Here is a 57,377-nt window from a genome sequence, read left to right on the forward strand (position 1 = left end):
CTCGATCTCGTCGCGCTGACGGCCCAGCTCGGATGTGATCGAGCCGAAAAGCTCAGGATCACGGTCCGACAAAGACTGGGTGAAAAAACCGTCGATACGATTGGGGGCGTTCATGACGCAGTCCTCCTAGGCGGTCCGAAGCTCGGCCCTACAGAGGGGCCAGAGCAGGAAATTGATATACGCGAGTGTCAGATCACGCGATCTCGCGGTTCGCGGCCTTCGAAAAAGTCGCTGAGGTTGTCCAGCACACGGAACCCCATCGCCTCGCGCGCCTCACGGGTGGCACTACCAAGATGAGGCAGCATCACAAGGTTGTCGCATTGCAAAAGGTCGGGGTTGATCCGAGGCTCTCCGTCGAACACGTCCAACGCTGCGCCTCCGATCATGTCGAAGGTCAGGGATTGGATCAGGGCGCGTTCGTCAATCACCTCGCCACGAGCCGTGTTGATCAGGAATGCGTCCGGTTTCATCAGATCCAGACGTTGCGCGTTGATCAGGTGCTTGTTTGCAGCGCCGCCGGGACAATGGAGCGAGACGAAATCGCATTGCGGCAGCAGATCATCCACGGTTTCGACCTGAGTGGCATTGCATTGGGCCAGAATCTCGGTCGCGATTTTGCTGCGGTTGTAGACAACGATCTGCATGCCAAAACCGTGATGAGCACGCCGGGCCATTTCCCGCCCGATGCGGCCATATCCGATGATGCCCAGCACCTTGCCACTTACCTTGGTGCCGATCAGATGCGTGGGGCGCCAGCCGGTCCAATTGCCGGCCCGCAGCTCGCGTTCCCCTTCGCCAGCGCGGCGCGCCACCATCAGCAGCAAGGTCATTGCGATATCGGCGGTGCATTCGGACAGCACGTCCGGCGTGTTGGTGACGGTCATGCCCAGCCCACGCACTGAGGGCTCGCAGATGTGACTGTAGCCAACGCCGTAGTTTGCCAGGATTTTCGTCTGCGCACCGGGAACGTCCAAAGCCTCGGAGCTAAGGGTATCTGTGACGGTCGGCAGGACCGCATCATAGGATTTCAGCGCGTGCCGGATTTCAGCCGGGGACATGGGTTTGTCCCCGGTATTCAGCACGGTGTTGTAGGTCTCGGCCAGCTGCGCCTCGACGGCGGCAGGCCAGCGACGGGTAACAAGGACCGAGGGTTTGACCATCACGCGGCCTCCATCACACGGGCGATGGTTTCGCCGATCACGGCAGGGTTTTCGGCCACGGTCACACCGGCGGCGGACAGGATTTCAACCTTCTCGCTGGCACTTTCGCCGAAGGCCGAGATGATCGCACCGGCATGACCCATGGTCCGGCCTTTCGGAGCGGTCAGACCCGCGACGTAGGCCACCACAGGCTTGGTGATGTGATCGCGGATGAACTCGGCGGCTTCGGCCTCCTGAGGGCCTCCGATCTCACCGATCATGGCGATGATGTGGGTGTCTTCATCCTCTTCGAAACGCTGGAGAATATCCTTGAAGGACGAGCCGTTGATCGGGTCGCCGCCGATGCCAACGCTGGTCGAAACACCGATCCCGCGCTCTTTCAACTGCGCGGCAGCCTCATAGCCCAGCGTCCCCGAGCGACCGATGATGCCCACGTTGCCCGGCAGATAGATATGCCCCGGCATGATCCCCAGCAGCGCTTTGCCAGGCGAGATGGTGCCCGCGCAGTTCGGCCCGGTCAGAACCATGCGCTTTTCCTTGGGGTAGCGGTACATGTAGCGCTTCACGCGGATCATGTCCTGCGCGGGAATACCGTCGGTGATGCAGACACAATAGCGAATACCGGCATCTGCGGCCTCCATGATCGAGTCCGCCGCAAAGGGCGGTGGAACGAACACTAGGCTGGCATCCGCGCCAGTGGCTTCAACCGCCTGTTTGACGGTGTCGAAGACCGGAACGCCTTCGACGGTTTCACCGCCTTTACCTGGAACCACGCCGCCCACGACATTGGTGCCGTAGTTCAGCATGTCCTTCGTGTGGAACCGCGCCATACGGCCGGTGATACCCTGCACGATCACGCGCGAGTTACGATCGAGAAGAATGCTCATTACACAGCCCTCATCTTGGTGCCTTGGGTAAGGTCGTTGCGCCATGCGCCCACGGCGCGTTCGGCCGCCTCCATCAAAGTGGTGGCGCGGATGATCGGAAGACCGGACTTGGCGAGGATCTTCTGACCCTCTTCCACATTGGTACCGGCCAGGCGCACGACGACAGGGATGTCGATATCCAGCTCTTTCAAAGCCTGTACGACGCCCTCGGCCACCCAGTCGCAACGGTTGATACCCGCGAAGATGTTCACCAGAATGGCCTGCACATTGTCGTCCGAAAGAACCAGACGGAAGGCTTTAGCCACACGCTCGGGCGAGGCGCCACCACCGATATCGAGGAAGTTCGCAGGCTCTCCGCCAGCCAGTTTGATCGTGTCCATGGTCGCCATCGCAAGACCGGCGCCGTTCACGATGCAGCCGATATTGCCGTCGAGACCAACATAGGACAGGCCCCGGTCACCGGCACGGCTTTCGCGCGGGTCTTCCTGGCTTTTGTCGCGCAGTTCGGCGATCTGCGGGTGACGGAACAAGGCGTTGTCGTCGAAGCTCATCTTCGCGTCCAGCGCCAGAACGCGGTCGTCTCCGGTGATTACCAGTGGGTTGATCTCGACCATAGTGGCATCCAGATCGCTGAAGGCGGCGTAGCAGCCCTGCAGCGTGCGGACCATGTGCTGGATCAGCTTCGGCTCCAGCCCCAGTTGGAACGCGATTTCACGGGCCTGGAATTCTTGCAGACCCACTGCGGGTTCAACGATCGAACGCACGATGCTGTCTGGGCGCTCGGCCGAGATATCTTCGATCTCCATCCCGCCTTCCGAGGACGCAACGATCATCACACGCTGGCTCGAGCGGTCCAGCACAAAACCCAGATAGATTTCGCGATCAATCGGTACCGCAGCTTCCACGTAAACGCGGTAGATCCCTTTGCCTTCAGGACCAGTCTGATGCGTGACCAACTTGCGGCCGAACATGTCATCACAGGCTGTGTAGATCTCATTTTCGGTGTTGCACAGCTTGACCCCACCGGCCTTGCCGCGCCCGCCTGCATGGACCTGCGCTTTGACGATCCACTTGTCGCCCCCCAGTTCACGCGCCCGATAGGCCGCCTGTTCCGGGCTATAGGCCAAAGCACCGGGCGGCACTTCGACACCGAAATTCGAAAGTAGTTCTTTCGCCTGATATTCGTGAATATCCATCTGCAATCCTCCCGTTCTTGCAGTGAAATTAAGCAGCCATCGAAGTGCCGTAGCGGCTTTCCAGCAGGGCTTCGATTGCGTCCCGATCAATCTGCCCACCCAACTCGCGCATCGCCTCGGCAAACAGGCGCACGATCCGGCTGACGGATTTCCGGTTCAACTGGTTGAGGATACCGATCCGCACCTGCACGGGCGCGCTGAGCGTGGGCCAGATGCCAAAACCGCGCGCACGGCAGTTCTGCACCAATTCCATCTCGCGACCGGCAAGCTCCGGTGGCAGGTTCAGAACGATCAGGCTCGGCATGTCCGAGGTAACCTCGCACCCCAGTTCGACCACGGCATCACGCAGGACGCGTTCGTGAATGCGGTAAGACGCTGCGCGCTTGGCAAGCCCTTCCTGCAATGTCAGACGCAGCGCCTCGTGGAAGGCGGCCACGGCATAGCCCGAATGCGTCCGGTGATAGGTGCCTTTCTCGACGTCCTTGCCATCGACGATACCCCAATGGCGCGCCTCGAAAATCGGGTTGTGCACATAGGTGTAGGCACCGCTGGTCTTGAGGCTGTCGATGAAGGCATCTGTGAAGCTAACCGGAGCGTAGGTCAGCGGCAGGCAGCACAGACCTTTCTGCGGGCAAGAGGCCCAGCCTGCGATACCGGGGTAGTCGTCGATCGAAAAGTCATCCACGCCCAGCGACGACACCGCGTCGATCAGACCCATCGCGCCGTGACGCTCACACGCGTCCGAAAAACCGCGAATGTCGTTGATCCGGCCGGACCCGGTTTCCCAGTGGGCCATGAACGCCCATTTGGGCTTGTGCTCGGCCAGGACTGCTTCGACGATTTCTCCTGTGACAGACTGGCCATGCGGAACCTCGATCACGGTGACGCTGGCAGCTTGTGGGTCAAGCGGATTGGCTGCGTGTTCGGCGGGCGTCGCCGCCTTGATCCGCAGGGTCAGCGCATCAATGCCCGAGAATGTGCCGTTGGCAAAAGCCACAACCTTGTCGCCCGGCATGACGGCCGAGAACATAGTGTCCAGCGCGCTCCAACCCGTGCCGGCGACGGCAAAGGTATAGGCATTCTGCGTACCCCAGATTTCGCGCAGCATGTGCTTACACTCGATCATTCCGCGCAGAACGTCGCCCTGCATGTGATCGGCGACCCCTGCCCCCGCAAAGGCTTGCAGCACGCGGGCATCCGTGTTGCCGGGTCCGGGACCCGCTGCAAGGGTCTCGGGGATTTCGAGCGGAGGGAAAATCTGGAAAGTCATTGTGCGGCTTCCTCGGCTGTTTCTCAGGCTCAGCGGCCCGTTTGGTTGAGTTGCCGTGTAGAAAACGTGGTCTTGCCAGATCACGCAACGTAACTTACTACTGATTTAGCATGCCTAATAGGATGGGGTATTACCTACCCAAAGGTGTAAAAATACGATAGTATACTAAAAACATACCCACCCATTTGGGTAGTTTTTTAGCTTTAAGGGCAAATTCATATGGCTGAAGCTCCATCAAAGCCCATCGACGTCATGCTGGCGGACGGCAACCCTCTGGTCCTGTCGGCGATGTCAGAGATCTTTGAACGCGACCCGCGATTCTCATTGGTCGCGACTTCGGCCACGGCCGAAGGATTCCTTGGCACGGTCATGCGGGTGCCTGTTCAGGTCGGCGTAGTGGACTGGACATTGCCCGCCCTTGGCGCCGCAAAACTGATCGAGGTGCTGCGCGACCAAGCCAGCGCGCCGCGCTTCGTGGTCTATGGCGATGCCAATGCCGACGTTCCGCGACTTGCGATGCAGGCCGGGGCTGCCGGGTTTGCCGCACGCTCGGGCGAGGTTGAAGGGCTTCTGGACACCTGCGAGAAAGTGGCCGCGGGCAAGATGGTGTTTCCGTTCATAGACGTCCGGAAAATGCAGCAGGACCCGATCGAAAGCCTGTCGCGCAAGGAACGCACCATCCTCGAGGCGCTGGCGCAGGGCATGTCCAATCGCGAACTTTCAAAAGAGCTCGAGATTTCGACAAACACCGTGAAGTTCCACCTGTCGAACATCTACGACAAGCTGGGCGTCAAAAACCGGACCCAAGCCATTGCGCAATATTATGCAGCGCGGATGCAAAGGGACTGATACGGACCGTAATCTGGTAAACTCGGGATTTTCCGGGCATGCTTTGGGTTCACACCCGCAGCCGGAGGACCTCCAATGCCGCAATATAATGACATGTTCGAACTCTCCATCGAGGACATGGAACTGATCGAACAGGCCCTGCGACAGGCGATGGCCTCTTATTCTAATGAGGCGAATGATACCAACGAAGACACCATCCGCCGGATGCATGATCTTCTGGGCAAGCTGCATGATCAGAAGATTTTCTATCGCCCAAAGACCGGCAGCTATGTCGGGGGCTGATCCGCGCTTTGCAGACTCCTCAAAAACAGAATAAACCGTTTGCAAATATGTGAATTCAGAGGCGACGCAGTATGAGCTACCTTGGCATTGATCTGGGAACGTCCGGGCTGCGCGCCCTGCTCTTGGCAGAGGACGGCAGTGTGCTCGGCTCGGCAGAGCATTCCTGCTCGTCGGAACATAAGCATCCCGGTTGGAGCGAACAGGACCCCGCCGAATGGATCGCGGCCCTAGAGGGGGCGGTTGCCGCGTTGCGGGACGCCCATCCTGAATTTTCAGATCTGCGAGCCGTTGGCGTGGCGGGACACATGCATGGCGCAACGCTGCTGGATTCCAAAGGTGATGTGATCCGGCCCTGTATTCTGTGGAATGACACGCGCGCGGATGCCGAGGCCCGGCATCTGGACGCCCTGCCCGGTATTCGCGAGATTTCGGGCAATATCGTTTTCCCCGGCTTCACGGCCCCCAAGCTACTCTGGGTCAAGGAACATGAGCCGGACAATTTCGCCCGTATCGCGAAGGTTCTGCTGCCTGCGGCCTATATGAACTATTATCTGACAGGCGACTACGTCGCTGACATGTCGGACAGCGCTGGCACATCTTGGCTGGACGTCTCGCGCCGCGCGTGGTCCGAGGAGTTGTTGATCGCCGGACAAATGTCGGACTCTCAGATGCCTCGCCTGGTCGAAGGATGTCAGCCCGCAGGTACTCTTCGCGCCGATCTTGCCAGCCGTTGGGGTCTACGCAATAGCGTCACCGTCGCAGGCGGCGCGGGAGACAACGCCGCAGCTGCCTGTGGCTTGGGTGCTCTGAATGAGGGGGACGGGTTCATTTCTCTTGGCACCTCCGGGGTGCTGCTGGCTGCGCGCGATGGCTATCACCCCGATCCGGCCTCGGCTTTGCACACGTTTTGCCATGCCGTGCCCGATCGCTGGTATCAGATGGGCGTTATGCTGTCTGCAACCGACAGCCTGAACTGGCTGGGCCAAATCACTGGCCAAAAACCCGCCGACCTAACGCGTGGATTGGGCGAGGAGCTGCGAGCGCCGGGGCGCGTACAGTTCTACCCTTACCTCTCAGGTGAGCGCACCCCGCACAACGACGCCAACATTCGCGGCGGCTTTACCGGGCTGGGAAAAGACACCGACAAGTGGGATCTGACCTGCGCCGTACTTGAGGGGGTCGCCTATGGCCTTAGCGACTCGTATGACGCGCTGGTGCAGACTGGCGCGCGGATTGATCGGCTGATCGGCATCGGCGGCGGTACAAAATCGAACTATTGGGTCAAGCTGATCGCAACCGTTCTGAACGTCCCAATCGAGTTGCCCAAAGATGGAGAGTTCGGCGCAGCACTGGGGGCCGCACGTCTTGCCCAGATCGCAGAAACCGGCGCGTCCCCGGAAGACATCCTAAAGCCCCCTAGCATCGGTGAATGCGTTCTGCCCGACAGCAGCAAAACCGCAGATTACGAGGCAGCCAAGGCGCAGTTCAAAGCCGCCTACGGACCTCTGCGGCAAATCTCCTCGCGGGGTTGATATTCGGGCCGTGGCTCAGTGACAGTCAGGACAGCACACCCGCTGGTAACATCTGAGCTTTGCCAGCCCGGCGCACAATATGCTAACATAAAGGCTGCGTGGCCCTCATCCGGCAAGCCTGTTGCATGCTTTCTTTCGGCATATTGAACCCTCATTTCCCGAGGGCCGCCGCGCCACAAAGATCAATCAATTTGACCCGTCTGGGCAGAGCTGATCACGGATCGGACGCAGACCTGCCCCCAGAAAGGACCATCGATATGTATAGCATAATCGCGACCTGGTATTTGAAACCCAAACAGGAGGCCGAAGGGATTGCAGCCCTGAAGCAACTGGCCCAAGACGTGAAGCAGGAAGAGGACACCTGGGGCTACCTCATCCACACGGGCGGCGAAAATTCGGCGCCGCCGTCCAGTGAGGGCACCGTCGTATTCATCGAAATCTACAAGGACTTCAAAGCTTTTCTAGCCCATGTGAACGGCCCGATCTTTACCGCATTCAAAAAAGACCACGGGCAGCTTTTTCAGCCCATACCGGGCTCTGACAGCCCGTTCTTTCTGGTCGAAAACATCGACAGAATTGGAGGATTTCTGCGCCCGCAGGCGGGGTCTTAACCACCGTGCGAACCGGCTCCGGTGAGTAACCCTTTGCGGGCGTGCAAAACCCGCGCACAATTCATGGGCGACGAATTGTAGATTTTGTGATACTAAAGAACGCGAAATTGTTTCTTTGTTTCATATTCGGCGCAATTTCAGCGCTCAGGGGCAGCCATTTTGGGACGTCCGAATGTCAATTGCAGCGAATGCGGCGCGGCCAATCCTGCCGGGTCCAACTTTTGCCACGGCTGCGGCAATGCACTGACCCTAGCCTGTGGGTCCTGCGGCGCGTCAGCGATGGCGCACGCAAAGTTCTGCACCGCTTGCGGGGCTGCTCTGCTGAGTCAGGACAGTCCCCCACCGGCTGCCCCTTTGCCCTCTCCCAAGGACGCACCAGAAGACGTGGCCGAACGTCGCCAACTGACCGTCATGTTCTGCGATCTGGTGGGTTCAACGGCCCTGTCCGAAAGACTCGACCCCGAGGATTACCGCGAACTGATCACGCAATACCGCGAGCTGGTTGGCCGGACCGTCACCAAATTCGGCGGCGAGATTGCCAATTATGCCGGAGACGGTGTGGTCGCCATCTTCGGCTATCCCACCGCGCAGGAACTCAGCCACTATTCCGCCGCTCTTTGCGCGCTTGAGATTGCGGGCGCGACGCGTGACGGGAATGCGGGGCTAACGGACAAGTCGGTTTCGACAAATGTGCGGATCGGGATCCATACCGGACCTGTGGTGGTGGGCACGGCGGCCGGCACATCAAGTTCTGAAAAGGTCTGGCTGTTTGGCGATACACCGAACGTTGCGGCGCGTATTCAGGCTGCTGCGGATGTGGGTCAGGTTGTGGTCTCGGAAGTGACACGCAGGTTGATCGGAGAGCGTCTGGATTTCACCTCGATCGGCAGCCCGCCCTTGGCAGGTGTCAGCACACCGTTGCTGCTCTATGTGGTCGGGCCGAAGATTTCCGGTTTTGAAACTGGGCGCAAAGACTTCGCGCACGACAAGACACCGACCATCGGGCGCACAGCTGAAATCGCTCTGGTCCAGTCCAGATGGGACGGCGCGCTGGACGGAGAGGGGCAGGTTCTGCTGCTGACTGGTGACGCGGGTGTCGGCAAATCCAAGATCGCTTTTGGCTTGAAAGACAAGCTAACCAGCGAGAACTCCACCCAGTTTACCCTATTCGGATCGCCGTTGCATCAAAGCAGCGCGTTTTTCCCGATCAAGAATGCGCTGACGACGCTGACGGGCATGCTGCCCAACGCGCGCCCTGAGGAAAGCCGGGATAAAGTCACCCGGTTTCTGACCGATCTGAACCTTGATGCCGAAACCTGCGCCGCGCCTATCCTGCGCCTGATGGGGCTGGAAGACAGCACCTCTCTGGTCGCGCCGATGGGCCCCGAGCGGGAGAAGGGTGCGTTGATCGAGGCGCTTTTGCAATTGTGCGCGGGGCTGGAACAGCACCAGCCGCTATTGCTGCTGCTCGATGATGTGCATTGGTTCGACGCCTCGACGCTGGAATTTGTCAACGGCTGGATCGAACAGGTGTCGAACCGCCGCTGCCTGATCCTGATGACCGCTCGGACCGAGTTCCAATCGCCATGGCGCAACCAATCCCATGTCACCAGTCTGGAGCTCAATCGGCTTGTGCGCCGTGACATCTATAAACTGGTTGAAAGCATCTCGGGCGTGCGGCCGTCGCCGGAAGTTCTCAGTCAATTGGCCGACCGCACCGACGGCGTACCGCTATTCGTCGAAGAGTTGACCAAGATGGCGATGGAATCCGGCCTTTTGGTCAACCGCGGCCAGAGTCAGGCTGAGTTGTCCATGGCGATCCCGGAATCGCTGCAGGATTCGCTGATGGCCAGATTAGACCGTTTGTCGGCCAGCCGCGAGATCGTTCAGGTCGCCGCAGCAATCGGTCGAAACTTTGAGCGCAAGCTGCTTTCCGAGGTTTTGGACTGGACCGAAAACGACATCACCGAAGCGCTGAACCAGCTGCTTGAAACCGAACTGATCGTGCCCGCAGGCCAGCCGGGTACGGCAGATGCCTACCGGTTCCGCCATGCGCTGGTGCAGGATGCGGCCTATCAATCCATGCTGCGCTCAACAGCCTCACGATGGCACGGCCAAATCGCTGCGGTTCTTGAGGAGAAATACGCCGAAACCGTCGCGCGCGAGCCTGAAATTCTGGGGCATCACTATTGGCGCGCCGGCAATTATCCCGCCGCCGAGGGCAAACTGATGACCGCTGCCCGGCAGGCATTGGACCACTCGGCGAACGTCGAGGCGATCACTCATTTGCAACATGCATTGGAATGCTTGCAGGAAATGCCGCAATCGCAGGAACGCGACCGGCGTGAGATCGACATGCAGATCATGATCGCCGTGCCTCTGGCCTTCGTCCGGGGCTATGCGCATAAATCGGTTTTGTCGGCCTATGCGCGGGCGCAGTCCCTGTGCCGCGAATATGGCGAAACAGAGCGGTTGTTCAAAGTGGTCTACGGACAGTTCCGCTCGACCATGCTGGGCGGGGAATATGAGATCTCGAAACAGAATGCAGACCGACTGGTCTCGCTCTGTCAGGATTTATCGAGCCCGCTGACCATTGTCTCAGCCGAACGCTCAATGGGATCGCTTCAGACCTATCTGGGCCACCCCAAGGACGCGTTGAAACATCTTGAGGCCGGCCTTGAGGTTAATCTGTCCATCGAACATCGCTTCATGGGCCTCGATTTCGATGTGGTTGACCTTGCTGTGGCTCTGCAGGGTTATCGCGCGCTTTCCTACTGGTTGTCTGGCGACGAAGCCAGCGCCCTGACAGCGATCAAGGCAGCGCTGGTCCATGCCGAAGAAACCGCGCACCCGTTCAGCCAATCTTTCGCCAATGCTTTCCTGGGATGGATTTCCCATTTCCGGGGCGATGAGGCGACGGTGCAGGACAGTTCGGCCATTTTGATCGCCCTGTCCGAGGAATATTCGTTCCAGTTCTGGCGCGGTTGGGCGCGGGTCATGAATGGCTGGGTGCGCCGAAGCACGGATGGTGAAAAGGCCTTGGAAGAGATCGCCCTGGGCCTGCGCGAATGGCGTGATACCGGCTGCCGCCTTGGTCTGAGCTTCTTCCTGTGCCTCTACGCGGATGCGGCTATTCTGCACGGCAAACTGGAACTGGCCGAGGAGCTGTTGGACGAAGCCGAAGCCTTCGCCAACGACAGCGGTGAGAAATTCTGGGGCGTCGGGCTGACCTGCCTGCGCGGTCGGTTGGCCATGGCCCACGGGGACGACAGCGCCGGGATCGACCACCTTAAAGACGCTGCCATGGTGGCGTTGCAGCTTGGCCATTACGGCCCGCTTTTGCATGTCATTCGGGAATTGGCCGAGCTTGAGACCTCGCCAAACTGCCTTGGTGAGATCTCGAAAGCCGTGACCGCTGACAAGACCAAAGCACCCGCGCTGGTCGAGGTAAAAGCCATTTTGAAAACCCTAAAAACAAAACAGCCGGAGGCATGATCGGGCGGAATTTGAGCAAGTAGAATTGTCACAGCCAGTGGGGGAGATCACAGCCAAATGACAAAGAAAAAAGCCAAAAGCGACCCGTGCCATCAGACGGATGTCACCGGCGTCATGCCGAAACTGCCAAAACAGTTTGACACGTTCCCCTTCTATTATGCCTCGCTGCAATGCCAATGGATGTATTGGTACACCTCGGTCGAAGTTGCCCGCCAGTTTGTGAAAGGCACCGGCCTTTGCGTCGCCGAATTTCCTGATGAAGACGGCGAGAACAAGGCAGTCATCCTGCTGAACTTCCAACGCTATACCGCGCACTATGACAACTCGCTGGGCTTCGTGAACGAGGTCGAGTTCAACCTACTTGCCTATCCCAAGAACCGGGTGCCGGGCGTGCCGAAGATGTCCCTGACCGAGTATCTTCACGGCCGCGATCAGACGAAAACCATTGGCCATCTACGGGTTCATGTGGCCGCCGACAACGCCATGGCCGTCAAGGCCGGACGCCAAGCGTTCGGAGAACCCAAGTTTCTGGGCCAGTTCAACTACAAGGTTCCTTCGCTGAATGCCAAGATGAAGGGGCACCCACCGATTTCGCCTAAGAAATGGTGGATCCAACTGGTCAATCCCGACGATCCGCAAACCATCGTCTATGATCTGACGGCCGATCTGGGCAAACTCAAGGGCGATCACTGGACTCTGACCAACTGCACTCCGATCCCTGAGTTCGCTACCGGGCTTGGACGCACTGTTTGGACTCGCTGGACCATCTCGGGCCTGTTTGAAACCGCGATGCTGACCACGAAAGAGGGCAAACGCATCGCAAAAAGCTTCAAGCTGAAACTGGGCAACAACGATTTCCCGATGACCCGCGACATGCGCACGCTGTTCACCGATTTGACGCCAGTGGCCGTGCAGGTCTTTGAAAGCCCGCCCGCCTGCTTTGAGCCTCGTGGCTTCTATGTGGACGCAATTGATGGGGATCGCCATGAAGACGCATGATGACACCCCCGAGTTTCAAGCCTTTCTGACCGTCAGCGCCGCCCTGACCGGATATAGCAGCGCCGAGCTGCAAGGCACCGGATGCGCAGGCGAATACTGGCATCAGTTCCGGCAAGTGTTGCCCGCCGAAATCCTCAAGGAGTTCCTGTCCCATTCCGACAAGCTGGGCAAGCAGGACGACGACCGGATCATGCGTCAGACTTATCTGTCGGACAAATGCCTCGGCCCACTGTCGCGCACGCTGATTCAGCTTTGGTACACCGGCCAATGGGTGCCGCTTTCACAGGAATGGCGCGAAAGCTACGGCGCGTCGCGGTTTGATGTGGTCAAGATCATCTCGACCAGGTCCTACAAGGAAGGGCTGGTCTGGGACGCCATCGGAGCTCATCCCCAAGGGGCCAAGCAACAGGGCTTTGGCGCATGGGGCCTTGAACCTCCAAAACAGCGGGGGGCAGGCAAATGAGCGCAATTGCAGATGACGATCGGACCTATGATGTGGTCATCGTGGGGGCCGGGTTTGCCGGGGGCATTCTGGCAAAGGAGCTGGTCTCGGCCGGTCATTCGGTTCTAATCCTCGAAGCCGGAGAAGACCATGGCAAGACGTGGGAGACGTATCGCTCCTACCTTGATCAGTACTATCTGTCGCTGGCCAAGACGCCGAACTCTCCCTATCCGAACCTACCAACCCTGCCCTCACCTTCGGTGCTGGACATCACCGCAGTACGAGGCACCGAACCGGACACCAACGGGTACTTCGTGCAACGCGGCCCCTTGCCCTTTGGCAGCAACTACCTGATGGCCTTTGGCGGAACCTCGTTACATTGGCTGGGCACAAGCCTGCGTATGATGCCTGCGGATTTCGAGATGCAAAGCCGCTTTGGCAAAGGCGTTGACTGGCCCTTTGGCTATCAGGACCTGCGCGCAGACTATGAGCGCGCCGAGTGGGAGATCGGTGTCTCGGCCGACGCCGACGAACAGACGCCCAAGGCACTGGGTATTCGCACGTCAGGACGGCACGACAATATCGGGTATTTCGACAAGGAATACGACTACCCGATGCATTCGATCCCGTCGTCCTATGTGGATGGCTTCTTTGCCAAGGCAGACGGGATGCCTATCGAAATCGGTGAGGATGCGACCAGCACGGTTCAACTGAAAGTCTCGCGCACGCCGCAGGGCCGGAACTCGACCCCGCGCAAGCCAAGGACTGCCAAAGGCATTCAGGTTGGCGACAAGCGCAGGCAGCAATTCCGCCCGCGCGGCGCGACCGGACCATTCGCCTATATGGGTCAGCGATGCGAGGGAAACTCAAGCTGCATTCCGATCTGCCCGATCCAGGCCAAATACAACGCGATGAAAACGCTCGAGGATGCCAAGCACGAAGCCAAGCATCAGATGGAGACGATCACGCAGGCCATCGCCTCAAAGGTGGAACTGGCTGAGAGCGGGCGTGTATCTGGTATCGTTTACAAGAAATACCCGTTCCCCGGTGTGCCTCAGTACGAACTGCGCCGGGCCAGAGGTAAGCAATATGTGCTGGCTGGCGGTGCGGTGGAAAACGTCACTCTGGCGCTGGCCTCGGGGATTTGCACCAGCAGTGACGAGCTGGGCCGCAACCTGATGGACCACCCCTACATGATGACATGGGGTGCCGCGCCAGAGCCGGTTGGCCCGTTTCGCGGGCCCGGATCGACCTCGAGCTACGCCAATTTCCGGGACGGAAACTTTAGGAACAAGAACGCGGCCTTTCGGTTGGAGATCGGTAATTGGGGCTGGAACTTTGCCGCTGGCTCTCCGAACTCTGACGTGGCGCGGCTGGTCGAGCAGGACAACCTCTATGGCACCGCCCTGCGCGACAAGCTCTATCACGATGTCCAGCGGCAGGTCCGAATTGGCACGATGGTCGAGCAACTGCCCAGAGCTACTAACCGCGTGACCATCGACCCAGCCTACCGCACGCCCATGGGCGAATACCGCCCGGTGATCAGCTATGATCTGGACGACTATTCCCGCGCCGGGCTGGCCGCAGCCAATGACACCTGCGCGCAGATTTTCCAGCGGCTGGGTATCAAGAACCATACCTCCTACAGCCCATCGGACGCGGGGTATTTGACCTATGATGGAAAGGGTTACACCTTCTTCGGTGCAGGCCATCTGGTCGGTACGCACAGGATTGGAACAGACAGGCACAACTCGGTCACCAATGACGAGATGCGCGCATGGGACCACGACAATCTGTGGCTGGTGGGCGCAGGCTCGATGCCGACGATTGCCACGTCCAACCCAACGCTGACGATGTCTGCCATGGCCTTCAGGGCCGCCAGAGCCATCCAGAAGGCCGTTCGGAAAGGGGGTGCGAAATGAGTTCGAAAAAGAAACTGGACGCCGCGCGCAAAAATCTCTGCAAACATCTGCAAGACGCTTTGATGCTAGAGCTTTCGACAATCCCGCCTTACGCGACGGCCTGCTATTCGATCCTGGAGCAGGGGCAATACGACCGGTCCGAGCCGACTATCGTCAACGCCGAGCCGATCGAGGTGATCCGTCAGGTCATGGTCGAAGAGATGCTGCATATGGTTCTTGCGGCGAATGTGATGAACGCGATCGGGGGTACGCCTCAGCTGAACAATCCCAACTTGCTGCCGAAATACCCGACAGAGCTTTTGAACGGGGCCGGGCCAGAGGTGCGTCTGCGTAAATTCTCGCCCAAACAGGTCAAAAGCTTCCGCAAGATCGAAACCGCGCCGAAAGACCTCCGCAAGGCATTGAGGGGGCACTATTCCACCATCGGCGGATTCTACGCCTATGTCAGGAAGCTGCTGGAAGAAGCGTGTAAGGAGTTCGGGGACAAAGAGATCTTCATCGGCGACCCCGCGCGTCAGATCTCCAATGACGACTATTTCGGCGCGGGCGGTGAAGTTGTCGAAATCACCGGCTCCCCCGCGCAACGTCGCAAAGCGGCTTTTGATGCCATCCAAAAGATCATGGAAGAAGGTGAAGGCGCAGATCTGGGTGGCAAAGCTGGTGACGGAGACACCATTCCGGGGCCAGCCGGTCATGAGGACGTTGCGCATTTCTTCAAGTTCAACGAAATCCTGCACAGCCGCTATTATCACCCGGACGATCTGGCCGGTGATCCGCCCACCGGGGGTGACCTGATCGTTGACTGGAGCGCGGTCTCGCCCATGAAAGACGACCCCAGCGAGGAGAACTACAAGTCCGCCCCCGAAATCGCCGCGATTTCGGCCGAGTTCAACGCCGCGTGGTCCGGTTTGCTGGACGGTCTGCACATCGCCTTCAACGAGGATAAATCCGCTTTGCGCGACCTTGTTCCAACGATGTATTCGATCAAGTCGCTGGCGCAAAAACTGATGCGCATCCCATTGCCGGACGGATCGGACGAGACAGCCGGGCCGACATGGACCTACCTTGCGCCGAAAAAGCGGGGCTGACCTGTAGCCTAAAAACCGGTGAGACCCGTTTATGCACCTCAGTCGAAATAGGTGTCTTCCGCTAAGTCCAACAAAGATTGTGCGGAGAATTTCAGTTTGCTAACGTCATGGTCGCGCTGGGGAGGGCGCGGCATCTCAATGTTGGACTATTCGCACAATGCGTGGCTCGTGGCGGCCTCGTTGGCCGTGGCGCTGATGGCCGGCTTTACTGGTCTTTACCTGACGCATGGCGCGTCGAAACTGGACAATCAACGGCGTAAATTCATCGTCGCCCTCGCAGCCGTGATACTGGGTGGTGGTATCTGGTCCATGCATTTCGTTGCCATGCTGGGCCTGCAACTGCCGATCCTGTTTTATTACGACGCGCTGGTGACGCTGATCTCGGCGCTGGTTGCCATCCTTATGGTGGGACTGGCGCTGCTGCTTTTGCATTTCCGTCCCAGAACCCCGCCGACCATCATTGGCGCGGGCGTGATCGTGGGGCTTGGCATCGTTGTCATGCACTATGTCGGCATGGCCGGGATGCAGCTGTGCCGGCCCGTCTACAGCTTGTTCGACATCGTCTTGTCGACCGCGGCCTCGGTTGTTCTGTCGGTTCTGGCGATCTGGGTGGCTTACGACAGCCGAACCCATCGGAACATCCTGCTGGGCACGGCCTGTTTCGGCATTGCCGTGTTTTCCATGCATTTCATCGCAACCGGTCTTACGGATTTCGTGGCCACCGAAACCGCTGGCGCTGCCGGGCCTGCGCTGGACAACCAGATTCTGGCGATGGGCGTCACGGTTGCAGTCTTCCTGATCTGTGGGGCCTTCCTGCTGACCGGGATCACCTTCATCGAACCCAAGCCTGAATCCGCAGCGGCCCCCACACCCGCGCCTCAACCAGAACCGACCCCGACCCTACGCGCCGGGGTGCCGTTTGAACGCGAAGGCCAGACCTTCTTTGCCGAACCCGCCCAAATTGCCGCCATCCGGGCCGAGGGGCACTACACCATCCTCTATATCGATTCTGAGAAGCTGTTCTGCCCCTGGTCCATCACCGAGGCCGAGACGCGCCTACAGCCCGATGGCTTCCTGCGCGCCCATCGAAGTTATCTGGTGAACCCCAAACATGTTTCAAGCTTCGAGAGGCATAAGGACAACGGGACATGTTATTTCGACTCTGTCGAGGCTCTCAGTAAAGTACCCGTCAGCCGATCTCGCCTGTCAGATATCCGCGACGCTTTGGGCCTTTGATCGCAACTCGTGCAGCTCATTCGCATTTCGTGAAACAAGCTGCGCGCCCCGTTCCATACGGCTGGAACCGCTGAGCGCACCCCTCTTTCCTGATTGAAGGTACCCCAAGGTATACCGCTTGGACCCAGGGAGGAAAAACATGATACCAGCCGGTTTTGAGTATCACCGGCCAGGCGACATCGCCTCGGCCATCGGCATTTTACAAGAACACGGAGACGAAGCGCGCGTGATCGCGGGCGGGCACAGCCTGATCCCGATGATGAAGCTGCGCATGGCCGAGATGGGCCATCTTGTCGATCTTCAGGCCATCGACGAACTCAAGGGCATTGAGGTCGGGTCCGATACCGTGACCCTAGGCGCCATGGTGACGCAGCATGAGTTGATCACCCATGACGGTCTCGCCACTGCCATTCCGCTGATCCGCGAGGCGGCGTTGCAGATCGCCGACCCTCAGGTCCGTTATATGGGCACCGTCGGTGGCAATGTCGCCAATGGCGACCCAGGGAACGACATGCCGGGTTTGATGCAGTGCCTGAACGCGACGTTTGAACTGTCCGGTCCCGATGGGTCGCGCAGTGTCGCCGCGCGTGGGTTTTACGAGGCCGCCTATTTCACCGCGCGCGAGGATGAGGAAATCCTGACCCGGATTTCGATCCCTGTGCCGGGGGCTGGTGTTGGTCAGGCGTATGAGAAGCAAAAGCGCAAGATCGGGGATTATGCGACGGCCGCCGCCGCTGTTATGTTCGGAAACGGCACGGCCTCGGTTGCAATGACCAACCTTGCGGACACCCCAATCTGGTCCGAAAGCGCCAGCGCTGCGTTGGCCAATGGCGATGTGAACGGCTGTGTTGCTGCCATGCTGGATGCCATTGAGCCTGTGGCCGACAATCGCGGACCCGTCGAATTCAAGAAACATGTGGCGGGCGTGATGCTGCGCCGCGCCATCGACCGCGCGCAAAGCCGCGCGGGTTGAGGGGAGGATAAAATGTCGAAAATGCACGTCAAACTCACCGTGAACGGCAAAGAGGTCGAAGGTCTGGCCGAGCCGCGCACGCTGCTGATCCACTTCCTGCGGGAAGATCTGAAAATCACCGGTCCTCATATTGGTTGCGAGACCAGCCATTGCGGGGCCTGCACCGTGGATATCGATGGCAAATCCGTCAAATCCTGCACGACTTTTGTGGCGCAGGTGAATGGCGCCGATATCACCACCGTCGAAGGCCTCACCAATGACGATGGCAGCCTTGGCGTTTTGCAGCAAATGTTCCGCGAACATCACGGGTTGCAATGCGGCTTCTGCACGCCGGGGATGATCACCCGCGCGCATCGCTTGCTGCAGGAAAATCCAAACCCCTCTGAGGAGGATATCCGTTTCGGCATGGCTGGGAACCTCTGCCGCTGCACCGGCTACCAGAACATCGTCAAGGCGATCTCGGCCTCGGCTGACATGCTGAACGCTCAGAAGGAGGCTGCGGAATGAACGACCAAACTCTGACCCCCGAAGAACGCGCCGCCAATCTCAAAGGGATGGGCAGCTCGCGCAAACGCGTCGAGGACGTGCGCTTTACCCAAGGCAAGGGCAACTATGTCGATGACATCAAGCTGGACGGCATGCTGTTCGGCGACTTCGTGCGCTCTCCCTACGCGCATGCCCGCGTTGTCAGCGTCAACAAAGAGGCCGCCTTGGCGATGCCCGGCGTGATCGCTGTTCTGACCGCCGAGGATCTGGCTCCGCTGGGCCTGCATTGGATGCCGACGCTTGCCGGTGACAAGCAGATGGTTCTGGCCGACGGCAAGGTGCTGTTCCAAGGCCAGGAAGTCGCCTTTGTGGTCGCCGAAGACCGCTATATCGCCGCTGATGCCGTCGAACTGATCGATGTCGAATACGAAGAACTACCTGTTCTGACCGATCCGTTTGAGGCGCTGAAATCCGATGTGGTCCTGCGCGAAGACCTTGAAGGTCAGACCGAAGGTGCGCACGGACCACGCAAACATCACAACCACATTTTCACTTGGGAACAGGGCGACAAGGACGCGACCGAAGCCATTCTGGCCGAAGCCGACGTGGTGGCGGAAGAGATGGTCTACTACCACCGCACCCATCCTTGCCCGCTGGAGACCTGCGGGTCTGTGGCCAGCATGGACAAGGTGACCGGAAAATTAACGCTGTATGGTACGTTTCAGGCTCCTCACGCGATCCGGACGGTTGTCTCACTGATCTCCGGTATTGCCGAGCACAATATCCGAGTGATCAGCCCTGATATCGGTGGCGGGTTCGGCAACAAGGTTGGGGCTTATGCAGGTTATGTCTGCTCGGTCGTTGCCTCGATTGTCACCGGCAAGCCGGTGAAATGGGTCGAGGACCGGATGGAGAACCTGATGTCCACCGCCTTTGCCCGTGACTACTGGATGCAGGGCAAAATTGCCGCCACAAAGGATGGCAAGATCACTGGTCTCTGGTGCCACACCACGGCGGATCACGGTGGCTTTGACGCTTGTGCCGACCCGACCAAGTTCCCTGCCGGGTTCATGAACATTTGCACCGGGTCCTATGACATCCCCACCGCCTATCTGGCCGTGGATGGTGTCTATACCAACAAGGCTCCGGGCGGAGTGGCCTATCGCTGCTCCTTCCGCGTGACCGAGGCGGCCTATTTCATCGAACGGATGATCGAGGTTCTGGCCATCAAGCTGAACATGGACGCCGCCGAGCTGCGCCGGATAAACTTCATCAAGGCCGATCAGTTCCCGTACCAGTCGGCTCTGGGCTGGGAGTATGACTCGGGCGATTACCATACCGCTTGGGACAAGGCATTGAAGGCTGTCGATTACGAAGGTCTGCGGGCAGAACAGGCGCAGCGGGTTGAGGATTTCAAGGCTGGCAAGACCCGCAAACTGCTGGGCATTGGTCTGACGCATTTCACCGAGATCGTAGGCGCGGGGCCAGTAAAGAACTGCGATATCCTTGGGCTTGGTATGTTCGACAGTTGCGAGATCCGCATCCACCCGACTGGTTCTGCCATCGCGCGGTTAGGGACGATCTCACAGGGTCAGGGCCACGCCACGACTTTTGCACAGATCATCGCCAGTGAGATCGGCCTGCCCGCTGATGATATCACTCTGGAGGAAGGAGACACCGACACGGCACCGTACGGTCTAGGGACTTATGGGTCTCGGTCCACGCCTGTCGCGGGGGCTGCAACGGCAATGGCCGCGCGCAAAATCCGTGCCAAGGCGCAGATGATCGCGGCTTATCTGCTTGAGGTCCACGACGACGATGTCGAATGGGACGTTGATCGGTTCTCGGTCAAAGGCGCGCCCGAGCGGTTCAAGACCATGAAGGAAATCGCCTTTGCCGCCTACAATCAGGCGATTCCGGGACTGGAACCCGGTCTGGAGGCGGTCAGCTACTACGACCCTCCGAACATGACCTACCCGTTCGGGGCCTATATCTGCGTCATGGAGATCGACGTGGATACCGGTGAGTGGGACGTGCGAAAGTTCTATGCGCTGGATGATTGTGGCACCCGGATCAACCCGATGATCATTGACGGGCAGGTCCATGGTGGTGTGACCGAGGCCTTGGCCATCGCAATGGGGCAGGAGATTGCCTATGATGAGATGGGCAATGTGAAAACCGGCACGCTAATGGACTTCTTCCTGCCAACCTCGTGGGAGACACCGAACTATATCACCGACTACACGGTGACCCCCTCCCCGCACCATCCGATTGGCGCGAAGGGGGTTGGGGAAAGCCCGAATGTGGGAGGCGTGCCCTGTTTCTCGAATGCGGTGCATGATGCGTTCCGTCCCTTTGGGTTGTTGCAAAGCCATATGCCGCATGACCACTGGCGGATCTGGAAGATCGCCAATGGGTTGGGGATGCATGGGTGATTGGGTTCGGATCGGCTTGACCGATCCGACCGAACGGAGGGGGCCAGCCCCCTCCGAACCTCCCCCGGGATATTTTTAGCCAGATGAAGAATGGATCCTGGTTTTGACTTTGAGTGACGTGCAGAACGGATTGGCCGCGCAGGGTTATGTTGCTGATGATCGGTTGGCGATGGCGCTGCATCTGGCGCAGGCTTTGGGGCGGCCCCTGCTTCTGGAAGGTCCGGCAGGCGTTGGCAAGACCGAAGTCGCTAAGGCTCTGGCTGCCCAACACGACGCGCGGTTGATCCGCTTACAGTGTTATGAGGGCCTGGATGCCAGCCACGCCATTTATGAGTGGAACTACCAACGACAATTGCTGGCCATCCGCGCGAGTGAAGCCCAAGGTGGCACAAGCGAAGCGCAGTTATTCTCGGATGACTATCTTCTGAAACGGCCCCTTTTGGAGGCGATCAGTGAAGACAACCCTCCGGTTCTCTTGATAGATGAGATTGACCGCGCAGATGAGGAGTTTGAGGCCTATCTGCTTGAGATATTGTCTGATTTTCAAATCACGATTCCGGAGCTTGGGACGATCAAGGCACGCTCCCGCCCGATTGTGATCCTGACGGCCAATGGCACGCGGGACCTTTCAGACGCATTGCGGCGGCGGTGTTTGTATAGCTATCTCGGCTATCCTTCGCGCGAGACAGAGATGGCTATCTTGAGGGCGCGCATGCCCTCTGTTGAAGGGTTGTTGGCACGTCAGATCGTCGGGGTTGTTCAGGCCCTGCGCAAAGAAGACCTTGAGAAAACGCCGGGCATTGCCGAGATGCTGGACTGGGCCGCCGCCCTGTCGGGGCTGGGTGTGAACGACATGGCCCAGTCTCGGGGCGAGGTGCAGGCGACGCTGGTGTGCCTGCTGAAAACCGCCGCCGACTATGACGCCGCCCCGCCTGAGGTTCTGGATCGCTTGATCGGGAAGGTTGCGTGATGCAGGTCACCCGGTTCCCTTCCCGCGCGGCAGGCTTGGCGGACCGCATGAGCGGCTTCATGGCCCATCTGCGGATGAACGGATTGCGCGTGGGTCCCGCCGAAACCGGTGACGCGCTGGCCGCCTTGGCGGCGGTCGAGGCAACCGACGCGGCACAGGCCAGACAGGCTTTGTGCGTGTTGCTGACGGGCAGCGCCGAGGATTGGCGACGCTTTGATGAGCTGTTCGACGCCTACTGGTTCAATGTCGGCAAGCAGCGCAGTGGGACAGCGCAGACCGCACATGTACGGGTGCAGTCGGCGAAACCGAAGATCTGGCAGCAGCAAACACAAGACGAACAGGATCCGCAAACGGATACAGATCAGGCAGCCGCCACTCCTGATCCGGGCGACGGGGAGGCCGAAGGGATGGAGGGGAAGTTGATTGCGACCCGAACGGCCAACCTGTCGCGCCGGGATCTGCGCGAGTTGATGGATGACGAGTCGCTGAGACAGGCCGAACGCGCCGCGACCCAGCTGGCTCGGGCAATCCGCGACCGCCGATCTCGCCGACATAAACAGGCGCAGCGTGGTCGGACGTTGGACATGCGACGGATACAACGGGCCAGTCTGGCACGGGGTGGAGAGCCGATGGACCTCTATCGCCGTGCGCGACCGCCGCGACCGATGCGGATCGTTGCGCTATGCGATGTCAGTGGGTCCATGACCGTCTATTCCCGCGTTTTCCTGGCGTTTCTCAAGGGCCTGATCGGCAGCGGCACCGAAGCCGACGCCTATCTGTTCCATACCCGTCTAATGCGCGTGACAGACGCACTGCGCGATCACGACTCAATCCGCGCTGCGGGGCGGCTTTCACTGATGGCCGAAGGGTTTGGCGGCGGGACCGATATCTCTGGCAGTCTCGATAGCTTTCTGGATGGTTACGGCGCGCGGGCGCTGAACGGACGGACGATCGTGCTGATCTTGTCGGATGGCTATTGCAGCACAGCTCCGCAGGCCTTGGGGCAGGTTCTGGAACGGATTCAACGCAAAGCGCGCCGGGTCGTCTGGCTGAACCCGCTGAAAGGTTGGCAAAATTACCAACCCGTTGCCGCTGCCATGCAGGCCGCAGAACCCTATCTGGACGCCCATCTGCCCGCCAATACACTTGAGGCGCTGGCAGCGCTGGAACCTGAATTCAGAAAACTGTGAAAGGATATACCGATGGCAGGTTTCGACATTTTCGACACGATTGAAGAGCTGCGCCGCACCGGCGATGCCTTTTGCGTGGCGACAGTCCTGCGCACCGCCGATGCGACCTCGGCCAAGGCCGGAGGCAAGGCGGCCATCACCCGCGACGGTACGGTTCTGGGCCATCTGGGGGGTGCCTGCGTACAACGGGCCGTACGCGCCGCAGCGCAAGAGGCGCTGGTGTCGGGTGAGCCGAAAATGATCCGCGTCAAACCCTCGGACAAGGTTGTGTCTATGGCCGACCCGGACGGTGTTCAGACCTACAAAAGCGGGTGCCCATCCGGAGGGACAGTGGACATGCTGATCGAACCCTATCAACACGCCCCGCGCTTGATCATATTCGGAGACTCTCCGATCGCGCAGGCGTTGGCGTCCCATGCGGCACTGGCTGGGTTGCGCGTGTGTTTGCCTGAGGGTGCTGAAAACACGGTGAAATTCACCCCCTTTGATCCCAACGACCTGAACGCATTGGGCGTTGAAGCGCGTGATTTTGTAGTGGTGGCGTCACAAGGCAAAGGCGACGGAGCGGCATTGAAAGCTGCGCTGCAATCACCCGCGCGCCGCGTGTCCATGGTCGCAAGCCGCCGCAAGGCCGAAGTGCTGTGTGCCAAACTGGAAACACAAGGGCTGAGCACTGAACAGGCCAAGCGCCTGAAATCGCCCGCCGGGTTGGATATCCACGCCATCGACCCGCATGAAATCGCGCTTTCGATTTTGGCTGAAATCATCATGTGGCGTAACTCTGATAAATCCCAGGAGACATCCCATGATGAGAAAATGGCTTAACTGGCTGCACGCTTTCAAGGCGGCGCAGCCCGAGTTGACCGCGGAAGAGGCGACCGAAAAAGCCCTCCGTGTCTTTCCGAAATGTTGTTAAAAAAGGACCCCCCAGATGGAACTCACTGACGAAATCCGCATCGCTGCCCCTAAGGATGCTGTTTACCGCGCGCTCAACGATCCCGATGTGCTACGTGAATGCATTCCGGGCTGCGAAGAGTTAATCCAGCATTCGCCCGAACATCTCGAGGCCAAAGTCGTCCTGAAAATCGGCCCGGTCAAGGCCCGCTTCAACGGCGAAGTGACGCTGGACAACTCCCAGGCGCCAGATGCGTTTTCGCTGTCCGGCGAAGGCAAAGGCGGCGCGGCTGGTTTTGCCAAAGGCGGCGCAGATGTAACCCTGACCGCCGACGGAGACGAGACGGTTCTGTCTTACACCGCCAAGGTTACGATCGGCGGCAAGATCGCACAATTGGGCAGCCGCCTGATTGCAGGGACGGCCAAAAAGCTATCCGGCAAGTTCTTCGACAAGTTCGGAGAAGTCGTTGCAGAACAATTCGTTCAATAGGCGTTGCGTTTAACGTATATAAACGGGTGTGGCAGGGCCTGCCACACTCCCTCTGATTTCCCTTAGCCCTGTGCCTCATCCTGCATGTAGGCGACGACATTGGCGATGTCAGCCTCTTTCTTCAGGCCGGGGAACTGCATTTTGTTGCCAGGCAGAAACCCTTTGGGGTCAGTCAGAAAAGCCGCCAGATTCTCGGGCGTCCAGACAAGATCGGCAGTGGCAAGCGGGTCGGAATATTTGAATCCGTCCACCTGCCCCGCAGATGCACCCACCACATTGAAAAGCGAGGGACCTACGCCATTGCGGCCTTCTTTCAGCTGATGGCAGGCTTTGCACTTGCGAAAGACCTTCTTGCCCGCTTTGAGATCCCCGTCCACTGCGGCGATTGCAACTGGGGCGGCGGTCGCGGCTTCGGCCTTGTTTCCGTCTATCGTAAACACAAGCCGCGCGGTGATCGGTACGGTCCGCGTGATGCCGGGTAGGTCGGCCAGTTCCATCAGCTTGTCAACGCCTGCATCCACGCCTGCATCCTCGGTGCTGAGAAAAACCATATCATTGGTAGATACCATCACCGATGTCTCGGTCAGTCTAACCAAAAACATCTCGGCGTCGAACTCGATTTCGGTCCCGACCAGAGACAACGCGGCCTCGACATCGATGATCGACGATGCGCCCACGGCAAGGCCCGAGACCTCCTCCATATCGAATTCAGCGGTCAGGGCAGCGGTGCCTGCCTTGCGGAACACGTATTCGATCATCCGTTCGTTGCGTATGTCGATATTGGTTTCTACTGAGGACAGATCAATCTCGATCTCGACCTTGCCATCAGGGCTGACATGACCGCTCAGCCCGGTGAAGGAGTTGACCTCGCCCACTGTGTCTTTCTTGATCGTGCCATAAGCCAGGTGCGAGGCATCCGAGGACAAAGTCCAACTTTCCGAAAGAGCCGGGGTTGCAACAATTGCAGACGCAATCGTGACTGCTTTCAACAGAAGTTTCATTTCATTTCTCCTCAGGTTATGTAATTTCTGACCCCGCGGGCCCGGTCCGTGAAAGACAAACACACACAGGTCACGATTTATTCGATGAGTGGTGAAATCAGCTCGGAACAGGCCGTGCGCGGCGCGATCCAGACGCATTCGAAACGCGTGTGGCGGTTCGGGCTTGCCCTGTCGGGGGCCCGGGATGTGGCCGACGACCTTTTGCAATCCACATGCCTGCGCGCGCTTGAGCGTCACCATCAGGTGATATCCCATGACAGGTTGGACAGCTGGCTGATGACGATCTGCCGCTCGATCTGGCTGAATGAGGTGCGCGCGCGATCCGTTCGTAAGGCGCAGGCCTTGTCTGTGACCCCAGAAACCGAATTAATTGCAACAGGACCGGATTCAGAAACGAATATTTTCGCGGCTGAAGTGTTTACTCAAGTGATGCACCTGCCAGAGGCACAGCGCGAGACCGTGATGCTTGTCTTCGTGGAAGGGTATAGCTATCGCGAGGCAGCAGCCTTGCTTGAGGTGCCGATTGGAACAATCATGAGCCGACTATCTACGGCTCGGCAGAAACTGAAAACCGTGATGCAGCACGAGGCTGCGGACGCCGTTCGACGGGGTGGCAAATGACGTTTTCCGATGAAACGCTGCTGGCGTATCTGAATGGAAATCTGGACGAGACCGACGCGCAAGAGATCGAGAGCGCGATCGAAGCCGATCCAGAACTGGAACAGCGCCTGATGGCGCTTGATCCGTTTGCACCCGTTGTGCATTCGGTCTTCAAGGATGTTCCGCAGGATGTGCCTCAGATCACCTTGCCGGACCGCGCGACGTCTCAACCCGCGTCTCAACCTTTTCGATTGCTGGCCGTCGCGGCCTCGGTCGCGATTGTGGCGGTTTCAGCGACGTTGTGGGCGACACGACCCGCGCCGTTGGGCTGGGCGCAGCAGGCGGCGATCTACCAATCGCTCTATGTACCTGAAACAATTGCCACTCTGGACACCGCTCCCGAGGCGCTTGAGGCCCAGTTTGCTCAGGCCGAAGCCACGCTGGGCCGATCACTGAATCGCGAAGCCCTGAGCGCCTTGCCGGGTGCAGAGCTGAAACGCGCTCAGGTTCTGTCTTTCAAGGGAAAGCCACTGGTTCAGGTCGTCTTTGCGGATGATCAGGGGCGGCCCTTTGCCTTTTGCGTGATCCGTCAAGGGCCAGGGGCACCGGACAAGGATGTGAACCTTGCCGTTCTCAGCGGGCTGGCAACGGCCACTTGGGCGGAAGATGGCTATGGCTATATGATCATCGGCGCCGATGGGCAGAGCGATCTGAGCGATCGCCTGACCGCATTTTCCGAGGCAATTTCCAGCTAAAATGCGCCTGGGCCTTGGTCAATCGCAGAGGCCGAAGACGACCACTCCAGTTCAAACTTTAGAGACGACTCCGGCTAGATCGAGTTGTGAACGCTTAATGCAGGCGGTCTGACGCCATGGGCGTGTCCTCGAGAACCAGCTTTCCGTTCTTCAGATGCCGCTCGACGAATTTCTTCTGCAAACGACCGGCTGGCACGGGATATGCCGTTTCCGGGGCGTAGCCCTGATTTTTCACTTCCGGGAAGAGGGTGAAGATTTCTTCTCGGGCCTCTTCCGAAATTGCCTTGATTGCTTCGGGGCCAGTGAACAAGCTCTCCGAGGGGGCGCCATCGGCGAAAATGACCTCGTGCTGATCGAAGAGAAGGTGGAAATAGACGACCTCGGTTATGTCTTCATCCACATAAATCCCAGGCAGCGCGGCCAGCTTTATCGCCGACACAAGGACATCGGGACTGCCGAACATACGCTCGGACACTTTGGAGGACACCAACATGCGGTGTTGTCTGGACACCAGCAGGTCTTTTGCCGGAAGCCCCTGCCCTAGCGCGCCAGCAGAGATACGGACAGGTCGTAGTTTTTCCGCAGCGGCCCCTTGGGCCGCGAAGTCCACCGTCTTGGTTCCGACCCACCGCAAGCGCTGCGGGCCATTTCCCTTGGTCAGAACAATGTCACCCACCGACAAATCTTCGACGGCAGTTAGGCCGTTCGGTGTTTCAATCATGGTTCCCGCGCACAAACACAGAATGTCGCCAGAGATATCACCAAAGCCGATTGCACCGGTATTTGCACCCGAAGACAGACCCCCTTCGAAGATGACCTCAATCCGGGACACCGGGCCTAGGATGGAAACGGTCAACGAATCTGGTGCGCCTGCTCCTTCGACACCCGGAGACACATTCCCGCTGGCTTCGACCGTGTTGCCGATCTGGACGTGAAACGGGCTTAGGTTGGAAAAGACTACAGGGACCGGATTGTCGTTCACATCAAACGCCAGAACCGTCACTCTATCGTCGAAAGAGAATTCGTTGCTGTCCAGATCCAGAATTTCGAACGTCACGTTTTTGACAGCGGTTGAAAACGTCACTTCTGATGTCGCAGGCCCTGGGATACCCGAAACAAACAGGTTTCCGCCAAGAAAGCCGCTGAAAAACACCCCTGGATCAGAGGCCACGGTTAGCGTTGAAGAATTAGAACCGTCCGTCAGCACGGTCGAACTGTTCGCGCTGGCTAGAGTTGACCAATCAAACAGGAATGGCATTACTGCTTCTCCCAAACCACATAAACCGCTTAGAATAATAATATTCTATTTCCTGCGTATTAATGCATCTTTAAATTCACAAGCCTAGAATTGTTTTCCTGTAGTGTGTTCAAATACAGCGGAACCCAATCAACCAGGACCGAAAATGGCCGTCGTTACCATGCCTGCCCAAACAGCCCAGCGGCTGAAAGACGAAATTCTCAAGTTATCGCAATCTGTTGAAGTGAAAATGTTTCTGGCCAAAGACGTCGTTCAACTGATCGGTTTCAGCGATGAAGAGATCGCGGGTTTTGGCGGGGAAACCGGCGATGCGGTCGTTTTGGCAGTGCGGGACCTTGAGGCGCTTGAGCAGGCCATTCCACAATCTGCGGGTGGACGCGTGAATTATATCCCAATCGTGAACGAAAAAGCCAAGGCGAAGCTGGACCCGTTTTATCAAGCCTAGACCGCACTCTGCGTGTCTTTCGCGAAGGGTGGGGCCTGCGCCCCACCCGATTGGCATCACGCTTCGATGATGTTGTGACCCGGGCCATAAGGGAAACCGGTTATGTTCTCGGCCCCGTTGTCTTCGACCACCAGAATGTCATGCTCACGATAGCCACCGGCTCCGGGCTGGCCTTCGGGGATCCACAGCATCGGCTCGATCGAAACGACCATTCCGGGTTCCAGAACCGTGTCGATATCCTCGCGCAGTTCCAGACCCGCCTCGCGCCCGTAGTAATGGCTGAGCACGCCGAAGGAGTGGCCATAGCCGAAGGAGCGGTATTGCAGCAGGCCCTCATCTTCAAAGAAGCGGTTGATCTCGGCGGTGATGCTGGAACAGGTCGCGCCGGGTTTGATCAGGCTCAGGCCAAGCTCGTGCGCGGCGACGTTGGCCTTCCAGATGCGCAGGCTGTCGGCGTCGGGTTCGCCCAGAAACAAGGTGCGCTCCAGAGCTGTGTAGTAACCCGAAATCATCGGGAAGGTGTTCAGCGACAGGATATCGCCCTTTTGCAGCGCTCGTTTGGTGACCGGGTTATGCGCGCCATCGGTGTTGAGGCCGGACTGGAACCAGACCCAAGTGTCGCGGTATTCGGCTTCGGGATAAGCGCGGGCGATCTCCGCCTCCATTGCGTCCCGACCGGCCATGGCGATCTCGATCTCGGTTGCGCCTTCGCGGATAGCGGCGTGAATGGCGGCTCCGCCCACGTCAGCGGTGCGGGCACCACCTTTGATCAACTCAATCTCTTCGGCGGATTTCACCATACGGGCCGCCATGGTATCGGGCGCGATGTCGATCAGTTCAGGCTGACCCAGCATCGCCAAAGCCGTATCGCGCGCGGCGAGGGTCATATGATCGCTTTCGATCCCGATCCGTTTCGCGCCGCCGATCAGGCTGGCAACCGCGCGCCAGTAATTGTCGCGCTTCCAATCGGTGTAGATCACATTGTCCTCGACCGAGCGGCGCCACGGCTGGCCCGCGTCGATATTGGCCGAAACGGTCGTGCAGGCGTCCTGCGTGACAACGCAGCCATAGGGGCGGCCAAAGGCGCAGTACAGAAAGCCCGAGTAGTAGGCGATGTTCTGCATCGACGTCAGCAGCACCACGGGAATATCTCGTGCGGCCATGATAGCGCGCAGTTTGCCCAGACGACGGTCATATTCGCCTTTGCTGAACGGCAGGGGGGCCTTGTCGCCATTGTGGCAGGTGAAGAATTCGGGGCGATTTGTCATTTTCAGGTCTCTCATCTTTGCCGGGCGGCAAACCCGGCCACTTGTCCCGGCGTTCAGGACAGGCGGTCTCGGGGTCCGAGAGCCGATCATCCCAGTGCGTCCGCGACGCCATCGCGGCTGGGATGAACAGGTGAATCGTTAGATCAGGCGCGCGCTTGCGTCAAGCGGGGGAAAGCCCCCGCAGACGCTCGGACCGGCGACGAAGCAATTCGACCGTAGTCAGCAGCGCGATCGAGATCACCACGAGGATCGTGGCCACCGCCAGAATGGTCGGGCTAATCTGTTCGCGCAAACCAGTGAACATCTGCCATGGCAGGGTTTTCTGGCTGGCCGAACCGACAAACAGCACCACGACAACCTCGTCGAACGAGGTGATGAAGGCAAACAAACCACCCGAGATCACGCCCGGCAGGATCAGCGGCATCTGGATCTTGAAGAAGGTCCGTACCGGCCCTGCGCCCATATTCGCAGCTGCCCGCGTCAGCGAGCGGTCAAAGCCGACCAGCGTGGCGGTCACGGTAATGATGACGAACGGGATGCCCAGAACCGCATGCGCGAGGATGACCTTCACATAGCCCACGAAGTTCTTGTTCATGCCCAGCGTGCCTTCCATGAAGCGACCGATATCGCTGTAGAAGAAGAACATGCCGGTGGCCGAGATGATCAGCGGAACAATCATGGGTGAGATCAGGATGCCCATGATGGCACGGCGGCCGGGAACATGGCTCTGGCTCAGGCCGATGGCCGCGAGCGTGCCAAGCGAGACGGAGATCACCGTGGCAATTGGCGCGATGATCAGTGAGTTCTTGAAGCTACGCTGCCATTCATTGTTGGTGAAGAAGTCTCGGTAATGCTTCAGCGAATAGCCCTCGGGGTCGAGTCGCAGCATCTCGGGCGTGAAGGTGAAGAAGTCCTGCGCGTTGAACGACAGTGGCAGAACCACAAGGATTGGCGTGATCAGGAAGACGAAGATTGCACCGCAGATCACACGGAACAGGTAGTGATAGAACACCTGTTTCGCAGTCAGATACGGCAACAGTTTGCGGCGATAGCGGCCCTCATACAGCCAATAGATGAACCATGCGAAGAACCAGCCGCCCAGCAGGCCCAGAACACCGCCCATGGGACCCGAAATCAGAAATCCGGCGATGCCGAAACCCAAAATGGTGATCCAGCGGGCCAGATTCTCATTCTTTAGAACAGCGATGTAGATCCAAGCCAGTGCCGCGATCAGGGCAGCTCCGCCAATGATGCCCAGAAGGATCGAACCATTACCTGCGCCAACGAAGACACCGGCGAAGGCCCCTGCCAGCGCAACGCTTGGCAGGACCATGGACATTGGTTTGCGGGAAATCGGAGTAAGTGCGGCCATGTCGATTATCCCAGCTTCACGTTATCAATGCCGACGATCTTGTCGTAACACCAGTAGAGCAACAGCACGACGGCCAGCAGTATCGTACCCAGCGCCGCGGCCAGCCCCCAGTTCAGCGAGGACGAGATGTGGTAGGCAATCCGGTTCGAGATGAAGACGCCCTTGGTGCCGCCCACGATCTCAGGCGTGATGTAGTAGCCGATGGCCAGAATGAACACGAGAATCGATCCAGCGCCGATGCCCGGAATGGATTGCGGGAAATAGATGCGCCAGAAGGTCGTCCAATTCGTCGCGCCCATGGATTTCGCGGCGCGGGTGTAGGACTCGGGTATTGTTTGCATCACCGAGTACATCGGCAGGATCATAAACGGCAGCAGAATATGCGTCATCGCGATGATCGTGCCGATCTGGTTGTTGATGATGACAAGTCGGGCGTCATCGGCCACCAACCCAAGCCAAACCAGCGTTTCGTTGATCACACCCTGTTGTTGCAGCATGACCTTCCACGCCGAGGTTCGCACCAATAGCGAGGTCCAGAAGGGTAACAAAACAAGGATCATCAGTAAGTTTGACACCCGCATCGGTAGGGTCGCCAGCAGGTAACTGACCGGATATGCCAACAGGATACAGGACGCGGTGATCACCAGTGACATGAACAAAGTACGCCCGAATAGCTTGATCAGGATCTGCTTGTCCTCGGGCTGCGCCTGCGCGCCTTCGGGCGTGCGGCGCATATCGACCGCGTTCAGAAAATAGCCATTCGTTACGGCGGGCGAGTGAGTCTTGATCACCGCCCAAGTCTGCGGTTCGCCCCAGCCCTCATGGATTTCGATCACCTGATCCTTGAACGGCCCATCTGTTTCGGGATCCAGCTTACCCATTTTCCGACCCGAGCGGCGGAACATCGAGGACATGCCTGTCTCTTCGTAGTTCAGGCGCGAGCCCAGTCGGGTATGTGTCTTGTTGTCGACCGCCACGACCATGTCGCGGACAAAGGCGTCATAGACGGCCTCGTCAGGCAGTTCGCCACTGTTTTCGTCCCAGCTTTGCAAGGCTTCGACCGTCAGGGGCAGGGTTTGCTGCACAATGCTGTTTTCCACCGACCGGAAAAGCATCGATGCAATCGGCACGATGAACGAGAACAGCACGAACAATAGGAGAGGGGCCACCAGCATCAGCGCCCGCAGCTTTTGTCGCCTCAACGAACGTGCCAGCGATTGCTTGAGCGGCGTTCCATCCGCTGCCAGCATAGGTCCGGCGTTTTGGCTTGCGTCAGTCATCAGTGCCCCTTGGGTTTTCTTTGGTCCGGGGGCGGCGCGCCGCCCCCGACTTTGTCATGAAATCAGACGCTTATTGCGCTAACCACGCCTGGAACTTGGCGTCGATGTCGTCGCGGTAGTCAGCCCAGAACTCGTAGTTATACAGGAACGTGTTCTTGGCGTTGTTCGGATCGGTCGGCATGTGCGGCGCCATGTCGATACCCAGATCGGCATGCTGACCCACCAGCGGAGCCGACGAGGCACGGGCCGGACCGTACGAGATGTACTTGGCCTGATCCGCAAGACGCTGAGTGTCGGTCGCGAACATGATGTAGTCCAGTGCGCGTGCCTGACGCTCTTCGCTCAGACCGGCCGGGATGATCCAACCGTCCAGATCGAACACCTGCGCGTCCCACAGCATGGCAACGGGCTGATTCTGTTCTTCGATCACGCTGAACAGACGACCGTTATAGGTCGAGCCCATGATGACTTCGCCATCAGCCAGCAGCTGCGGAGTATCCGCACCGGCCGACCACCAGACAACGCTGTCCTTGATGGTGTCGAGCTTGGCCAGAGCCTGATCCTGACCCTCTGCAGTCGCCAGCACGTCATAAACGTCGTCCTTGGCAACGCCGTCACAGATCAGAGCCCATTCCATGTTGTTGATCGGACGCTTTTCCAGCGAGCGCTTGCCCGGATAGTTTTCCAGATCAAACACGGCGCAGACGTCTGTCGGCGGTGTGTCACCAACCAGGTCGGTGCGATAGCCGAATGTGGTCGAGTAAACGATCTGCGGGATAAAGCAGTCGCTAACCAGCAGATCACCGAAGTCTTCGGATGCGGGCGTGCCATCAGGTGCCGGGGCCAGCATGGTGTCTGGATCGATTTCCATCGCCAGACCTTCGTCGCAGAGACGGATCGCATCCGCCGCAACAACGTCAACCACGTCCCAGGTGATGTTCCCGGCTTCGTTCATCGCGCGCAGCTTGGCAACCGCTTCGGCCGAGCTGTCATCGTTCAGGATCGTGACACCAGTCTTTTCCGAATAGGGCTCGTGATAGGCCTTGAGCTGCGATTTGGAATAGGCCCCGCCCCATGACACGATTGTCATCTCTTCGGCGGAAACGCCACCGGCCGCTGTTGCCAGAGCCGCTGCAGTCAGCAGTGTCTTTGTTGGTTTCATGTAAAACTCCCAGTATTTCCCGTTTGTTGTATGGTCAGCCGACGCACGGGTTTTCGCCAGCCGGTCCCTCAGTGTAACCGCGCTTGTGCCGCGCGGCTTGGTCTATGCGTCAAGCGCACGACAATCCTTTGCCAGCCAACCGATATCGATCTCTTGACCGGGTTGCAGGCGAATTGCATCGGGGGCGTTCCGGGTTTTGACGATGAACTCGTCATTGCCCGCCACAGACATGCGGAAGCGGAACACGTCGCCCATATAGATGAATTCCTTGACCGTCGCCTTCAGCGTATGCGCGTCGGCATGCAGACGATCCTTGTTGAATTCGACACGTTCCGGACGGATCGAAACCTTGGTCCGTTCGCCCGGGTTGTGCACATTGATCGGCACCGCATCAATTTCTGATCCGTCATCCAGCTGCACCACACAGCCGTCGCCGTCGATGGATTTGACCACACCTTCCAGCGTGTTGTTCTCGCCGATGAACTGCGCGACGAAGCTGTTATCGGGCTCTTCATAGAGTTGATCCGGCGGGGCCAGCTGCTGAATGCGGCCATCGTCGAAAACGGCGACACGATCTGACATCGTCAGCGCCTCGGTCTGGTCGTGGGTCACGTAAACGGTGGTGATGCCCAGCTCATGCGCCAGTCGGGTTATTTCGAACTGCATGTGCTCGCGCAGCTGTTTGTCCAGCGCGCCCAGCGGCTCGTCCATCAAAACCAGTTCCGGCTCAAAAACCAAGGCCCGTGCCAGAGCGATCCGCTGTTGCTGACCACCTGAAAGCTGCGCCGGACGGCGACCGCCAAAGGCACCCATCTGCACCATGTCCAAAGCGCGTTTGACCTTTTCGTCGCGCTCGGACTTGCCCAGCTTGCGAACTTCCAGAGGAAACGAAAGGTTTTCGGCCACCGTCATGTGCGGGAACAGAGCGTAATTCTGAAACACCATGCCAATCCCACGTTTGTGCGGCGGGATATTGTTGATGGGCTTTCCATCCAGCAGGATTTCACCATGGGTAGCGGTTTCAAACCCGGCGAGCATCATAAGGCAAGTTGTCTTGCCTGAACCTGACGGCCCGAGCATTGTCAGAAACTCGCCCTTCGGCATTGCAAGGTTGAGATCTTTAACGACGAGATTCTCGCCATCATAAGACTTCTGAACGCGTTGAAATTCGACAAACGCGGCGTCGTTCGTTGTACCGGTCACAAGACCCCCTGTTTCGTCAAATGATTACCCGAGGCTTTCGGATTTCATTGATCTGTGGTCCACAGTTAAGACCAAGCGATACGCACTTGGCAACAAGTTATGGTGCTTTTGCCAAAATTGAGTTCACACTTACTTGTCAATGCACAGCGTTTAAGCGCCTCATATGCCACGCAAGGCATTGATTACTCGACAAAACAGGTTTTCCGATCCGCTCTTGGATTTTCGGTATCGCGTCGAGAGTTCGCAGGTTGGTACAACTCAGGAACACCGCCTCGACCGCCGGATCTGCGCCCAGGTCCGAGGCCGCCTCGACCACGGATTCCGTCGAGATCCGCGCCACCTTGGCCTCTTCTGCCTGCCCGAAACTTGCAAACACATCCATGCTTATTCCATTGGCCTGAAACGCGGTGCGGAGCGGAATATTGACCTCTTCAATGTAAGGCGACAGCAGGGCAAATTTCGAAACACCGAGGTCGGCGGCGCAAGCGGTGGCCGCGCGCAGGGGATTCGTAACCTCGCTTGTGTTGCATGTCTGTTTAACCAGTTCTGCGACGCGCTCTGACCCGATCACCGAACTGGCCGAGGTACAGCCATAACCCACAACATTGTAGGGTCGCGCATTGGGAAGCAAACGCGCTGCTGCAGGCAGCGCCTTCTCCATCTCGGCAAGGCTTTCGGTCGTAACCTCAATACCGCTGGGAATGCGCGTGATGTGAAGGGGGTATTTGCGGTCCGCGAAATATGCGCCGAATTCAGGCTCAAGCGTCTCATCGACCTGCAAAACGATCAGCCCAATCGGCGAGGCTCTTGGATCGTCTTCATCCAGAGTGTAAGGGACATGGGTCATAGCTGCGTCATCTCCGGCCCGATCCTTGGGCTGATAAACCGTGGGGTGCCGTCAGTGACGACGATGTTTTCCTCATGCACCAGAATTTTGTCACCGACAGCGATGCCCGGTTCCAGAGTCAAAACCATGCCCGGCTCCAGAACGGTGTTGTCCGTAGGGATCAGGGACGGCCATTCGGTGAGGGACATTCCCAATCCATGCCCCAGGCGACCCGCGTCCGTACCCTCTGCATCTGCCGTGAGAACCGCGTCCATGGCATGAAACAAATCCGCTGCGGTTGCGCCCGGCCGGGCGATATCGAACGCAGCATCCGAGGCTTCGATCAACTGGGCATGGGCGTTTGCCACATCAGGCCGAGGCGGGCCGATTGACCAGTTTCGGTCGAAGTCGCAAAAATATCCGTCCCAAACCAAACCAGTGTCCAACATCAACACATCGCCCAGCGCGAGCGGTACGCGAGAGGCTGGTGAAATCACATCCGCATAGCCGCCCTGTTCGGCCCCGCCTGCAAGATAGGGCACCCAATCGGCGCCCTCTTCCAGGCACAGCATCTGAAAGCGGCGGAACACCTCATCCAGTGGCACACCCTCCCCGGCGATCTCGGGGACGCGGGCGAAGGCCCGACCGGCAATTCTGCAGGCGGTTTCGATCTTGGCAATCTCGGCCTGAGATTTGACCATACGCAACTGGCGCATGATGCCGCTGTCGCCTGTCAGCGCCCTTGTTCCAAGCTGGCCTCGTAATCGTTCAAGGTCTGCCAAAGGCATGCGGAGATGCGTCTCATGCCCATCCGGCACCCCAATTCGTCCCTCTGTGGGCGTCACCTCGACCAGCGCGTCACGCAAAAGAGAAACACCGTCATCTTGTAGATCAGGCGCGCTCCAGGTGCGGATGTCATCGATCCATGTCTGCGCCATGAGGGCTGCCCCGATCGACGGGATCACCGCGATCGGCTTGCCCGTGGCTGGCACAATGAGGAACCACGGGCGGGTCGGGCTTTCCCAGAACCGGGTCAGAAACCCGGTGAAATAGCGTAGATCCGTTTCGGTTGTCAGCAAAAGCGCCGACAGGCCCGCCGCATCCATCAACTTCTGCGCGCGCTTGGTACGCGCTTCAAACTCGGATGGCGCGCACCCCCTCATTCCGCGGTCTCGGAGAGAATGCACAGCACACGTGAGGTCTCGGTCATTCCCAATTCGGCCCTCGCCCGGCTATTCAGAACGGCTGCGAGCCCAGCGCCGCCCGAGGCTGTTGTCTCCAACCCCGCCACGGCCATGGCGGGCAATTTCTCGGACACGTCCTCATCCGAAAGTGTCAGGAACAGGTCGGCGTCGCGCGCCAATCCGTTCAGCGCGATAAGCGAAGGCTCCTTGCAATCCAAACGCCCCATAATGCTGTCCGGTCCATCGGCGAACACGCATGACCCGGCCTCGATACTGGCCTGCAGGGCGGGCGCGGCTTCAGGTTCGACCACAACTATTTTTGGCGCGTCACCCCAGGCTTTGCGGGCATAAGCGGCGACAGCCCCGGCCAGACCACCAACACCGGCCTGCAACATGATGTGCGTCGGGGGTTGGGGACATTTATCCACCGCTTCAGACGCCATTTGCAGATACCCCTCCATCAGCGTCCAAGGCAGCTCATAGTACCCCTCCCATGAACTGTCCGAGAGCAAGGTCCACCCGTTTTCCTCAGCCGCGTCGCCTGCGGCTTGCATGCTGGCTGCATAGTCAGAGCCACTGCGCACAACCTCGGCGCCTTGGCCTTTCAACCGTGCGGCAAAGCTCTCGGGCACCGTCTCGGCAATATAAACAACAGCTTTTGCGCCAAACATCCGCGCGCCTGCCGCGACGCTCATCCCGTGATTACCGGCACTGGCGGTCACGTAGGTTGACCCTGCCAGTGTTTCTGCACCCGGCGCGTCCGAGGCTTCGGCAGCATGGCGCGCAATCACATAGGCCGCGCCTAGGGCTTTGAACGAGCCCAGATTCATACGCGCGCGTTCATCCTTGACCCAAAGCTGCGCAACCGGGGCTAGGCCTGCCGCATCCACCAACGGGGTTCCCTTCGCCGCCGGGCACATGGACAACAAGGCCGCAACGCGGGCCGCATCTGTTGACGGATAAGGGGCTGAGGGCGCAAGTTTGGGACCTGCCCTGTGTGTATTCGCAACGATCTTCATGTGTCTCCCCGCCATTTTGCCTGACGTGATCCGATCGCCCCTGATCTGTCAACTCTCCTGATCGTTAGCCTACCTGATCCAACAACCAGTCATGAAACAACCGCGCCGCCGGGTTCGAGCTATTCGCGGATAGAAAATACCCCTCATTGCTGTCGATTGGGCCGTCATGCGCGCGCTCGACCAAGCCCGTATCAAGCGCGTGTTTCGCCAAAAGCTCGCTCACCAAAGCCACGCCACCCCCATGCGCCGCCAATTGAAGCGCCATGCCAAAGGTATCAACAAAAACGGTGGGTTGGCTTTGTAACCTTTGGCTTTCCAACCACCTGCTCCACCCGCCTGACGTCCCTACCGCCTCGATCAGAGGCAGATCCGATATGTCCCCCAACAGGGCCGGAGACTTGAAGGGAACAAGCCGGTCCGGCATCAGGCGAACAGCCCCCTGCCCCACCTGTTTCTGCGATCCGAACCGCACCTGCACATCCGCCTGGGATGCATTGAAATCGTCCGGCCAAATCGCGCTGAGCAGCCGCACGCGAATATCCGGGTGCTGATGGGCAAACGCGGGCAGATGTGGGGCGATAACCCATTGCGCGATACTGACCGAGGTCGCAACTGTCAGAACGTCTCCGGACGCGTTGGTGTCGACCTGCCCGGCGGCAACAGCCAGCGCCTCAAGCGCCTTACCCACCTCAGGCAGCAGCTTTCGGCCCGCATCCGTCAACGCCAGACTGCGCGGATGGCGCACGAAAAGAGATGCCCCCAAACGCAACTCAAGCGATTTCACCTGCTGGCTGACGGCCGATTGCGTCAGACCGATTTCCTCGGCCGCGGCGGTAAAGCTGAGCGTGCGGGCGGCGGCCTCGAAGGATCGAAACCAGGTCAGAGGAGGAAGTGATTTTGCCATAGGCCAAGCCAGTCATTAGTCTTGTTAATGTCAAAGCACATAATTCTATCATTTGTCAAAAACCAGCCCCGTTTCTAACGTCGGCCCGCGCGACAGGAGAAGTTTTATGCAGCCGGAAATACGCAAAATCGTAACCTATGATGAAGAGGTTCTGGTCGAAGGGTTTCGCCCCGCGAAGACCCCATGGCGCATGTTCGCCGTGGCCGCTGTGGTCACCAACCCATGGGCCGGCCGATATGTCGAAGACCTGAAGCCCGAGATTCAGGCCTATGGTCCCGTTCTGGGTGAGATGATGACCAAGCGCATGATTGCGCTGGCCGGCAGCGGAGATGCGATCGAGGCCTATGGCAAGGCCGCAGTGGTTGGTCTGAATGGCGAAGTCGAGCATGCCTCGGGCCTCATTCACACTCTGCGTTTTGGCAATCACTACCGGCAGGCCGTCGACGCAAAGTCTTATCTGGCCTTTACCAACACCCGAGGGCCCGCGAACGCTCCGATCATGGTGCCGCTGATGGACAAGAACGACGCCGGGCGGCGCTCGCATTATCTGACCATCCAGTTCGCGATCCCAGATGCGCCACGAGACGACGAGATCGTTGTTGTGCTTGGCGCGGCGACCTCGGGCAGGCCGCATCACCGCATTGGCGACCGCTATCAGGACCTCAAGGATTTGGGCCATGACGTGGACAACCCGGCCGCGGTCTGAGATCGGCGGGCTTGCAGCAATCCAGACCGGCGCGGGGCCGAATGTCCTGTTGCTGCACGGTGTCGGTTTGCGCGCCGAGGCCTGGGTCGCCCAATTGGACGCGCTGGCATCGGTGGCGCGTCTGACCGCACCGGACATGCCAGGTCATGGTGAAAGCCCAATAGGCAGCACGCGCGCAGAGTTGTCGGGATACACCGAAGCTACATTAAGCGTTCTGGATCAACTGGGGGGACCAACGGTCGTTGTTGGTCATTCCATGGGCGCAATGATCGCGCTCGATCTTGCGGCAAGGGCACCGCAACATGTCGCCGGTGTCGTTGCACTGAACGCCATTTTCGAACGCAGTTCCGAGGCCACAAAGGCCGTTACAACCCGCGCCGCCGCACTTGACGGTCAAACACCAAGTGATCCGACGGTCACTCTACAGCGTTGGTTTGGTGACACTGATCCGCCAGAATGTGCTGCGTGCCGAACCTGGCTGACGACCACAGATCCAGCGGCCTACAAGCAAGCTTATACGGTATTTGCCAACAGTCCGATCCCACGCCGGGACGATTTGAAGACGCTCACCTACCCCGCCTTGTTTATAACGGGTGATCTTGAGCCCAACTCGACCCCGGACATGTCACGCGCCATGGCGGAGCTTGTTCCGAACGGGCGGGCGCAGATCATCAGGGGCGCTGCTCATATGATGCCGATGACCCACGCCGCAGAGGTTAACGCCGCACTGTCAACCTTTCTGAATGAGGTGCAACAATGACCAGTCTCGATCCTCGCGACCTGCGGCGCGCCTTTGGCAGCTTCATGACCGGCGTCACAGTTGTGACGACGCGCGATGCCGCGGGCGTTCCGTTGGGGTTCACTGCCAATTCCTTCTCATCCGTGTCTCTGGACCCGCCGCTTTTGCTGGTTTGCCCGGGCAAGAACCTGTCCTCCTACGATGCCTTCGCGAGCTGCGCGCATTTCGCGGTGAACATTTTGGCTGAGGGGCAAGAGGATGTCTCAAACACCTTCGCAGGGTTCAAAGGGGATCGGTTTGCTAAAACCGCGCATCAGTTGGACGCCAATGGCGTCCCTCTTCTGGATGGCGCAGTTGCGACGTTTTCCTGTCGGGCCCATCAAGCCATCGAGGCTGGAGATCACTGCGTTCTGATCGGAGAGGTTGAGGCCTATTCACATACCGAAACCCGAGGCCTCGGATATGCCAACGGGCAGTATTTCAGTCTTGGCCTTGAACGCGGCGCAATGGAGGCCACGGGTCGATCCGTTGTCTGCGGCGCGATCATCGAATGCGACGGTCAGGTGCTGTTGGAGAAAACCGACGCCGGATACCGCCCGCCGCAGATCAGTTTGTCGGATCATCAAGCCCTGCGCGAAAGCCTGCAGCAAGACTTGGCAGCGCGCGGGATCACAGCGCATTTGGGTACGGTCTATTCAGTTTACGACGATGCCACGACCCACCATGTCTATACGCTCGCGTCGGCACTGGCTTTGCCGCTCAACAGCACCCTTGAAGCGGTTGCCATCGAAAAACTTGCAAACCTGACTTTCGCAACTCCGGCCATCGCCACCATGATGTCCCGCTTTGCGTTTGAAAGCCTGACCCGCGACTTTTCTCTATACCTCGGCGACGCACAGCGGGGCGATGTACATACTCTCTCGGAAAGGACTGAATGATGGAGTTTTCCCTCTTTGCTCATATGGAGCGGCTCAACCCTGAACAGTCTCATGAGAAACTGTATGAAGAGTTTATCGAGCTGTGCAAAATGGCTGATGACGCCGGTATGCGAGCGGTGTGGACGGGCGAGCATCACGGGATGGATTTCACCATCGCGCCCAATCCATTGATGTCCCTCGTCGATATCGCGCATCACACCAAAAACATCCGCCTTGGCACCGGAACGGTCATCGCGCCTTTCTGGCATCCGATCAAACTGGCCGGTGAAACGGCCGCTGCGGACCTTATGACCGGGGGACGCATCGAACTGGGTATCGCGCGCGGGGCCTATTCCTATGAATATGAACGGTTGATCCCCGGCATGGATGCCTGGGACGCGGGCCAGCGCATGCGGGAAATAGCCCCCCTGTTGCCCAAATTGTGGGAGGGAGATTGCGCCCATGAGGGAGAGTATTTCCAATTCCCCGCCACCACCTCCGCCCCGAAACCCGTACAAGACGGAGGGCCACCGATCTGGATCGCTGCCCGCGACCCGAACAGCCACGAATTCGGCGTCCAGAATGGCTTCAACATTCAGGTCACGCCTCTCTGGCAAGGCAACGCAGAGATTGAGAGCTTGATGGGCCGCTTCAATGATGCCTGCGCCAACTATGACGGGCCGCGCCCCAAGATCATGCTGCTTCACCACACCTATGTCGGGCAGGACGCCGCCGATGTGGATCAGGCCACGCAAGAGCTTTCGCGCTTTTACAATTATTTCGGCGCGTGGTTTCAGAACAAGCGACCCGTACATCAGGGGCTGATCCAAACTCTGACGGATGAGGAAATGGCCGCCAACACCATGATGGCGCCCGAAAACATGGGCCGTGATCTGACAGTTGGCACAGCTGAGCAGGTCACGGATCGCCTGAAGCACTATGAAGACCTTGGTTATGATGAATACTCGTTCTGGATCGACAGCGGCATGAGCTTTGAGCGCAAGCGCGCTTCGCTGGCCCGGTTTATCGACGACGTGATGCCAAAGTTTCAATGAGGACCCTTGATGCAACAGAACCCACACTATCAGCTTTTCATCGACGGAACCTGGACCGAGGGCGCCAACGGGCAGGTCATGACCTCGCAAAACCCTGCTACTGGCGAGGCTTGGGCCAGTTTCGCCTGCGCCGCGCCCGAGGATGTGGATCGCGCCATCTCGGCGGCGCGTCGATCCCTGAATGACCCGGCTTGGCGGGATCTGACGCAGACCGCGCGTGGCAAACTGCTGTTCAGGCTTGCAGAGCTGATTGAACAAAATGCCAAGCGCCTCGGCGAGATCGAGACGAAAGACAGCGGAAAGCTTCTGGCCGAAACGGCAAGTCAGACGGCCTATGTCGGCGACTACTATCGTTACTATGCTGGTTTGGCCGACAAGATCGAAGGTGCGGTGCTTCCGATCGACAAGCCCAACCTGCATGTCTTTACCCGCCGCGAACCGATCGGCGTCGTCGTCGCAATTGTGCCCTGGAACGCGCAGATGTTCCTGACGGCAACCAAGCTGGGGCCAGCCCTTGCCGCCGGATGTTCGGTGGTGCTGAAGGCCTCTGAGATTGCGCCCGCGCCGATGCTGGAATTCGCACGTCTGGTCGAGGAGGCGGGTTTCCCGCCCGGCGTCGTCTCGGTGATCACGGGCGACGCGGAAAACTGCGCGATCCCCCTGACCCGACACCCCGACGTGGATCGCATCGCCTTTACCGGCGGCCCGGAAACCGCGCGCCACGTGGTTCGCAACTCGGCCAAAAACTTCGCCGTAACCACGCTGGAGCTGGGCGGAAAATCCCCGATTTTGGTGTTCGACGATGCCAATCTGGATGGTGCCGCCAATGGGCTAATCGCAGGCAATTTCGGAGCCTCCGGCCAAAGCTGCGTCGCGGGCTCACGTGGTTTGATACATCGCCCAATTCTGGACGCCTTGGCAGCCAAGATCGAAGAGAAGATGAAAGACGTCATCGTGGGTGATCCGTTGAACGCCGCAACCCATATCGGGCCGCTTTGCACCAATGCGCAGATCGCCAATATCAAGACGGTACTGGCAAAATCCTCCGATCAGGGCGCGCGCATCCGGTTTGGCGGCGCGCCCCTCGACCGGCCCGGAAACTTCATGGCGCCCACTCTGGTCGAATGTGCGTCACCCGAGACCGAGACCCTGAAGGTCGAGATGTTCGGGCCCGTCATGTCCCTGTTGCCCTTCGACACCGAAGAGGAAGCAATCGCTCTGGCCAACGATACCCCATTCGGATTGGGATCGGGCGTATTCACCGAAAATGTCGCCCGCGCGCATCGCGTGTCATCCCGATTGAAGGCTGGTATTTGCTGGATCAACACCTATCGTGCGGTGTCACCCATCGCGCCGTTTGGCGGCTACAACCAATCCGGCTATGGCCGCGAAGCGGGGATCGAGGCCATTCAGGACTACACACGCACCAAGACCGTATGGCTGAACACCTCTGATCAACCCATGTCGAACCCGTTTGTGATGCGCTGAGCGTGGCGATAGATTTCGCCCTCTTCTCCACAACCCTATGGCCCTTCGGAAAATTATCCCACACTATGGCGCAAGAATAGCGGTTGGAGACTGAAGAATGAGCGCACATGGATATGAAGGCGGTCGGTTAAACTTGCCCTTTGTCGGGATCTCGACCTTTGGCAAATATCCTTATGTCAGCGACTGGGATGCGATCGACGCTGATGTCGCGATCCTGGGCGCTCCGTTTGATTTTGGCACTCAGTTCCGGCCCGGCGCGCGGTTCGGGCCACGCGCCATCCGCGAAGCCTCGACCCTGTTTTCCTTCGGGCATGGCGGCGCATACGACCACGAGGATGACATCACCTACCTGCCATCGGAAACCACCCGGATCGTGGATCTGGGCGACGCCGACATCGTGCATACCAGCACCGAAAAAAGCCACCAGAACATAAAATTTGGTGTCGAAAAGTGCCTTGAGGCCGGGGCCTTGCCCGTGGTTCTGGGCGGAGATCATTCGGTCAACATCCCCTGCATTGATGCCTTTGCTGCGGATTGCGAAAAGAACGGCCCCATTCACATTGTTCAGATCGACGCGCATCTGGATTTCGTGGATGAACGGCACGGGGTTCGGTTCGGGCATGGAAACCCGATGCGGCGCGCGGCGGAGAAACCCTATGTCTCGGGCCTGACGCAAATCGGCATCCGCAACGTCTCATCGACCGCAAAAGAGGGCTATGAGGATGCCCGTCGTATGGGGTCAGACATCCTGTCTGTTCGCCAGTTGCGCAAACTGGGGACCGAGGCTGTTCTGGATCGGATACCGGAGGGCGCCAGGTACTACGTCACCATAGACATCGACGGGTTCGATCCCTCTATCGCGCCCGGCACCGGCACACCCAGCCATGGTGGTTTCCTGTATTACGAAGTGCTCGAACTGCTCGTCGGTCTGACCAAGCGCGGTGATGTGGTGGGTTTGGATCTGGTCGAAGTGGCCCCCGATTATGATCACACGGGCAGCACCGCCATTCTGGCGGCACAAATCCTTATGAACACGATTGGGCGTATTCTGCACCACAAAGGTTCGCCCAGCGCGGGGTAAGAGCAGGTTTTCGGACTGAAGCTCGGTCTTTCAGACCGACTTCTGCTGCATATGCGGAGAGGTTCCGAAATACCTGCGAAAGCATTTGGAGAAATAGCTGGCCGAGCCAAAGCCGCAGGCGATGGCCACATCCAACACCCGCATATCGGTTTGCTGCAACAGGGTGCGCGCACGCTCGAGCCTCAGGCGCGTCATATAGTTCTTTGGGCTTGTGCCCACGTAGCGCTGAAACAGGCGCTCAAGCTGTCGGGTCGAGAGGCCCGCGCTTTCGGCCACGACACTGGGCGACAGCGGGTTTTCAAGATTTTCGCGCATGATCATGATGGCGGTTGCCAGTTTCTCATGACGGCGGCCAAAGCGGAACAGATCCGTCTGCGTTTGCCTGCCGTCCTTTGGACGCACCGACGCATATAGCAATTGATCCGCCACGCGGGAGGCAACAGTCTGACCACAGGCCTGACCGATCAGCGACGAGAACAGATCGAGCGTGGTGACACCTCCACCACAGGTCGCAATCGGGCCTTCATCCACAAAGACCGAGCAGTTGGATTCCACGGTCGGGAACAGCTCAACCATCACGGGTTGCTGTTTCCAATGCGCGCTCAGGCTCTGGCCGCTGGCCACTCCCGCCATGGCCAGAATACCGGACCCACCCCCGATGCCGCAAAGCTGAACGCCGAACCGACGCCCCTGCCGCAACCAGGATTTCAACTCATTCGAGATCGACCGATCCACGGTCATCGGCCCGCAAATGACAATGCAATCGCCCCGGCGGGTCTTGATCAAACCGTCATCAACAGCAACCGTCATCCCCGAGGATGAGGTCACCGCCTCGCCGGTTTCGCTGACGATATTCCATTCAAAAATAGCCTGCTCGGAGGCGGCATTTGCCGCCCCCAATGAGTCGATCCCGGCCCCAAGGTCCAAAGCAGAGAACCCCGGCGTCAGCAGGAAAATGAAGCGGTTCAGCTCATTCACCCGTGTGCTTGCATCTGCAAAATTGATCTCGGGACGACCCATTCCGGCTTTCCTTTCTTACGTCCGCATATTGGCGCCATTGGCGTCATAGGCGGGTGCACCCAGAACTTCGGCGTCGTAGAACTCACCCAGGATTTCCACCTGCAGCTTGGTTCCCGGAGCGGCGCTCTCGGTTGCGACGTAGCCCATCGCCATCGACTTCCCGACGCGGTGGCCGTAGCCGCCGGACGAGACATAACCGACCGCTTCGCCATCTTTCAGGATCGCCTCGTCATTCGAGACATCGATGCCGTCCACGTCGATGGTCATGGTAACCAGCTTGCGGGCAACGCCATCTTCCTTGAATTTCAGCGTCGCATCCTTGCCGACAAAGTCTTTCTTCCAGTTGATGAAGACATCCATGCCGGATTCGACCGCGTTGAAGTCAGGACGGAAATCGGTGGTCCAGACGCCCCAGCCTTTCTCAAGACGCAGCGACATCAGTGCGCGTGCGCCGTACCAGCGATAGCCCAGATCGACCCCGGCCTCTTCGATCGCCTCGGCCAGACGCAGCAGGTACATCGGCTTGCAGTAGATCTCAAAGCCCAGCTCGCCCGAGAACGAGATACGGTTCAGGATCACCGGAACTCCGCCCACGAAGGTCTGGCGCAGATCGCGGAACTTCAGCGCATCGGCGCTGACGTCGTCGCGGGTGATACGGGCCAGCAGCTCGCGCGATTTGGGGCCGGACAGGGCGATCCCGTGCCAGTCATCCGAGACATTGGCATAGGACACATCCGCAGGCAGGTCCTTTTCGAACCAGCGGCGATGCGCATCCTGCATCGTGCCGGACCCGAACAGCATGAAGTGATCGTCACCCAGGCATGCCACTGTCAGGTCTCCGTACAGGCGGCCTTTTTCGGTCAGCATCGGTGTCAGCGCCAGACGGCCCGGTTTCGGGACGTAACCGGCCAGAGTGCGGTTCAGATATTCACGCGCGCCAGCGCCCTTGAACTCGTGCTTGGCAAAGTTGGCAATTTCGATACCGCCGACGGCCTCTTGCACGGCTTTGACTTCGCGCGCGACATAGTCGTGGCTGCGGTTCCGTTCGAAGGTCGGGGTTTCATGCGCGTCTTCGGCGTCGTCGGCAAACCACAGAGCGTTTTCCAGACCAAAGCCTTGCCCCATCACGGCGCCCTTTTCGACCAGACGGTCATAGAGCGCGGTGGTTTTCTGCATCCGGCCTTTGGGCAGCGTTTCGTTCGGGAAGGTCATCACGAAACGACGCTCGTAGTTTTCCGAGGACTTGATGGTGCCCCAGTCCGGCGTTGCGAACTCGCCAAAGCGGGCCACGTCCATCGCCCAGACGTCGATCGAGGGCTCGCCGTCGATCATCCATTCGGCCATGGTCAGGCCAACGCCGCCGCCCTGACAGAAACCTGCCATGACGCCTACCGCGACCCAGTAGTTCTTCATGCCCGGAACCGGGCCGATCATCGGGTTGCCATCGGGGCCAAAGGTGAACGGGCCGTTGATGGTGTCCTTGATGCCGGATTCGCCGATGGCGGGGATACGCTCGAACGACATTTCCAGACGGTCGGCGATGCGGTCCAGATCGGGCTGCAGCAGCTCGTGGCCGAAATCCCATGGCGTGCCATCGACCTTCCACGGGGTCGATTTCGGCTCATAGGTGCCCAACAGCATGCCGTGGCGTTCCTGACGGAAGTAGATGTTGGCCTCATAGTCGATGCCCGCGGGCAGACGACCGGCTTCGCCCATGCTCTCCATACGGTCCTTGATCATCGGGATCGCGTCGGTGATCAGATAGTGGTGTTCCATAGGCTGTACGGGCAGGTGGATGCCCGACATGTGGCCCACTTCGCGCGCCCAGAGGCCGCCGCAGTTGACAACCTGCTCGGCGTTGATGACGCCTTTGGGGGTGGTCAAATCCCAGCTGCCATCGGGGCGCTGGCTCATCGAAGTCACGCCGCAATGGGTGAAGTATTGCGCGCCGTGGTGACGGGCGGATTTCGCGAAGGCGTAAGTCGCGCCCGAGGGATCAACATCGCCGTCCTGTTCGTCCCAGAGGGCGGCATGGTAGTGTTTGGGGTCGATCAGCGGGTGACGCTCGGCCAGTTCCTGCGGGCTGATGAATTCCTGATGCAGGCCCATGTAGCGCGCTTTCGAGCGCTCGCGCTTGAGGTAGTCGTACCATTCCTTTGTCGACGCCGCGTAGAAACCGCCGGTGATGTGCATGCCGACCGAATGGCCCGAGGTTTCCTCGATCTCTTTATAGAGATCAATGGTATAGCTCTGCAGGCGCGAGATGTTGGGGTCCGAGCTGATCGTGTGGATCTGACCCGCCGCGTGCCAGCTGGAGCCGGATGTCAGCTCGTCACGCTCCAGCAGAACAACGTCTTTCCAGCCGAACTTGGCCAAGTGAAAGAGGATCGAACAGCCTACAACGCCGCCGCCAATGACAACGACCTTGGCGTGGGAGGGCAGCTTTTTACCAGACGTGGTTTCGTCTTTTTGAATCTCGGGCATTGGAATTTCCTGTGTCGTTTTCTTGTGGTGATGGAGGAAGGGGGGCTGTCTGCCCCCCATCGCGCCGTTCGGCGCGATTCCCCCCGAGGATATTTCTGGCCAGATGAAGGGATCCCGGTTTTAGTACCAGGCGTCCGGGATCTCTTCTTTGCGTTTGGACACATAGGCGGCCAGTTCTTCTTTCTTGGCCTCGTCCATGGCGGGGGGCTGGTATTCGTTCAGCATCTGGTTCCAGCGCTCATAGGCGCGGCGGCGCATGTCCTTGGAACCGCCCTCTTCCCAGCTTTCGACGTTTTCGCTGTCGCTGAGCTTGGGTTCGTAGAATGCGGTTTGGTAGTTGCGCATGGTGTGGGCACAGCCCAGGAAGTGACCGCCTGCGTCGACCTCTTCATAGGCATCACGAGCGAAGGCGTCGTCGCTCGTGTCCAGCCCCTGGCTGAGGACCTTCTGGTATGAACCAAGACGGTCCGCATCCATGATTAGTTTCTCGAACCCGGTACACAGGCCACCTTCGAGCCAACCGGCCGAGTGCAAAACGAAGTTTGCACCGGCCAGCATGGTCGAATGCATCGAATCCGCCGATTCATAGGCAGCCTGTGCGTCTTCGATCTTGGAAGCAGTCAGAGAGCCACCGCAGCGCAGTGGCAGACCGGCGCGTCGGGCCAGTTGGCCGATGGCGTAGTTCGAGATCACTGGTTCGGGCATACCAAAGGTCGGCGCGCCGGATTTCAGCGACATCGACGACAGGAAGTTGCCCAGAACAAACGGCGCGCCGGGGCGCAGCAGTTGGACGTAGGCGCAGACCATCATCGCCTCGGCCATGGCCTGTGCCACGCTGGCGGCAGTGCTGACCGGACCCATCGCACCGGACAGGATGAACGGAACCACGATCATGCCTTGGCCGCGTGTCGAATAGACCCGCGCTGCTTCGGTGACAACGCGGTCGACAAGCAGCGGAGAATTCGTGTTCACGTTGCCCATTATGACGCAGTTGTCTTCCATGAAATCCGCGCCGAAGATGATCTCGGCCATGTCAACGCTGTCTTGCGCGCGGCTCATCTCAGTGATGGCGCCCAGATGCGGCTTGTCGCTGAGGGTCATATGCGCAAACATCATGTCGAGGTGACGCTTGCTGACCGGAACATCGCAGGGTTCGCAGGTCACGAAACCGCCATGGTGCAGGTTCGGGTGCAGGTAGGTCAATTTCACCAGCTTTTCGAACGACTCGATATCGCCGTAGCGGCGACCGCCTTCCAGATCACGCACGAAAGGTGCGCCGTAGACTGGCGCGAAAACCTGATTGCCGTCACCGATGACGACCGAACGCTCGGGGTTACGCGCGACTTGTTTGAAGCTTTTGGGTGCCTGGGCACACAGGCTGCGAATCCATTGCGCGTCAGCCCGCACGATATCGCCTTCGACTCGCGCCCCTTCGCGGCGCCACAGCTCTAGCGCTTCGGGGTCGTCGCGGAAGGCGATTCCCACGTCCTGGAAAATCCAGTCGACCTGAGCCTCAAGACGGGCCAGATCTTCCTCGTTCAGAGGATCAAAGAACGGCAACTTTCGTTGGATATAAGGGGAGGCCGGGACAGAACCGGCCTCGGAACCGCGGGAACGGGATTGACGTGCGCGCCGAGCCATTAATAGCACTCCATTTTTTGGGTGCATATTAATCACCAAGAAAATGTATGTGACGCTTGAAAATTTGAATGCTTAGCATAAACACAGATTATGCAAGAACTCTGGAAACAGCTTGGCTCCCCCCGCAATCTGGTCGTGTTCGAGGCCGCCGCCCGCCTTCAGTCCTTTACCCGCGCCGCGCAGGAGCTGAACGTGCAGCAACCCGCCGTCAGCGTCGCCATCCGTAGGCTGGAAGAAGGCTTAGGAACGCCTCTGTTCACCCGCGGTCACCGTCAGGTCGTCCTGACCGGAGCGGGTGAGCGGCTGCTGGCTGATGTCTCGCGGGCATTCGAGCAATTGGCCATATCGGTTGAGTCCATCCGACAGACCAAACAGGCGGGCTATGTCACCCTCAGCGCATCGACGGCCTTCAACAACTATTGGATCATGCCGCGACTAGCCGATCTGCAAAGCCAGCATCCGAAAATCGACTTGCGCCTGCAATCCAGTGACCGGGAACCGGATATCGATGCGGAAAACATCAGCCTTGCGGTGCGTCTGGGGGATGGAAACTGGGCGGATTGCGAAAGCGCCCTGATCGCGCCTGAGGCGATCTATCCCGTCGCCTCGCCCCGCGTCATGGCCGCCGCAGTCGATCTGCGAAGCCTGCCGAATCTCCTGTCTCAACGCCTCATTCATCTGGAAGAACCCATTCGCCAGCGTCCGAGTTGGAGCGATTGGTTCGCCAATTTCTCGATTAGAACGGCGGTTCCGAACATGGGGCTACGATTGAATGACTATGCGCTTGTCCTGCAGGCGGCCATGGCCGGTGAGGGTTTTGCCTTCGGCTGGAAACACCTGACTGACCGCCTGGTCGATCAGGGTCTGCTGGCTGCCCGATCCGATTGGCAATGGACGACGGGCAAAGGTTTCTATCTCGTCTGGTCCAAGAAAACCCCTCTGTCCGATGATGCGCAAAAGGTAAGAGATTGGATTTTGCACACTCTGGACGAAGCTGCCTGAGCACGACACGCCATTGAGAGGCAAGCGCTCCCGCCCCGAATATGCGTCAGGACGCTGCCCGCGGATTCCCACGTCGGTCTAAGGCAGAACCAAAACCAATGGACCTGACGTCAGGGGCGAATTTTTCACAAAATGAACGAATTTCTGTCTTGAAGAAGCAAGGGTTTACGCGTCTACGGAAGGAAAACAAGTTACAGGTTGAAACGAGACTTGAATGCCAGATTTCAGCATCGTCGGCGGCGCATCCACCACATTTACCGACACAACCCCCGGCGGGGGGTTTGTCATCGATTTCAGGCTGCTCGACAACAGTTTCAGCGCGCAGATCAACGGAGTTGATCTTTTTGTTGGCGGCCCCGCCGGAGCACCAAATGAGTTGCAGTTTCAGATTAGCGGGACCTCCGGTCAAACCGTGCGATTTGCAGATGGCGACCGGTACGAGGTGAATACGCCCGCCGTTTGGCAACTGCAAAACTCGGACACTGATCCTGTTGTCCGGCTCGAGGTGAACCCAGACGGGACCATTGCCCTGTTCGGTGTGAAGTCCGACGACGGCGCGCTTGTCCCGCTGGAATTGTTCAACGGCCTGACGGTCAACACCGATGCAATCGCCGCCGCCTGGAACGCGGAAGGTGATAACACCATCGAAATCGATCAGGTCGTGACCGGCCCGACCAATGCGAGCGGTGAATTCGAGGATGTGCCCTGTTTTGCATCAGGAACACTGATCGAAACATCAGTGGGGCTTGTTCGCGTTGAGGACCTGAAGGTCGGCGATCAGGTCCTGACGTATGACAACGGGCTGCGGCCGGTTTGCTGGATTGGCTCTCGTGGCCTGAGCCAAACTCAGCTTGAGGACAAACCGCACCTCAAACCCATTGTGATCAGGGCGAATGCGCTGGGTCCTGGCTATCCGCAGCGCGATCTGATCGTGTCGCCTCAGCACCGGATTCTGGTTTCCTCGGCTATCGCCAAGCGGATGTTCGACTGTCAGGATGTCCTGCTACCCGCGAAGAAACTGCTGCCGTTGAGCGGTGTAGATGTTCTGGGCGATCTGTCTGGTGGAGTTCGGTATCACCACATCCTGTTCGATCAGCATGAGATCATCTGGTCCAACGGCACGCCCACGGAAAGCCTCTTTCTGGGGCCACTGACCATGCAGGCCATCTCGCACGAAGCGAGGCAAGAGATCAAAGAGCTTTTCCCAGAATGTGCGGCGGTTGATTTTAGACCGCTAACGGCAAGGTTGGTGCCCGGAAAGGGCAAGTGGATTTCGAAGCTTGTCGAGCGTCACCGCGGGAACCGCAAACCCCTGTTCGACGGCCAAGTTGGCCATAGCTGAGCAGAGACCTCTGCACAAGCGACCATGCGCTTGGCCTAAGCCGGGGTTGCTGGCAGAAAAGGGTTGCTATCACCCCCATCATCAAGCAAGCCTGCATACGCCGAGCATCCAATTTCGTTGGATGCAGTCGATAACAGACCCTTTAATTTGGGTAGATATGAGCCAAGTGACAGTTTCACCGAACCCCAGAAAGAAACACGCCACGCCCGCCCAAGACGAAATCGGCGGGTCCTTGTGAACGGCGGAAATCCGGTGCAAGTCCTCAACATTCCGACCGCCGACGGAAACCCCTATCAGCGCAATCTGATGTATCGCTGCGCGGCGGACAGGGTCGAGTTTGTCGGCGGCGGCAAAGGCGCACTTCTGAATTTGGATGCGGCCAAACACCCAGTAACCCATCTACATTGGGATGACCGGATCTTTGGTCGTGACGCAGATGCGCAAAACAACACGGACCTTTTGCACAAGGCGGAACTGTCGATTGACAGCTACCGCGCGCAGGGCGGTCGGCTGGTCTGGACCATTCACAACGCCCGCCCGCACAAGGTGATCAGCCTTGACGGCTTTCGCCAGGCCCGCCAATCGCTGGTCAAACGGGCCGACGCAATCCACGTTCACGCCCCCCATGCCCGCGATCACATGATCTCGGAATACGGGGCTGACCCAAGCCGCATTCATGTGATTTCCCATCCAAGCTACCTCGGGTCGTATGAGCCACAAGACATCACACTGGCGCGCCCTATGCCGGATCGCAGTCCAACCACGTTTTTGTTCTTCGGCATGTTTCGAGGAGAAAAAGGGGCTGAGCGCATCCGGGACGCCGCCGCCAAGCTGACAAAGCGGGACTATGACTATCGTCTGAACATGTACGGCAAGGCTTTCGGTAGCCAAAGACGGTTGCTGCGGCGCTTAGGCTGGAATGAGAACATATCTCTCCGAACCGACCGTATCCCGGATGAGGAGATCCCCGAAATCTTCTCGAGCGCGCATTTCTTTCTGGCCCCTTATTCCGAGCTTTTCAGCTCGGGCACCGTTTCGCTTGCCTTAAGTTTCGGATTGCCGATCATCGGCCCTGCCCTGCTTGAAATGAAAGAAATTACGCCGCCGGAACTGCATGAGACAACACTCTATGACCCAAGCTTGCCCCGAGGGTTGATCCGCGCCATGATCCGATCGCTGCAGATGGAAACCTCGGAGTATCAGAGGCTGCGACAGGCCTGTTTGAACCATGCGCAAATGCACTCGCCCGAGGTGATAAGCCCCAAGCTGATGAACATCCTTCTTGAACACCAACCAGACCGGCCCACGACATGACACGTTCGACACCTCGCCTGTTCCTTCGTCACTTGCGTGAGCTGGGGGTAGACCTAGCGCCAAAAGAGCCGGGCGCCGAAATCCGACCGCGCAAGCTGTTTCGTGCCTTGTCGCGCCGTGGGTTTGAAATCGAACAGACCAAACCAACCGCCGCAGTTTTGCGGGGCTTCGGGTTTCAGCCTGAATCCGTCATCGATATTGGCGTAGATCAGGGCACCCCGATGATCTACGACGCCTTTCCGCAAGCAAAGTTCCTGCTTGTGGACCCGTTGATCGAATCCCAGCAAAGGGTCCAAAAATACGAAGGCAAACTGGATTTTCGGTTCGAGTGCTGCGCCCTAGGTCCCGAAGACGGCAACATCACGGTCAACATCCCCTCGACGGCTACGAAAACCCGCACAAGCCGAGCAACGGCCATGGAGTTCGAAGGACGCAATAAAGCCCAGTTCGCATCGTTTGAAACGCGCGAGGTTCCGATGCGTAGGCTGGACAGTCTGACGGCGGACCTGCAGGGCCCGATCGGCATCAAGATTGATACCGAAGGGTTCGAGTTGGAGGTCATGAAAGGCGCAACAGAAACCCTGAAAAGAACCGAATTTGTGTTGGCCGAAGCGAATGTAAAACGGCGTTATGTGGGTGGATACAGGTTCTCAGAGCTCGTCTCTTTCATGGGTAAGAACGGGTTTGAAATTCTGGATTTCCCCAGACCCATTCGTCAGGAGTCTGATGACTGCGATGTTCTTTTCGCCCGCTATGACAGCGCGCGTTTTGACTTTTGATGCTTTTGAGAACCCCATTGATCCAACACTGCCGAAGGCATGGCAGGTAAATGGTGTGTCAGGACAAGCTTAAGGTTTGAAACCGGCACAACGCATCGCATGATCGGTGCGGTCTTCGCGAAAGGCTAGACAACATATACAATTCCGATTTCATGATTGTATGGTTCAACAAACCGTCCAACGCGACCAGAGGTTAACACCCGGAGGGACCCCGTGCTGAATTTGTCGATCCCCATACCCTTGATATTGGCGGCAATGCTGCCTGCGGTTCTGGACCGATGCTCTGCCTCGGATACGAGCGTGGCACTTGGTGTTCTGGCACGCGACCGCGTCGCATTAACCGCGACGGCCAGCGAAATCATCGTCGATCTACCCGTTTCCGAAGGCTCGGTCGTCATGGCCGGAGACACGCTGGTTCAACTAGACCCCACATTGCAAACCGCAAAGCTGAACCTGGCGCAGGCGGAACTGGAAAAAGCAAAAGCCACGCTCTTGAAGCTGCAGGTCGGGCCACGCGAGGAAGAGATCGCAATTGCCGAAGCCAAGGTCGCCGGAGCTACCGCGCGATTGGCCGATGCTGAAGCAATCTATGAACGCAATGCCCGTTTGGTGGAAAACTCGGTCGTGACCGAGGCGCAGGTCGCAAATGATCTGGCCTTGCGGGACTCGGCGCGGGCCGAATTGGTCGGTGCTCAGGAAACGTTGAAAGAGCTTCAGAACGGCACTCGCCCTGAAGATCTGGCTGTCGCCGAAGCCAACGTCCGCGCAGCCGAAGCATCGGTCGATGCGGAACAGACCGTATTGGAGGATCTGACCGTTGTCGCGACGCGCGATGGCGTCCTGGACTCGCTGCCTTGGAACCTTGGTGAACGGGTGACGACCGGCAGCCCCGTGGCCGTTCTGGTCACGGGGCAGACACCCTATGCCCGCGTCTATGTACCCGAACCGCATCGCGTGAAACTGAAACCCGGCGATACGCTGGAGGTGAATGTCGATGGGCTGGATGCCCCGCTGGACGGCGTGGTCCGGTGGATCAGTGACGACGCGTCCTTCACGCCTTACTATGGTTTGAACCAAGATGACCGGACGCGGCTTGTCTATCTAGCCGAAATTGATCTGCCCACCGCGTCGCCGGACCTGCCTGCCGGCGTTCCAGTGCAGGTTCCCATGCCATGACAGATGTCGTTGTGTCGACACGCGGCCTGACCCGGCAATTCGGAACAAACACCGCCGTCAACGATCTGGATCTTGAGATCAGAACAGGCCAGATCTACGGGTTTCTTGGCCCTAACGGCTGCGGCAAGACCACGACCATGCGCATGCTGACCGGGCTGCTGACACCGACCAGCGGATCCATCTCGGTTCTTGGTCGATCCATGCCTGAGGCAGCAGAACCGCTGAAGAACGAGATCGGGTACATGACCCAGATCTTCTCCTACTACCGCGACCTGACCGTGCTGGAAAACCTCAGGTTCGCGGCGGAAATCTACGGTATCCCTGCAAACGCAGCAAAAGACCGGATCGACGAGCTGCTACACACCTACGACCTGATAACAAACGTAAATCAACTCAGCGGCAGCATGAGCGGAGGGCAGCGGCAAAAGCTGGCCCTTGCGGCCACGATCCTGCACCGGCCTAAACTGCTGTTTCTGGACGAGCCGACCTCGGCCGTTGATCCCGAAACACGCCGCACATTCTGGGAGCAATTGTTCGATCTGGTCGATCAGGGTGCCACCATGATCGTTTCCACCCATTTTATGGATGAGGCCGAGCGCTGCCACCGTCTGGCCATCCTTCAGCATGGTGTCAAGAAAGCGGACGGATCACCGCGCCAGCTTATGAATGATCTTCAAGCCGACGTTGTCGAGGTTGAAGGTCCGGATCTGCGCAAGGTTAAACATGAGCTGGACGGCACGCCAAAGATACTGTCGACTGCTCAGGTCGGCTCTCGCTTGCGGGTTCTGGTGGACAAGTCCGAACCTCAGCCGGTGGACATGCTGCGCGCTCAGCTTGAGGGGTTCTCCGATCTGTCTCTGACACCCCAGAGGCCAAATCTTGAGGACGTCTTTGTCAGCGCTACGCGGGGGGAAGACCCATGATCTCGACCCGCCGGATCGCAGCTGTCCTCAGGAAAGAGCTGTTGCAGCTGCGGCGGGACAGGATGACCTTCGCCATGGTCATTATGATCCCGCTGATACAGCTTTTATTGTTCGGATATGCGATCAACACCAACCTGCGCCACGTGCCTGTGGCTGTTGTCGATCAATCCCAAACCGAGCTGTCCCGCATGTTGACTCAGATGGTTCAGGCCACGCAGGTCGTGACCGTCACCGAACAACTGACCACCCCACAAGAGGCCGAGCGCGCGATCACACAATCCCGCGTGCGGGCCGCACTGATCATCCCCCCGGACGTCAGCCAACGCCTTGCCCGCAGCCCCTCTGTCGGACTGGGCTTGCCCAATTCGACAGATAAAACCAGCAGTCGACCCGTCGCGCATTGGATCGTCGATGGCTCGGACACGATGGTGGCAAGCGCGATCAAATCTCTGCGGACAATGCCATTGACCGAATTGCTGAGGCTGCCTGCTAACCGGCAGGTTCCGACATTTGAGGTGACGCTGTACTTCAACCCTGAACAGCGATCCGCAGTCAATATTGTACCGGGTCTTGTGGGAGTGATCCTGACGATGACGATGATCCTGTTCACCTCGGCCGCGATCGTTCGGGAACGCGAACGCGGGAACATGGAGATGCTGATCAACACGCCGATCAAGTCGATCGAGTTGATGCTTGGCAAGATCATACCCTACATCTTTCTGGGCCTGATCCAGGTCGCGATCATTCTGGGGCTCGGGCATCTTCTGTTTGACGTCCCCATTAACGGAGGGCTGGGCACATTGCTGGTGGTGACGCTGCTGTTCATCATCGCCAGCCTCTCGCTGGGGCTGGTGATTTCCACGCTGGCCCAGAACCAGCTTCAGTCGATGCAGATGACCCTCTTTATCCTGCTGCCGTCCATCCTGATGTCCGGGTTCATGTTTCCGTTCGACGGCATGCCTCAACCGGTTCAGATCATCGCACAGGTGTTGCCGGCCACGCATTTCATGGAAATGATCCGGGGCG

At 58.8% G+C, this 57,377-nt stretch carries 51 protein-coding genes (1 of these 51 running past the window's edge); 33 read left to right on the forward strand and 18 right to left on the reverse strand.

Annotated elements, in window-relative coordinates; translation table 11 throughout:
* Positions 1–188 precede the first annotated feature (188 nt).
* From ACR0AI_RS13330 to ACR0AI_RS13345, 4 genes are read right to left on the reverse strand one after another with little or no spacing between them, the layout of a single operon-like run.
* Entirely contained in the window at positions 189–1,160 is a 972-nt protein-coding gene (locus ACR0AI_RS13330) for a 2-hydroxyacid dehydrogenase (protein WP_480674673.1), read from the reverse strand.
* A complete protein-coding gene (sucD, locus tag ACR0AI_RS13335) occupies positions 1,160–2,047 on the reverse strand; it encodes a succinate--CoA ligase subunit alpha (RefSeq protein WP_170380404.1) in 888 nt (295 codons plus the stop codon). The genes ACR0AI_RS13330 and sucD overlap by 1 nt, the downstream gene beginning before the upstream one ends.
* Positions 2,047–3,243, reverse strand: a complete 1,197-nt coding sequence (locus ACR0AI_RS13340) for a malate--CoA ligase subunit beta (RefSeq protein ID WP_170661481.1) — start codon at positions 3,241–3,243, stop codon at positions 2,047–2,049. Before ACR0AI_RS13340 ends, sucD begins: the two co-directional genes overlap by 1 nt.
* A 28-nt stretch (positions 3,244–3,271) precedes the next feature.
* Entirely contained in the window at positions 3,272–4,513 is a 1,242-nt protein-coding gene (locus tag ACR0AI_RS13345) for an aminotransferase class V-fold PLP-dependent enzyme (protein WP_170667684.1), read from the reverse strand.
* 219 nt (positions 4,514–4,732) lie between these two features.
* On the opposite strand from ACR0AI_RS13345, the gene ACR0AI_RS13350 reads away from it, so the two are divergent.
* The 17 genes from ACR0AI_RS13350 to ACR0AI_RS13430 all read left to right on the forward strand — a co-directional run bounded on the left by ACR0AI_RS13350 (position 4,733) and on the right by ACR0AI_RS13430 (position 24,407).
* Entirely contained in the window at positions 4,733–5,362 is a 630-nt protein-coding gene (locus tag ACR0AI_RS13350) for a response regulator transcription factor (protein WP_247748029.1), read from the forward strand.
* Positions 5,363–5,437: 75 nt separating this feature from the next.
* Positions 5,438–5,644 carry a hypothetical protein gene (locus ACR0AI_RS13355; RefSeq protein WP_480674676.1) on the forward strand — a complete coding sequence of 69 codons (207 nt, stop codon included), beginning with the start codon at positions 5,438–5,440 and terminating at the stop codon, positions 5,642–5,644.
* 71 nt (positions 5,645–5,715) lie between these two features.
* Positions 5,716–7,176 carry a xylulokinase gene (gene xylB, locus ACR0AI_RS13360; RefSeq protein ID WP_480674678.1) on the forward strand — a complete coding sequence of 487 codons (1,461 nt, stop codon included), beginning with the start codon at positions 5,716–5,718 and terminating at the stop codon, positions 7,174–7,176.
* Positions 7,177–7,433: 257 nt separating this feature from the next.
* On the forward strand, positions 7,434–7,787 hold the full coding sequence (locus tag ACR0AI_RS13365) for an antibiotic biosynthesis monooxygenase (RefSeq protein ID WP_170556057.1): 354 nt from the start codon (positions 7,434–7,436) through the stop codon (positions 7,785–7,787).
* Between the two features lie 159 nt (positions 7,788–7,946).
* Positions 7,947–11,282 carry an adenylate/guanylate cyclase domain-containing protein gene (locus ACR0AI_RS13370; protein WP_480674680.1) on the forward strand — a complete coding sequence of 1,112 codons (3,336 nt, stop codon included), beginning with the start codon at positions 7,947–7,949 and terminating at the stop codon, positions 11,280–11,282.
* A gap of 57 nt (positions 11,283–11,339) precedes the next feature.
* Positions 11,340–12,281 carry a hypothetical protein gene (locus ACR0AI_RS13375; protein ID WP_170641324.1) on the forward strand — a complete coding sequence of 314 codons (942 nt, stop codon included), beginning with the start codon at positions 11,340–11,342 and terminating at the stop codon, positions 12,279–12,281.
* Entirely contained in the window at positions 12,268–12,744 is a 477-nt protein-coding gene (locus ACR0AI_RS13380; RefSeq protein WP_480674683.1) for a hypothetical protein, read from the forward strand. Before ACR0AI_RS13375 ends, ACR0AI_RS13380 begins: the two co-directional genes overlap by 14 nt.
* Entirely contained in the window at positions 12,741–14,645 is a 1,905-nt protein-coding gene (locus ACR0AI_RS13385; RefSeq protein ID WP_480674685.1) for a GMC family oxidoreductase, read from the forward strand. The genes ACR0AI_RS13380 and ACR0AI_RS13385 overlap by 4 nt, the downstream gene beginning before the upstream one ends.
* Positions 14,642–15,733, forward strand: a complete 1,092-nt coding sequence (locus ACR0AI_RS13390; protein WP_480674687.1) for a ferritin-like domain-containing protein — start codon at positions 14,642–14,644, stop codon at positions 15,731–15,733. The genes ACR0AI_RS13385 and ACR0AI_RS13390 overlap by 4 nt, the downstream gene beginning before the upstream one ends.
* A gap of 138 nt (positions 15,734–15,871) precedes the next feature.
* Positions 15,872–16,969, forward strand: coding sequence for an MHYT domain-containing protein (locus tag ACR0AI_RS13395; protein ID WP_480674689.1), 1,098 nt, complete (start codon positions 15,872–15,874; stop codon positions 16,967–16,969).
* Between the two features lie 139 nt (positions 16,970–17,108).
* Complete coding sequence (locus tag ACR0AI_RS13400; protein ID WP_480674691.1) at positions 17,109–17,942, forward strand: FAD binding domain-containing protein; 834 nt, start codon at positions 17,109–17,111, stop codon at positions 17,940–17,942.
* A 12-nt stretch (positions 17,943–17,954) separates the two neighbouring features.
* Positions 17,955–18,449: a (2Fe-2S)-binding protein gene (locus tag ACR0AI_RS13405; RefSeq protein WP_480674693.1), complete on the forward strand. Its 495-nt coding sequence runs from the start codon at positions 17,955–17,957 to the stop codon at positions 18,447–18,449.
* A complete protein-coding gene (locus tag ACR0AI_RS13410; protein ID WP_480674695.1) occupies positions 18,446–20,863 on the forward strand; it encodes an aerobic carbon-monoxide dehydrogenase large subunit in 2,418 nt (805 codons plus the stop codon). The genes ACR0AI_RS13405 and ACR0AI_RS13410 overlap by 4 nt, the downstream gene beginning before the upstream one ends.
* A gap of 103 nt (positions 20,864–20,966) precedes the next feature.
* A complete protein-coding gene (locus tag ACR0AI_RS13415) occupies positions 20,967–21,833 on the forward strand; it encodes an AAA family ATPase (RefSeq protein ID WP_480674696.1) in 867 nt (288 codons plus the stop codon).
* Positions 21,833–23,023: a vWA domain-containing protein gene (locus ACR0AI_RS13420; protein WP_480674698.1), complete on the forward strand. Its 1,191-nt coding sequence runs from the start codon at positions 21,833–21,835 to the stop codon at positions 23,021–23,023. The genes ACR0AI_RS13415 and ACR0AI_RS13420 overlap by 1 nt, the downstream gene beginning before the upstream one ends.
* A gap of 12 nt (positions 23,024–23,035) precedes the next feature.
* Complete coding sequence (locus ACR0AI_RS13425; RefSeq protein WP_480674700.1) at positions 23,036–23,848, forward strand: XdhC family protein; 813 nt, start codon at positions 23,036–23,038, stop codon at positions 23,846–23,848.
* 106 nt (positions 23,849–23,954) lie between these two features.
* A complete protein-coding gene (locus ACR0AI_RS13430) occupies positions 23,955–24,407 on the forward strand; it encodes an SRPBCC family protein (RefSeq protein WP_480674702.1) in 453 nt (150 codons plus the stop codon).
* 62 nt (positions 24,408–24,469) lie between these two features.
* Here ACR0AI_RS13430 and ACR0AI_RS13435 read toward each other — a convergent pair whose 3' ends face one another.
* The gene (locus tag ACR0AI_RS13435) at positions 24,470–25,408 is read right to left on the reverse strand and encodes a c-type cytochrome (protein ID WP_480674704.1); all 939 of its coding nucleotides are present in this window, start codon (positions 25,406–25,408) and stop codon (positions 24,470–24,472) included.
* A 48-nt stretch (positions 25,409–25,456) separates the two neighbouring features.
* On the opposite strand from ACR0AI_RS13435, the gene ACR0AI_RS13440 reads away from it, so the two are divergent.
* Positions 25,457–26,029 carry an RNA polymerase sigma factor gene (locus ACR0AI_RS13440; protein ID WP_480701355.1) on the forward strand — a complete coding sequence of 191 codons (573 nt, stop codon included), beginning with the start codon at positions 25,457–25,459 and terminating at the stop codon, positions 26,027–26,029.
* The gene (locus ACR0AI_RS13445) at positions 26,026–26,763 is read left to right on the forward strand and encodes an anti-sigma factor family protein (RefSeq protein ID WP_480674708.1); all 738 of its coding nucleotides are present in this window, start codon (positions 26,026–26,028) and stop codon (positions 26,761–26,763) included. The genes ACR0AI_RS13440 and ACR0AI_RS13445 overlap by 4 nt, the downstream gene beginning before the upstream one ends.
* Positions 26,764–26,857: 94 nt before the next feature.
* Here ACR0AI_RS13445 and ACR0AI_RS13450 read toward each other — a convergent pair whose 3' ends face one another.
* Complete coding sequence (locus tag ACR0AI_RS13450) at positions 26,858–27,847, reverse strand: Hint domain-containing protein (RefSeq protein WP_480701357.1); 990 nt, start codon at positions 27,845–27,847, stop codon at positions 26,858–26,860.
* Positions 27,848–28,166: 319 nt separating this feature from the next.
* Between ACR0AI_RS13450 and ACR0AI_RS13455 the strand changes: the two genes are divergently transcribed.
* Positions 28,167–28,466 (forward strand): hypothetical protein, encoded by a 300-nt coding sequence (locus ACR0AI_RS13455; RefSeq protein WP_480674712.1) that lies wholly within the window; start codon positions 28,167–28,169, stop codon positions 28,464–28,466.
* 56 nt (positions 28,467–28,522) lie between these two features.
* Here ACR0AI_RS13455 and ACR0AI_RS13460 read toward each other — a convergent pair whose 3' ends face one another.
* The 9 genes from ACR0AI_RS13460 to ACR0AI_RS13500 all read right to left on the reverse strand — a co-directional run bounded on the left by ACR0AI_RS13460 (position 28,523) and on the right by ACR0AI_RS13500 (position 38,684).
* Positions 28,523–29,734, reverse strand: coding sequence for an aminopeptidase P family protein (locus tag ACR0AI_RS13460; protein ID WP_480675069.1), 1,212 nt, complete (start codon positions 29,732–29,734; stop codon positions 28,523–28,525).
* A 160-nt stretch (positions 29,735–29,894) separates the two neighbouring features.
* A complete protein-coding gene (locus ACR0AI_RS13465) occupies positions 29,895–31,106 on the reverse strand; it encodes an ABC transporter permease (RefSeq protein ID WP_170640181.1) in 1,212 nt (403 codons plus the stop codon).
* 5 nt (positions 31,107–31,111) lie between these two features.
* Entirely contained in the window at positions 31,112–32,386 is a 1,275-nt protein-coding gene (locus ACR0AI_RS13470) for an ABC transporter permease (protein ID WP_170556043.1), read from the reverse strand.
* A gap of 70 nt (positions 32,387–32,456) precedes the next feature.
* Entirely contained in the window at positions 32,457–33,548 is a 1,092-nt protein-coding gene (locus ACR0AI_RS13475; protein WP_170380379.1) for an extracellular solute-binding protein, read from the reverse strand.
* Positions 33,549–33,650: 102 nt separating this feature from the next.
* On the reverse strand, positions 33,651–34,751 hold the full coding sequence (locus tag ACR0AI_RS13480) for an ABC transporter ATP-binding protein (RefSeq protein WP_170556042.1): 1,101 nt from the start codon (positions 34,749–34,751) through the stop codon (positions 33,651–33,653).
* A 136-nt stretch (positions 34,752–34,887) separates the two neighbouring features.
* Positions 34,888–35,598: a maleate cis-trans isomerase family protein gene (locus tag ACR0AI_RS13485; RefSeq protein ID WP_480674714.1), complete on the reverse strand. Its 711-nt coding sequence runs from the start codon at positions 35,596–35,598 to the stop codon at positions 34,888–34,890.
* Complete coding sequence (locus ACR0AI_RS13490; protein ID WP_480674716.1) at positions 35,595–36,740, reverse strand: M24 family metallopeptidase; 1,146 nt, start codon at positions 36,738–36,740, stop codon at positions 35,595–35,597. The genes ACR0AI_RS13485 and ACR0AI_RS13490 overlap by 4 nt, the downstream gene beginning before the upstream one ends.
* Positions 36,737–37,780 (reverse strand): pyridoxal-phosphate dependent enzyme, encoded by a 1,044-nt coding sequence (locus ACR0AI_RS13495; protein WP_480674718.1) that lies wholly within the window; start codon positions 37,778–37,780, stop codon positions 36,737–36,739. Before ACR0AI_RS13495 ends, ACR0AI_RS13490 begins: the two co-directional genes overlap by 4 nt.
* A gap of 64 nt (positions 37,781–37,844) precedes the next feature.
* A complete protein-coding gene (locus tag ACR0AI_RS13500; protein ID WP_480674720.1) occupies positions 37,845–38,684 on the reverse strand; it encodes a LysR substrate-binding domain-containing protein in 840 nt (279 codons plus the stop codon).
* Positions 38,685–38,790: 106 nt separating this feature from the next.
* On the opposite strand from ACR0AI_RS13500, the gene ACR0AI_RS13505 reads away from it, so the two are divergent.
* The 6 genes from ACR0AI_RS13505 to speB all read left to right on the forward strand — a co-directional run bounded on the left by ACR0AI_RS13505 (position 38,791) and on the right by speB (position 44,670).
* Positions 38,791–39,390, forward strand: a complete 600-nt coding sequence (locus ACR0AI_RS13505) for an amino acid synthesis family protein (RefSeq protein WP_170473740.1) — start codon at positions 38,791–38,793, stop codon at positions 39,388–39,390.
* Entirely contained in the window at positions 39,362–40,150 is a 789-nt protein-coding gene (locus tag ACR0AI_RS13510) for an alpha/beta fold hydrolase (RefSeq protein WP_480674723.1), read from the forward strand. The genes ACR0AI_RS13505 and ACR0AI_RS13510 overlap by 29 nt, the downstream gene beginning before the upstream one ends.
* A complete protein-coding gene (locus tag ACR0AI_RS13515; RefSeq protein ID WP_480674725.1) occupies positions 40,147–41,067 on the forward strand; it encodes a flavin reductase family protein in 921 nt (306 codons plus the stop codon). The genes ACR0AI_RS13510 and ACR0AI_RS13515 overlap by 4 nt, the downstream gene beginning before the upstream one ends.
* Positions 41,067–42,101: an LLM class flavin-dependent oxidoreductase gene (locus tag ACR0AI_RS13520; protein WP_480674727.1), complete on the forward strand. Its 1,035-nt coding sequence runs from the start codon at positions 41,067–41,069 to the stop codon at positions 42,099–42,101. The genes ACR0AI_RS13515 and ACR0AI_RS13520 overlap by 1 nt, the downstream gene beginning before the upstream one ends.
* Before the next feature lie 9 nt (positions 42,102–42,110).
* The gene (locus tag ACR0AI_RS13525) at positions 42,111–43,589 is read left to right on the forward strand and encodes an aldehyde dehydrogenase (protein ID WP_480674729.1); all 1,479 of its coding nucleotides are present in this window, start codon (positions 42,111–42,113) and stop codon (positions 43,587–43,589) included.
* A gap of 97 nt (positions 43,590–43,686) precedes the next feature.
* Positions 43,687–44,670, forward strand: coding sequence for an agmatinase (gene speB / locus ACR0AI_RS13530; protein ID WP_480674731.1), 984 nt, complete (start codon positions 43,687–43,689; stop codon positions 44,668–44,670).
* Between the two features lie 30 nt (positions 44,671–44,700).
* Here the strand turns inward: speB and ACR0AI_RS13535 are convergent, their stop codons facing one another.
* The 3 genes from ACR0AI_RS13535 to ACR0AI_RS13545 all read right to left on the reverse strand — a co-directional run bounded on the left by ACR0AI_RS13535 (position 44,701) and on the right by ACR0AI_RS13545 (position 49,815).
* Positions 44,701–45,690, reverse strand: coding sequence for a GlxA family transcriptional regulator (locus tag ACR0AI_RS13535; RefSeq protein WP_419739271.1), 990 nt, complete (start codon positions 45,688–45,690; stop codon positions 44,701–44,703).
* 15 nt (positions 45,691–45,705) lie between these two features.
* On the reverse strand, positions 45,706–48,174 hold the full coding sequence (locus tag ACR0AI_RS13540; RefSeq protein ID WP_480674733.1) for a GcvT family protein: 2,469 nt from the start codon (positions 48,172–48,174) through the stop codon (positions 45,706–45,708).
* A gap of 120 nt (positions 48,175–48,294) precedes the next feature.
* Positions 48,295–49,815, reverse strand: a complete 1,521-nt coding sequence (locus ACR0AI_RS13545; protein WP_480674735.1) for a trimethylamine methyltransferase family protein — start codon at positions 49,813–49,815, stop codon at positions 48,295–48,297.
* 90 nt (positions 49,816–49,905) lie between these two features.
* Here ACR0AI_RS13545 and ACR0AI_RS13550 point away from each other — a divergent pair, with 90 nt between their 5' ends.
* From ACR0AI_RS13550 to ACR0AI_RS13580, 7 genes are all read left to right on the forward strand, one after another.
* The gene (locus tag ACR0AI_RS13550) at positions 49,906–50,817 is read left to right on the forward strand and encodes a LysR substrate-binding domain-containing protein (RefSeq protein ID WP_480674737.1); all 912 of its coding nucleotides are present in this window, start codon (positions 49,906–49,908) and stop codon (positions 50,815–50,817) included.
* Positions 50,818–51,031: 214 nt separating this feature from the next.
* Positions 51,032–52,159: a Hint domain-containing protein gene (locus tag ACR0AI_RS13555; protein WP_480674739.1), complete on the forward strand. Its 1,128-nt coding sequence runs from the start codon at positions 51,032–51,034 to the stop codon at positions 52,157–52,159.
* A gap of 252 nt (positions 52,160–52,411) precedes the next feature.
* Positions 52,412–53,473 carry a glycosyltransferase family 4 protein gene (locus tag ACR0AI_RS13560; RefSeq protein WP_480674741.1) on the forward strand — a complete coding sequence of 354 codons (1,062 nt, stop codon included), beginning with the start codon at positions 52,412–52,414 and terminating at the stop codon, positions 53,471–53,473.
* Positions 53,470–54,252 carry an FkbM family methyltransferase gene (locus ACR0AI_RS13565; RefSeq protein ID WP_480674743.1) on the forward strand — a complete coding sequence of 261 codons (783 nt, stop codon included), beginning with the start codon at positions 53,470–53,472 and terminating at the stop codon, positions 54,250–54,252. The genes ACR0AI_RS13560 and ACR0AI_RS13565 overlap by 4 nt, the downstream gene beginning before the upstream one ends.
* Positions 54,253–54,465: 213 nt before the next feature.
* Positions 54,466–55,428, forward strand: coding sequence for an HlyD family secretion protein (locus ACR0AI_RS13570; RefSeq protein ID WP_480674745.1), 963 nt, complete (start codon positions 54,466–54,468; stop codon positions 55,426–55,428).
* Positions 55,425–56,351, forward strand: a complete 927-nt coding sequence (locus tag ACR0AI_RS13575) for an ABC transporter ATP-binding protein (protein ID WP_480674747.1) — start codon at positions 55,425–55,427, stop codon at positions 56,349–56,351. The genes ACR0AI_RS13570 and ACR0AI_RS13575 overlap by 4 nt, the downstream gene beginning before the upstream one ends.
* On the forward strand, positions 56,348–57,377 hold the 5' portion of the coding sequence (locus ACR0AI_RS13580; protein ID WP_480674749.1) for an ABC transporter permease. The gene runs 116 nt beyond the window's last position; the window shows 1,030 of its 1,146 coding nt (coding positions 1–1,030); it begins with the start codon at positions 56,348–56,350; its stop codon lies off the right edge, out of view. Before ACR0AI_RS13575 ends, ACR0AI_RS13580 begins: the two co-directional genes overlap by 4 nt.

The organism is Ruegeria sp. BG3 (assembly GCF_056538485.1).

What these genes read in the sequence shown, in the direction of transcription:
- ACR0AI_RS13330 (WP_480674673.1), bottom strand. Translation starts at nt 1,160, where the DNA reads ATGGTCAAACCCTCGGTCCTTGTTACCCGTCGCTGGCCTGCCGCCGTC.
- sucD (WP_170380404.1), bottom strand. Translation starts at nt 2,047, where the DNA reads ATGAGCATTCTTCTCGATCGTAACTCGCGCGTGATCGTGCAGGGTATC.
- ACR0AI_RS13340 (WP_170661481.1), bottom strand. Translation starts at nt 3,243, where the DNA reads ATGGATATTCACGAATATCAGGCGAAAGAACTACTTTCGAATTTCGGT.
- ACR0AI_RS13345 (WP_170667684.1), bottom strand. Translation starts at nt 4,513, where the DNA reads ATGACTTTCCAGATTTTCCCTCCGCTCGAAATCCCCGAGACCCTTGCA.
- ACR0AI_RS13350 (WP_247748029.1), top strand. Translation starts at nt 4,733, where the DNA reads ATGGCTGAAGCTCCATCAAAGCCCATCGACGTCATGCTGGCGGACGGC.
- ACR0AI_RS13355 (WP_480674676.1), top strand. Translation starts at nt 5,438, where the DNA reads ATGCCGCAATATAATGACATGTTCGAACTCTCCATCGAGGACATGGAA.
- xylB (WP_480674678.1), top strand. Translation starts at nt 5,716, where the DNA reads ATGAGCTACCTTGGCATTGATCTGGGAACGTCCGGGCTGCGCGCCCTG.
- ACR0AI_RS13365 (WP_170556057.1), top strand. Translation starts at nt 7,434, where the DNA reads ATGTATAGCATAATCGCGACCTGGTATTTGAAACCCAAACAGGAGGCC.
- ACR0AI_RS13375 (WP_170641324.1), top strand. Translation starts at nt 11,340, where the DNA reads ATGACAAAGAAAAAAGCCAAAAGCGACCCGTGCCATCAGACGGATGTC.
- ACR0AI_RS13380 (WP_480674683.1), top strand. Translation starts at nt 12,268, where the DNA reads ATGAAGACGCATGATGACACCCCCGAGTTTCAAGCCTTTCTGACCGTC.
- ACR0AI_RS13385 (WP_480674685.1), top strand. Translation starts at nt 12,741, where the DNA reads ATGAGCGCAATTGCAGATGACGATCGGACCTATGATGTGGTCATCGTG.
- ACR0AI_RS13390 (WP_480674687.1), top strand. Translation starts at nt 14,642, where the DNA reads ATGAGTTCGAAAAAGAAACTGGACGCCGCGCGCAAAAATCTCTGCAAA.
- ACR0AI_RS13395 (WP_480674689.1), top strand. Translation starts at nt 15,872, where the DNA reads ATGTTGGACTATTCGCACAATGCGTGGCTCGTGGCGGCCTCGTTGGCC.
- ACR0AI_RS13400 (WP_480674691.1), top strand. Translation starts at nt 17,109, where the DNA reads ATGATACCAGCCGGTTTTGAGTATCACCGGCCAGGCGACATCGCCTCG.
- ACR0AI_RS13405 (WP_480674693.1), top strand. Translation starts at nt 17,955, where the DNA reads ATGTCGAAAATGCACGTCAAACTCACCGTGAACGGCAAAGAGGTCGAA.
- ACR0AI_RS13410 (WP_480674695.1), top strand. Translation starts at nt 18,446, where the DNA reads ATGAACGACCAAACTCTGACCCCCGAAGAACGCGCCGCCAATCTCAAA.
- ACR0AI_RS13420 (WP_480674698.1), top strand. Translation starts at nt 21,833, where the DNA reads ATGCAGGTCACCCGGTTCCCTTCCCGCGCGGCAGGCTTGGCGGACCGC.
- ACR0AI_RS13425 (WP_480674700.1), top strand. Translation starts at nt 23,036, where the DNA reads ATGGCAGGTTTCGACATTTTCGACACGATTGAAGAGCTGCGCCGCACC.
- ACR0AI_RS13430 (WP_480674702.1), top strand. Translation starts at nt 23,955, where the DNA reads ATGGAACTCACTGACGAAATCCGCATCGCTGCCCCTAAGGATGCTGTT.
- ACR0AI_RS13435 (WP_480674704.1), bottom strand. Translation starts at nt 25,408, where the DNA reads ATGAAACTTCTGTTGAAAGCAGTCACGATTGCGTCTGCAATTGTTGCA.
- ACR0AI_RS13445 (WP_480674708.1), top strand. Translation starts at nt 26,026, where the DNA reads ATGACGTTTTCCGATGAAACGCTGCTGGCGTATCTGAATGGAAATCTG.
- ACR0AI_RS13455 (WP_480674712.1), top strand. Translation starts at nt 28,167, where the DNA reads ATGGCCGTCGTTACCATGCCTGCCCAAACAGCCCAGCGGCTGAAAGAC.
- ACR0AI_RS13460 (WP_480675069.1), bottom strand. Translation starts at nt 29,734, where the DNA reads ATGACAAATCGCCCCGAATTCTTCACCTGCCACAATGGCGACAAGGCC.
- ACR0AI_RS13465 (WP_170640181.1), bottom strand. Translation starts at nt 31,106, where the DNA reads ATGGCCGCACTTACTCCGATTTCCCGCAAACCAATGTCCATGGTCCTG.
- ACR0AI_RS13470 (WP_170556043.1), bottom strand. Translation starts at nt 32,386, where the DNA reads ATGACTGACGCAAGCCAAAACGCCGGACCTATGCTGGCAGCGGATGGA.
- ACR0AI_RS13475 (WP_170380379.1), bottom strand. Translation starts at nt 33,548, where the DNA reads ATGAAACCAACAAAGACACTGCTGACTGCAGCGGCTCTGGCAACAGCG.
- ACR0AI_RS13485 (WP_480674714.1), bottom strand. Translation starts at nt 35,598, where the DNA reads ATGACCCATGTCCCTTACACTCTGGATGAAGACGATCCAAGAGCCTCG.
- ACR0AI_RS13490 (WP_480674716.1), bottom strand. Translation starts at nt 36,740, where the DNA reads ATGAGGGGGTGCGCGCCATCCGAGTTTGAAGCGCGTACCAAGCGCGCG.
- ACR0AI_RS13495 (WP_480674718.1), bottom strand. Translation starts at nt 37,780, where the DNA reads ATGAAGATCGTTGCGAATACACACAGGGCAGGTCCCAAACTTGCGCCC.
- ACR0AI_RS13500 (WP_480674720.1), bottom strand. Translation starts at nt 38,684, where the DNA reads ATGGCAAAATCACTTCCTCCTCTGACCTGGTTTCGATCCTTCGAGGCC.
- ACR0AI_RS13505 (WP_170473740.1), top strand. Translation starts at nt 38,791, where the DNA reads ATGCAGCCGGAAATACGCAAAATCGTAACCTATGATGAAGAGGTTCTG.
- ACR0AI_RS13510 (WP_480674723.1), top strand. Translation starts at nt 39,362, where the DNA reads ATGACGTGGACAACCCGGCCGCGGTCTGAGATCGGCGGGCTTGCAGCA.
- ACR0AI_RS13515 (WP_480674725.1), top strand. Translation starts at nt 40,147, where the DNA reads ATGACCAGTCTCGATCCTCGCGACCTGCGGCGCGCCTTTGGCAGCTTC.
- ACR0AI_RS13520 (WP_480674727.1), top strand. Translation starts at nt 41,067, where the DNA reads ATGGAGTTTTCCCTCTTTGCTCATATGGAGCGGCTCAACCCTGAACAG.
- ACR0AI_RS13525 (WP_480674729.1), top strand. Translation starts at nt 42,111, where the DNA reads ATGCAACAGAACCCACACTATCAGCTTTTCATCGACGGAACCTGGACC.
- speB (WP_480674731.1), top strand. Translation starts at nt 43,687, where the DNA reads ATGAGCGCACATGGATATGAAGGCGGTCGGTTAAACTTGCCCTTTGTC.
- ACR0AI_RS13535 (WP_419739271.1), bottom strand. Translation starts at nt 45,690, where the DNA reads ATGGGTCGTCCCGAGATCAATTTTGCAGATGCAAGCACACGGGTGAAT.
- ACR0AI_RS13540 (WP_480674733.1), bottom strand. Translation starts at nt 48,174, where the DNA reads ATGCCCGAGATTCAAAAAGACGAAACCACGTCTGGTAAAAAGCTGCCC.
- ACR0AI_RS13545 (WP_480674735.1), bottom strand. Translation starts at nt 49,815, where the DNA reads ATGGCTCGGCGCGCACGTCAATCCCGTTCCCGCGGTTCCGAGGCCGGT.
- ACR0AI_RS13550 (WP_480674737.1), top strand. Translation starts at nt 49,906, where the DNA reads ATGCAAGAACTCTGGAAACAGCTTGGCTCCCCCCGCAATCTGGTCGTG.
- ACR0AI_RS13555 (WP_480674739.1), top strand. Translation starts at nt 51,032, where the DNA reads ATGCCAGATTTCAGCATCGTCGGCGGCGCATCCACCACATTTACCGAC.
- ACR0AI_RS13565 (WP_480674743.1), top strand. Translation starts at nt 53,470, where the DNA reads ATGACACGTTCGACACCTCGCCTGTTCCTTCGTCACTTGCGTGAGCTG.
- ACR0AI_RS13575 (WP_480674747.1), top strand. Translation starts at nt 55,425, where the DNA reads ATGACAGATGTCGTTGTGTCGACACGCGGCCTGACCCGGCAATTCGGA.